Raw genomic sequence first — 53389 nt, forward strand, 5'->3', positions numbered from 1 at the left:
TCGAAAAGCTCGACATCATGTTCCTCGGCTTCATCACCTTCGTTCTCGTCGCTGATGGACTGCGGATGTGTTAACAGGCCCTAGTTCACACCTCACGCCTCTCCTGAGGGGGGTGCGGAGAGAAACTTTCCCAGGCTTTCGGGGGGCTTACACGCCGCGCTGGCGATCGGCGCGGAAGGTCTCGCGGAAGGCCTGGAAACGGCCCGCATCAAGCGACTCGCGCACCTCGCGCATCAGGTTCAGGTAGTAGTGCAGGTTGTGGATGCTGGTGAGCATGGGGCCGAGCATCTCGCCGCAGCGGTCGAGGTGGTGCAGGTAGGCGCGGCTGAAGTTCTTGCACGTGTAGCAGCTGCAGGTCTCGTCGATGGGGCGTTCGTCGGTCTTGTGGCGTGCGTTGCGGATCTTCAGGTCGCCAAAGCGGGTGAAGAGGTGGCCGTTGCGCGCATTGCGCGTGGGCATCACGCAGTCGAACATGTCCACGCCGGCGGCCACGCCCTCCACCAGGTCTTCCGGCGTGCCCACGCCCATCAGGTAGCGCGGCTTGCCCGCGGGCAGGCGGTGCGGGGTGTGCGCCATGATGCGCAGCATGTCCTCCTTGGGCTCGCCCACGCTGACGCCGCCGATGGCATAGCCGGGCAGGTCCATCTCGACGAGCTGCTCCAGCGACTCCTGGCGCAGGTGCTCGAACATGCCGCCTTGCACGATGCCGAAGAGCGCGTTGCGGTTGCCCAGGCGTTCGAATTCGGCCCGGCAGCGCTTCGCCCAGCGCAGGCTCAGTTCCATCGAGCTGCGGGCCTCGCGTTCGGTGGTGATGTGGCCCTTGGTCTCGTAGGGGGTGCACTCGTCGAACTGCATCACGATGTCGCTGTCGAGCGCGTGCTGCACCTGCATGCTCACCTCGGGCGTGAGGAAGAGCTTGTCGCCGTTCACCGGCGAGGCAAACTTCACGCCCTCTTCCGAGATCTTGCGCATCTCGCCCAGCGACCACACCTGGAAGCCGCCGCTGTCGGTGAGGATGGGTTTTGTCCAGCCCTCGAAGCGGTGCAGGCCGCCGAACTGGCGGATGATGTCCAGCCCCGGGCGCAGCCACAGGTGGAAGGTGTTGCCCAGGATGATCTGTGCGCCCATCTCCTCCAGCGAGCGCGGCATCACGCCCTTGACGGTGCCGTAGGTGCCCACCGGCATGAAGATGGGCGTCTCGACCACGCCGTGGTTGAGCGTGAGCCGGCCGCGGCGCGCATGGCCTTCGGTCTTGAGGACGTCAAAGTGGAGGCCGTGGGGGAGGGGGGAGGTGGTCATGCCAGATCTTTCAATCGTGAGCCGAGATGCGCGCCAGCAGCATCGCATCCCCATAACTGAAGAAGCGGTAGCGCTGCTCGACCGCATGCCGGTACAGCGCCATGATGTGCGCGTGGCCGGCGAAGGCGCTCACCAGCATCATCAGGGTGCTCTTGGGCAGATGGAAGTTGGTGACGAGCCGGTCCACCACGCGGAAGGTGAAGCCCGGTGTGATGAAGATGTCGGTGTCGCGGCTGCCGGCCACGAGCTGCCCGGAGATGGCGGCCGACTCCAGCGCCCGCAGGGTGGTGGTGCCCACGGCCACGATGCGTCCGCCAGCGGCACGGGTGCGTTCGATGGCGGCCACCGTGTCGGCGCTCACCTCGAACCATTCGCTGTGCATCTTGTGCTCGGCCAGGTTCTCTGTGCGCACCGGCTGGAAGGTGCCCGCACCCACGTGCAGCGTCACGTGCGCGGTGCCGATGCGGCGCTCGCGCAGTGCCGCCAGCACGCCCTCGTCAAAGTGCAGCGCCGCGGTGGGCGCGGCCACGGCGCCGGGTTTGGCGGCGAACACCGTCTGGTAGCGGCGCTCGTCGTCTTCGCTGTCGGCATGCGTGATGTAGGGCGGCAGCGGCACGTGGCCGTGGCGATCGAGCAGCACGAGCGGGTCCTCGGGGAAGCGCAGGTGGAAGAGCCCGTCGTCGGGGCCGCCACGGCCCAGCACCTCGGCATCGAAGGCCCCGGCGAAGCGCACGATGCTGCCCGCCCTGGGCGACTTGCTCGCGCGCAGGTGGGCCCAGACCTCGTGGCCGGGCAATACGCGTTCGATCAGCGCCTCGACCGCACCACCACTGGCCTTGGCGCCGTAGAGTCGTGCCTTGATCACGCGGGTGTCGTTGAAGACCAGCAGGTCACCCGGGGCCAGCAGCGCCGGCAGCTCGCGGAAGATGCGGTCCACCGGGGGCCAGGCGCGGCCGTCGAGCAATCGCGAGGCGCTGCGCTCGGGCGTGGGATGCTGGGCGATGAGTTCCGGGGGGAGAGCGAAGTCGAAGTCGCTCAGGGTGTAGGTGTGGGGCATGGTGGTTGAGGGCCAGACCGACCCGTGCCAACGGTGAAGCGGGAAAGCAAAGGCAGAATTGTCCCATGTCCGAGGTCCGCGCCGCGCCGAAGAAGGAAAAGTCCGCCCCCCAGAAAGCCCTGGAAAAACTGGGCCTGGTGCGCGACATCGACCTGGCGCTGCACCTGCCGCTGCGCTACGAGGACGAGACCCGGCTCACCCGCCTGACTGACGCACGCGACGGCGAGGTGGTGCAGGTCGAAGGCCTCGTCACGCGCAGCGACATCGTGCTGCGCCCGCGCCGCCAGTTGCAGGTCACGCTCGACGACGGCAGCGACACCGTGCTGCTGCGCTTTTTCAGCTTCTACCCCAACCATCAGAAGACCCTGGCCGTGGGCCAGCGCGTGCGCGCCCGCGGCGAGCTGCGCGGGGGCTTCCTGGGCCGTGAGATCGTCCATCCCAGCTTCAAGGGCGTGGGGGAGGACACACCCCTGGCCACCACGCTCACGCCCGTCTACCCCACCAGCGCCACCTTGCCCCAGGCCTACCTGCGCAAGGCCGTGGCCTCCGGCCTGGCCCGGGCCGACCTCGGCGAGATCCTGCCGGCCGAGCTGGTGCCCAAAGGCCTGCCGCCTTTGCGCGAGGCCCTGAACTTCCTCCATCACCCGCCGCCGCGCACGTTGCTGGCCGCGCTGGAAGACCACAGCCACCCGGCCTGGCAGCGGCTGAAGTTCGAGGAGCTGCTGGCGCAGCAGCTTTCGCAGCTGCAGGCCCAGCGGGAGCGTGCGCGGCTGCGCGCGCCGGCACTGCCAGCCCGCCGCGAAGGCCTGCACGAACGCCTGCTGGCCGTCCTGCCCTTTGCACTGACCGGGGCCCAGCGCCGGGTGGTCGAGGAGATCGCGCAGGACATCGCGCGCGAGCAGCCCATGCACCGCCTGCTGCAGGGGGACGTCGGTTCGGGCAAGACCGTGGTGGCGGCGCTGGCCGCCGCCATTGCCATCGACGCCGGCTGGACCACCGAGATCCTGGCCGAACAGCATTTCCGCAAGCTCGTCGGCTGGCTCGAGCCCTTGGGGGTGCGGGTGGCCTGGCTCACCGGCAGCCTCAAGGGCAAGGCGCGGCGCGAGGCGATGGAGCGCGTTGCCTCCGGCGAGGCGCAGCTGGTCGTGGGCACCCATGCCGTGATCCAGGAGCAGGTCGAATTCGCGAAGCTCGGGCTGGCGCTCATCGACGAGCAGCATCGCTTCGGCGTGGCCCAGCGCCTGGAACTGCGTCGCAAGCTGCAGGGCCAGGCGCTGGAGCCCCACCTGCTGATGATGAGCGCCACGCCCATCCCGCGCACGCTGGCGATGAGCTACTACGCCGACCTCGACGTGAGCACCATCGACGAGCTGCCGCCCGGGCGCTCACCCATCGTCACCAAGGTGTTCGCCGACGGCAAACGCGACACCGTGATCGAAAAGATTCGCACCGAGGTGGCGCAAGGGCGGCAGGTGTACTGGGTGTGCCCGCTGATCGAGGAAAGCGAGGCGCTGGACCTGCGCAACGCCACCGAAACCCACCAGCAACTCTGCGAGGCCCTGCCGGGCACGATGGTGGGCCTGTTGCATGGACGCATGTCGGTGGCCGAGAAGGCGGCGGTGATGTCGCTGTTTGCCAGCGGCGAGATGAAGCTGCTCGTGGCCACCACCGTCATCGAGGTGGGCGTGGACGTGCCCAATGCCAGCCTGATGGTGATCGAGCACGCCGAGCGCTTCGGCCTGAGCCAGCTGCACCAGCTGCGCGGGCGCGTCGGGCGCGGCGCGGTGGCCAGCGTGTGCGTGCTGCTGTACACCGGGCCTTTGTCCGACACCGGCAAGGCGCGCCTGAAGGCCATGGCCGAAACCACCGACGGCTTCGAGATCGCCCGGCGCGACCTGGAGATCCGCGGCCCGGGCGAATTCATGGGCGCGCGCCAGTCGGGGGCGCCGCTGCTGCGCTTTGCCGATCTGGCCGAGGACGTCGAATGGCTGCAGATCGCCCGGCGGATCGCCCCCACCCTGCTCGATCGCCATCCGGACGTGGCCCGCGCCCACATCGCCCGCTGGCTGGGCACCAAGGCCGAGTACCTCAAGGCATAGCCCCAGGCTATCCAGGGGGCGCCAACGGGCGCACAATCACGCCATGGCCCCGATAGCTTTTTCCTTCGATCTTCGGAGGCGCCTGCAATGACCCTGACCGAACTGCGCTACATCGTCGCCGTTGCGCGCGAGAAGCATTTCGGCCGCGCGGCCGAGGCCTGCTTCGTCTCCCAGCCCACGCTGAGCGTGGCGATCAAGAAGCTTGAAGACGAACTCGACGTGAAAATCTTCGAGCGCGGCGCCAGCGAGGTGAGTGTCACGCCGCTGGGCGAGGACATCGTGCGCCAGGCCCAGGCGGTGCTCGACCAGGCGGCGGCCATCAAGGAAATCGCCAAGCGCGGCAAGGACCCGCTCAACGGGCCGCTCAAGCTGGGCGTGATCTATACCATCGGCCCCTACCTGCTGCCCGACCTGGTGAAGCATGCCATCGAGCAGGTGCCGCAGATGCCCCTGATGCTGCAGGAGAACTTCACCGTCAAGCTGCTCGAGATGCTGCGCACCGGTGAGCTCGATTGCGCCATCCTGGCCGAACCGTTTCCCGATGCCGGTCTGGCGGTGGCACCCCTGTACGACGAGCCCTTCATGGTGGCCGTGCCCAAGACCCACCCGCTGGCTTCGCGCGAGAGCATCACCTCGGAAGAACTCAAGCGCGAGACGATGCTGCTGCTGGGCACGGGCCATTGCTTCCGAGATCACGTGCTCGAGGTCTGCCCCGAGTTCGCACGCTTTTCCAGCGAGGCCGAAGGCATCCGCAAGAGCTTCGAGGGGTCCTCGCTCGAAACCATCAAGCACATGGTGGCCTCCGGCATGGGCCTGACGGTGGTGCCGCAGCTCAGCGTACCGCCCGAACCCCAGGCCCATGTGGTCTATGTGCCTTTCGCGCCGCCCGTGCCCACTCGCCGTGTGGTGCTGGTGTGGCGGCGCACCTTCACGCGCTACGAGGCCATCGCCGCGCTGCGCAATGCGATCTACGCCTGCGAACTGGCGGGCGTGCACAAGCTGTCCGAGTGATCCATCCCTTCAAGGAGTTCCCATGGCCAAGAGCAAAGCCAAATCCAGCAGCCTGCCGGTCAACATCGGCATTCCCGAAAAAGACCGCGCGGCCATTGCCGCCGGCCTGAACAAGCTGCTGGCCGACACCTACACCCTTTACCTCACCACCCACAACTTCCACTGGAACGTGACAGGGCCGATGTTCAACACCCTGCACACCATGTTCATGACGCAGTACACCGAGCTGTGGAATGCGGTCGACCCGATCGCCGAGCGCATCCGCGCCCTGGGCTTTCCGGCGGCGGGGTCGTATGGTCAGTTTGCCGGCCTGAGCACCGTGCCCGACGCCCCGGCCAAGCCGCCCAAGGCCGAGGACATGATCCGCATCCTGGTCGAAGGCCACGAGGCCGTCGCGCGCACCGCCCGCGGCATCTTTCCCATCGTGGACAAGGCCAGCGACGAGCCCACCGCCGACCTGCTCACCCAGCGCCTGGACATCCACGAAAAGACCGCCTGGATGCTGCGCAGCCTGCTGGAATAATCCGGCGTGTGAACACCGCGCTCGCCCCCTCCCGCCTCGACCTGTACCTGCAGCTGATCCGCTGGGACAAACCCGTCGGGTCGCTGCTGCTGCTGTGGCCCACGCTGGCCGCGCTGTGGATCGCGGCCGGGGGCTTCCCGGGCTGGCACTTGCTCTTCGTCTTCACGGCCGGCACCTTCCTGATGCGCTCGGCCGGCTGCGCCGTCAACGACGTGGCCGACCGCGACTTCGACCGGCATGTGAAGCGCACCGCCCAGCGGCCCGTCACCACCGGTGCCGTCTCGGTGCACGAGGCGCTCGCGCTGGGCGCCGTGCTGGCGCTGCTGGCTTTCGCGCTGGTGCTCACCACCAATGCTGCCACCATCGCCTGGTCGTTTGCGGCGCTGGCGGTGGCCATCGCCTACCCCTTCACCAAGCGCTTCTTCTCCATGCCCCAGGCGGTGCTGGGGGTGGCGTTCAGCTTCGGCATCCCGATGGCCTTTGCGGCCGTCACCGGCAGCGTGCCCTGGCTGGCCTGGGCGCTGCTGGTGGGCAACCTCTTCTGGGTCGTGGCCTACGACACCGAATACGCGATGGTGGACCGCGATGACGACCTGAAGATCGGCATCCGCACCTCGGCCATCACCTTCGGGCGCTTCGACGTCTGTGCCGTGATGGGGCTCTATGGCCTGTACCTGGCGGTCTGGGGGGTGTTGTGCTGGCAGCTGGGCTACCGCTTCGGGCTGCTGCTGGGCCTGGCCGCGGCCCTGGCCCAGATCCTCTGGCACTACAGCCTCATCCGCAGCCGCAGCCGCGAGGGCTGCTTCCTCGCCTTCCGCCAGAACCACTGGGTGGGTCTGGCGGTGTTCCTCGGGCTGGTGATCGACCCCTGGCTGCGCTGATCACGGGTAGAGGCCGCGTTCCTGGCGGGCCATCAGGATGCGCTCGCAGGCCACCGCGAAGGTGGCGGTGCGCAAGGAGATCTTCAGGCGGTCGGCCGTGTCCCAGATCTTGCGCAGCGCGTCGACCATGATCTTGTCCAGGCGCACGTTGATCTCGTCCTCGGTCCAGAAGAAGCTCGAGAAGTCCTGCACCCACTCGAAGTAACTCACCGTCACGCCGCCGGCGTTGCAGATCACGTCGGGCACCACGAGGACGCCGCGGTCGGCCAGCACGTCATCGGCCTCGGGCAGGGTGGGGCCGTTGGCGCCTTCCAGCACCAGCTTCGCCTTCAGCCGGTTGGCCCGCTCCGGAGTGATCTGGCCTTCCAGTGCGGCGGGGATGAGGATGTCGCAGTCCACGTCCCAGAAGGCCTCAGGGTCGATGCGCTCGCCGCCTTTGAAGCCGCCCACGCCGCCTTCGGCGTGCAGGGTGGCCATCAGGTCGTGCATGTCGAAGCCCTTGGGGTTGAAGATCGTGCCGGTGTGGTCCTGCACGGCCACGATCTTGGCGCCAGCGCCGGCGAAGAGCTCGGCCGCCGCCGAGCCCACGTTGCCGAAGCCCTGCACGGCCACGCGGGCGCCGTCCAGCTTCAGGCCGAGGCGGCGCGCCGCCTCGCGCCCGGTCACGAACACCCCGCGCCCCGTGGCCTTCACGCGGCCCAGCGAGCCGCCCAGGTGGATGGGCTTGCCGGTGACCACGCCGGTGGCCGTGGCTCCTACATTCATCGAGTAGGTGTCCATCATCCAGGCCATGATCTGGGCGTTGGTGTTCACGTCCGGGGCCGGAATGTCCTGCTGCGGGCCGATGATGATGCCGATCTCGCTGGTGTAACGCCGGGTCAGCTTTTCCAGCTCTTTCATCGACAGCTGCTTCGGATCCACGCGGATGCCGCCCTTGGCGCCGCCGTATGGCAGGTTCACGGCGGCGTTCTTCACTGTCATCCAGGCGGCCAGCGCCATGACCTCCTCCAGCGTGACGGCCGGGTGGTAGCGCACGCCGCCCTTGCCGGGGCCACGCGAGAGGTTGTGCTGCACGCGGAAGCCCTCGAAGTGGCGCACGGTCCCATCATCCATTTCGATGGGAACGTCGACGATGAGCGTGCGCTTGGGGTGTTTGAGGGTTTCGGCCCAGCGTGCCAGTGGCCCCAGGTAGGGAATGACGCGGTCCACCTGCGACAGGTAGGTGCCCCAGGGGCTGGACGGGCTGGGGTTGACGTAGGACAGGCCTGACAAAGTGGTTGGCAAGGCGGTGCTCATGTGGTGTTCCTGATGTAACCGAAGGAGACTGCCGCAGGGCTCGTGACCCCGGCAGACGGTGCGAAAAGGACTGTAGTGCGCCGCGTCGCAAATGGGACATCCCGGCCCATGCAAGCTTTGCATGGGCATGTCACGACGGTTTCATGCCTGCGAGGTGTCGGTTCGCCAGACGCACAATCGATGGGAATTGGTGCAACGCAGCATGCTAAAGTCATGGGCTTGCCGAAACAGCCTGAAACTTCCCGCCCATGGCTCTCCCTCCGGCCCACCCTGAGCGCCAGCTCAAGCATCGCCGCAGCATCGACGTCGCCGTCTATGCCTGTGGCCATGGCCTGTGGGAGGTGGAGGCACGTCTTGTGGACGTCAAGACGCGCGACTACCCTCTGGCCGGCGGCATCCGGCAGGCGGGCGATCCGGTGCACGACATGACGCTGCGCCTGGTGATCGACGAACAGATGAACATCCTGGCCGCCGGTGCCCACACCGAGTGGATGCCCTACCCCGGCCATTGCAATGCCTATGGCGATGCCTACGGCCGCCTCGTCGGCCTGAACCTGATGCATCGCTTCCGCCAGGGCGTCAAGGAGCGCTTGGGCGGTATCCAGGGGTGCACCCACCTCACCGAGATGGCCCAGGTGTTGCCCACGGCGGTGGTGCAGGCCTTCGCCGGCGAGGTGCTCGACACCCAGGAGAATGGGCAGGCCCAGACCGATCAGCAGCCCTTCCAGATCGACCGCTGCCATGCGCTGCGCTCCGACGGTGAAGCGGTGCGCCAGTTCTACCCGCGTTGGTACCGGCCGGACACGTCCGCCGACGGCACCAGTTCCCCTCTCACCCCCCAGACCTCCAAGTAGAGAGACACACCATGAAGATCCATGAGTACCAAGGCAAGGAAATCTTGCGCAACTTCGGTGTGCCGGTGCCGCGCGGCATTCCCGCCTTCACCGTGCAGGAAGCCATCGAGGCGGCCCAGAAGCTGGGCGGCCCGGTCTGGGTGGTGAAGGCCCAGATCCACGCCGGCGGCCGCGGCAAGGGCGGCGGCGTGAAAGTGGCCAAGACGCTCGACGACGTCAAGGCCCTGTCCGAGAAGATCCTGGGCATGCAGCTGGTCACGCACCAGACCGGCCCCGAGGGCCAGAAGGTGCGCCGCCTCTACATCGAGGAAGGGGCCGACATCCAGAAGGAATACTATGTTTCGCTGGTGACCGACCGCGGCACGCAGAAAGTGGCCTTCATCGCCTCCAGCGAAGGCGGCATGGACATCGAGGAAGTGGCTCACAGCACGCCCGAGAAGATCATCACCGAATACATCGATCCGCTGACCGGCCTGTCGGCCGAGCAGGCGAAGAAGATCGCCACGGCCATCGGCCTGAGCGGCCACTCCGTGGACCAGGCGGTCGATCTCTTCCAGAAGCTCTACACCTGCTACATGGAAACCGACGCCTCGCTGGTGGAGATCAACCCGCTGAACTGCGACTCCAAAGGCAATCTGATCGCGCTGGACGCCAAGTTCAACTTCGACGCCAACGCCTTGTTCCGTCACCCCGAGATCGTGGCCTATCGCGACCTTGACGAGGAAGACCCGGCCGAGGTCGAAGCCTCCAAGTTCGATCTCGCCTACATCAGCCTGGACGGCAACATCGGCTGCCTGGTCAACGGGGCCGGCCTGGCCATGTCCACCATGGACACCATCAAGCTCTTCGGCGGCGAGCCGGCCAACTTCCTGGACGTGGGCGGCGGCGCCACGGCCGAGAAGGTCACCGAGGCCTTCAAGATCATGCTCAAGAACAAGAGCGTCAAGGGCATCCTGGTCAACATCTTCGGCGGCATCATGAAGTGCGACACCATCGCCGAGGGCGTGATCACCGCCTGCAAGGCCGTGAACCTGCAGGTTCCGCTGGTCGTGCGCATGAAGGGCACCAACGAGGAGCTGGGCAAGAAGATGCTGGCCGAGTCCGGCCTGCCCATCATCTCTGCCGACACGATGGCCGAAGCCGCGACCAAGATCGTCGCTGCCGTGAAGTAAGCCCAGGAGCAATAACCATGTCCATCTACATCAACAAAGACACCAAGGTCATCACCCAGGGCATCACGGGCAAGACCGGCCAGTTCCACACGCTGGGCTGCCAGGCCTATGCGAACGGCAAGAACGCCTTCGTCGCGGGTGTGAACCCCAAGAAGGCGGGCGAGAAGTTCTCGGACATTCCCATCTACGCCACCGTGCAGGAAGCTGCGAAGCAGACCGGCGCCACCGTCTCGGTGATCTATGTGCCGCCCGCCGGCGCGGCCGCTGCGATCTGGGAAGCCGTCGAGGCCGACCTGGACCTGGTGGTGTGCATCACCGAAGGCATCCCCGTGCGCGACATGCTGATGGTGCGCAACAGGATGAAGGCCAAGGAGGCTGCCGGCGGCAAGAAGACCCTGCTGCTGGGTCCCAACTGCCCCGGCCTGATCACGCCGGATGAGATCAAGATCGGCATCATGCCCGGCCACATCCACAAGAAAGGCCGCATCGGCGTGGTGTCGCGCTCGGGCACGCTCACCTATGAGGCGGTCGCTCAGCTCACCGAAATCGGCTTGGGCCAGTCCAGTGCCGTGGGCATCGGCGGCGACCCGATCAACGGCCTCAAGCACATCGACGTGATGAAGGCCTTCAACGACGACCCCGAGACCGATGCCGTGATCATGATCGGCGAGATCGGCGGGCCCGACGAGGCCGAAGCCGCCCGCTGGTGCAAGGACAACATGAAGAAGCCCATCGTCGGCTTCATCGCCGGCGTCACGGCCCCTCCGGGCAAGCGCATGGGCCATGCCGGCGCGCTGATCTCGGGCGGTGCCGACACGGCCGACGCCAAGCTCGCCATCATGGAAGAGTGCGGCTTCAAGGTCACGCGCAACCCGTCCGAGATGGGCAAGCTGCTCAAGTCCATCCTGTAAGCGGGCTTCACGCTGCTGACGAAGGCCGCCGGACGCGGCCTTCGTTTTTTCAGGCGACGTTCAGCATCGCCATGCCTGCTACGTAGTTCTGCGCAGCGTCACCGCCTGCTGCGCCCCTACACTCCTGTCAACTGCCCGCGCGCTCAGACGTTGGTGCAGAACCACATCCAAGAACCACAGGACACAACATCATGGATGCGTTAACGACTCCAGAATTCTGGATCGCCGTCGGTCAGATCATCATGATCGACATCCTGCTGGGCGGCGACAACGCCGTCGTGATCGCCCTCGCGTGCCGGCGCCTGCCGCCCCAGCAGCGCACCGCGGGCATCCTCTGGGGCACGGCCGGTGCCATCGGCCTGCGCGTGATCTTCATCTTCTTCGCGCTCACGCTGCTGCAGATCCCCTTCATCAAGCTGGTGGGCGCGGCCCTGCTGGTGTGGATCGGCATCAAGCTGCTGGCCCCGGATGAGGAGGGTGACCACGCCAACATCCAGAGCAGCGACAAGCTCTGGGGTGCGGTGAAGACCATCATCATGGCCGACCTGGTGATGAGCATCGACAACGTGATTGCCATTGCCGGCGCGGCGGAAAGCGCAGGCGGCGACCACACCATGGGCCTCGTGATCTTCGGCCTGCTGGTGTCGATCCCCATCATCGTCTGGGGCAGCCAGCTGGTGATCAAGCTGATGGACCGCTTCCCCATCATCATCGTCCTGGGCGGCATGCTGCTGGGATGGATCGCCGGCACCATGGCGGTGGGTGACCCCGCCGTGGCCGACCCCGAGAAGTGGACCTGGATGCTCAAGATCGCCCAGACCGACGTCGTCAAGTACGCCGCCGGCATCGCGGGCGCCCTGCTGGTGCTGGCACTGGGCAAGTGGATCGCGGCACGACGTGCCCCCGTGGCGCCGGCCGCCTGACCCGCTGCGCCTCGAAACGGCGGGCAACAGCTGCAACCAGACGTGGGCCCGCCCCTGGCGGGCCCGCCTTGTTTTGGTGGGGGGGCTCTGCTAACGTGCGTGGCAAACAACCTGCGCTGCGGCGCACCATCCAGGATGGCGGACCCCCATCACCCCGTGCGTCCCGACGACGACACCCCCGCGACCAAGGGAGACCGACACAGCTCGGTTACAAATCGCGGCACAATCCGTCCCCAGATTCCGGCAAGAGGGCCGTGCACGCCTTTTGCCTTTCCATCGACGGCCAAGTCCTCCTGAGGTCCCGTGCAGACCAGCACCATGTCATTCGAGTTCTTTTGCCTCACCGACCCTGGGCGCGCGCGCGACAACAACGAGGACTCGGTGGCGGTTGACGAGCAGGCTGCCCTGGCCGTGCTGGCCGATGGCATGGGCGGCTACAACGCCGGCGAGATCGCCAGCGGCATGGCCACAGCCTTCATCAAGTCGGAACTGGGCCGCTGGCTCACCGAAGCCTCGGCCTCGGCCAGCGACACCGACGTGCGGCGGGCCATGGACATCTGCGTGGAAAACGCCAACCGCGCCATCTACAACGCGGCCAACTCCAATCCGCAGTACGCCGGCATGGGCACCACCCTGGTGGTGGCGGTCGTGCGCGAAGGCCGGCTGCTCGTGGGCCATATCGGCGACTCGCGCGCCTACCGGCTGCGCAGCGGCAAGCTCAGCCAGATCACCAAGGACCACTCGCTCCTGCAAGAGCAGATCGACGCGGGCCTGATCACCCCCGAACAGGCCGCTTATTCGTCCAACAAGAACCTCGTCACCCGCGCCGTGGGTGTGGAGGATACCGTCCTGCTCGAGACCCACCTGCACGACCTGCAGCCGGGGGATCTGATCCTGATGTGCTCGGACGGCCTGTCCGACATGATCGACGATGCCGAGATCGCGGCAGTGTTGCAGTCCACCAACGACTTGCCCGCCGTGGGCGCCGCCCTGGTCGCGGCTGCCAACGCCGCGGGTGGACGGGATAACATAGCCGTCATCCTGGTGCGTGTCCAGGGCGGCAACGCCTCGGCGGCGCGCTCCTGGTGGCCTTTCCGGCGGTGACGGTGACGACGGGCGCGCTCGCTCTCCATCCAACAAAAGAGACTATCGACTAGAGGTCAAGCATGGCGAAACTCGTGGTGTCACTCGACGGCGTGGTGATCAAGGAAGTCCAGCTCACCAAGGACAAGACCACCCTCGGACGCCGTCCCTACAACGACATCGTCATCGACAACCTGGCGGTCAGCGGCGAGCATGCCGTGCTGCAGATGGTGGGTGCCGACGTCTTCATCGAAGACCTCAACAGCACCAACGGCACCTACATCAACGGCAAGGCCATCAAGAAGCAGCTGCTGTCGAACAACGACACCGTCGAGATCGGCAAGTACAAGATCAAGTACCTCACCGACGACGCGCCCGACTACGAAAAGACCATGGTCATGAAGCCGGGCACCGCGCCCACGGCGCCTCTGGGTACGGGTCCGGTCTCGCCCCTGGCGGGCGGGGCGGCGTCCGGCTTCGGCGGCCTGGGCGCGCCTTCGGGCTTCGGCGGCCTGGGCGCACCGGTGCCCGCGGCCTCGATCAAGGTGCTCAACGGCGCGGCGGCCGGCCGCGAGGTCAGTCTCACCAAGGTGGTCACCACCGTGGGCAAGCCGGGTGTGCAGGTGGCCTCCATCACCAAGCGGCCGGGCGGCTATGTCTTCGCGCATGTCGAAGGGGCCATGAAGCCCACCATCAACGGGGCCCCGGTGAGCAACGACCCGGTTCACCTGAAAAACGGCGATGTCATCGAGCTGGCCGGCACCCAGATGCAGTTCGTCCAGGGCTGAGCCCGCGCCGATGCCGGGGCCGTTCCCGGCGTCGGCGTGAACAAGCTCACGCCCCTGACGCGATCGCCGCTGCGGACACCCTCTTCGGGGGGCGGATTGTTGGCACACTGGCACGCTGTCCGTGCTGCACAGTGGGAACACCGTCCAGCGCGTCCCTGTTGATCCCCCTGGAGTTCCGCTCCGTCATGAAGATCCGCGTCCTGGGCTGCTCCGGCGCGATCGCCGCCGGTTGCAAGACCACGGCCTTCCTGCTCGATGACGATCTGCTCGTCGATGCCGGCACCGGCGTCGGCGACCTCACCCTGGACGCACTGGCCCGCATCGACCACATCCTGGTCAGCCACTCGCACCTCGACCACATCGTCTCCATCCCGCTGCTGGCCGACAGTGTCATCAGCCGGCGCCGCACCCCGGTCACGGTGCACGCCCTGCCCGAGACCCTCGAGGCCCTGCGGCGCCATGTGCTCAACGACGTGATCTGGCCCGACTTTACCCGCCTCCCATCGGCCGACGCACCGGTGCTGCGCTTCTCGCCGGTGGCGGTGGGCCAGCGCCTGAGCCTGGGCGGCAAGACCATCGAGGTGCTGAGCGCCGAACACACCGTGCCGGCCGTGGGCTATGCCGCGTGCGCGGGCGAACCCCGGCCCGACACCCCCTGGTGGATCTACACCGGCGACACCGGGCCCAATCCGGCCCTGTGGCCCCGGGTGGCCGAGCGCCGGGTCGGCATGCTGGTGATCGAGACCGCCTTCAGCGATCGCGAGCGCGAGCTGGCGATGGTCAGCAAGCACCATTCGCCCAGCAGCCTGAAGCGCGAACTCGACGGCGCACCACCCGGGCTGCCGGTCTTCCTCACCCACGCCAAGCCCGGTGAGATGCCCTGCATTGCCGACGAGGTGCGCGCCCTGGACGGTGGCCACCGCATCACCCACCTGGAAGCGGGGCAGGTGTTCGAGCTTTGAGGGGTGATCCAGGGGCTATACACTGCCCCCATGCAGCACGTCGTTGTCAAGCGGCCCCTCCATTCCCTGTCATCGCACAGCGGGCCATCGCCCGACTTGGCGTATTGGCTCTCCCGGCCGGCGGCCGAGCGCATCGAAGCGCTGGAGGCCTTGCGTCTGCAATACCTGGCGATGAAGCCCGATGCTGACTTCCGACTTCAAAGAGTTTGCCGGATTGCTCAACTCCAGCGGGGTTGAGTACCTGATCGTCGGCGGCTATGCGCTGGCCGTGCATGGGCACCCGCGCTACACCGGCGACCTCGACTTCTGGATCGGACATGCACCTGACAACGCCGCCAGAGTGCTGGCGGCGCTCCAGCAGTTCGGATTCGGCGCACTGGGTATCACGCTGGACGACCTCTCCACACCCGGTCAGGTCATCCAGCTCGGCGATCCCCCGGCGCGCATCGATCTGCTGACGAGCATCGATGGGGTGGACTTTCGGCAAGCCCGCGAGCGCCGGCAGGTCGTGCAGATCGATGGGATCGACCTGCCCTTCATCTCGCTCGAAGACTTCAAGGCCAACAAGCGCGCCAGCGGGCGGCTCAAGGACCTGGCAGACCTCGAAAGCCTCGGCGAAGCGCCGGACGGATCGGCGGCCTAGCAGAAGTCTCAAGCCCCTGTGGGCCCCGCGCTCACTGCAGGCCGGCCGCATCGCCGCTACGCTTGGCGGCCATGAACACCCTCTACGACCCCCTCCAGGCCGGCGACCTGTCTCTCGCCAACCGTGTCGTGATGGCCCCGCTCACGCGCAACCGCGCGCCGCGCGGCGTGCCGCACGAACTGCACGTCACCTACTACACCCAGCGCGCCAGCGCGGGCCTGCTCATCTCCGAAGGCACGGCCATCAGCCCCATGGGCCAGGGCTATGCCGATGTGCCGGGCCTGTACACGCCCGAGCAACTGGCCGGCTGGCGGCGCGTGACCGATGCCGTGCATGCTGCCGGCGGGCGCATCGTGGCCCAGATCTGGCACGTGGGCCGCGTCTCGCACACCTCGCTCCTGCCCGAGGGCCAGGCCCCGGTGGCACCGTCCGCGCTGCCGGCCCAGACCCGCACCTACCTGATCGGCCCGGACGGCCAGGGCGGCTTCGAACCCGTGTCGGCCCCGCGCGCGCTGGACGCGTCCGAACTGCCCGGCATCGTGGCCGACTACGCCCGCGCCGCCCGTGCGGCCGTGGATGAGGCCGGCTTCGACGGCGTGGAAATCCACGCCGCCAACGGCTACCTGCTCGACCAGTTCCTGAAGACCGGCGCCAACCAGCGCACCGATGCCTACGGCGGCTCCATCGAGAACCGGGCCCGGCTGCTGCTGGAGGTGACGCGCGCCGTGGCCGAGGCCATCGGCCGCGGGCGCACCGGCATCCGCCTGTCGCCCATCACCCCGGCCAATGACATCGTCGATGCCGCGCCGCAGCCCCTGTTCGAACACGTGGTACGCGAACTCGCCCCCCTGGGCCTGGCCTTCATCCACGTGATCGAAGGCGCCACCGGCGGCCCGCGCGAACTGCCCGACCGCCCCTTCGACTTCGACGCTATGCGCCACGCCTACCGCCACGCCGGCGGCCAGGGGGCCTGGATAGTGAACAACGGCTACGACAAGGCCCTGGCCGAAGCCGCGGTGGCCCAAGGCCGGGCCGACGCCGTGGCCTTCGGCCGCCTGTTCATCAGCAACCCCGACCTCGTGCGCCGCCTGCGCGAGGGGGCGCCGCTCAACGCCTGGGACGTGAAGACCTTCTACGGGGGTGGGGCGCAGGGCTACATCGACTACCCGGCGCTGGTGTGATCCGGAGGGTCTTTGCCAAGTGTGACCCATTGTTTACATCCCTCCGGATGTTAACTATAGTTGACGCACGGTCGAAATTCGGCAGACTACCCGATACAGCCGATGGTTTGAGTCCCTGCGAGACAGACAAGCCCAAGTGCGCATCCTCGTGCGCTTGCGTCGCTTGCAAGAGGGCAATCCGGGCCAGCACCGCGTGCTGACGGCGGGCGTGGTGGAAATGAAGATCGACCACGGACCGGGCTACCGGGTCTACTACACGTGGCGCGCTGGGTGCGTGGTGTTGTTGCTGGTGGGCGGCGACAAGTCCACGCAGGACAGTGATATCCGCGAGGCTTTGGACATGGTGAAGGAGTTGTGACCATGACGATCAAGACGACCCCCTGGGATGTGCAGGATCATCTTCGGACGCCCGAGGACTGCGCACTCTATCTGGAAGCCGTGCTGGAAGAGGCGGGCGACGATCCGGCATTCATCGCCAAGGCCCTGGGGGACGTGGCTCGAGCCCGCGGCATGGCGCAGACAGCCCGCGAAGCCGGACTGAGCCGTGAAGGCCTTTACAAGGCCCTCTCGCCAGATGGCAACCCCAGTTTTGCGACGGTGCTGAAAGTTCTCGGCGCCTTGGGCATGCGCCTGCATGTGACGCCGGCCTGACTGAGGACCGCTTCTGCGTGAAGACAGGCCCGCTCACGCCCCGCGGGCCTTCTTCAATAGCTCCAGCCCTCGGGCTGCCTGCCCGGCACCGCGGCGCGTGCGCAGTTCAAAGCGAGTCTGCGCATCGAACTCGGCCAGCATCAGTGTGGCCATTTCGTCGATCAGCCGATTGACGGTGGTGCCTCGGCTTTGCGCCAGCGCCTTCAGGCGCTGGTGCTTCTCGTCGGGGAGGCGAACGGTCAGTGCGCTCATGGCGCTCCCCCCTTCCAGGGGTCGATGACCTTCAGCCCGGCCGCGGCAAAGGGGCCCACATCCCGACTGGCGACCATGAAACCATGAGCGGCTGCGATGGCGGCGATGTAGCCGTCCGGTGTGGGGAAGCCCCGCCCGTGGCCTCGGGCGGCAACGGCCAGTTCCGCGTAGCGGCGCGCGGCTTCGGCATCGAACGGCAACAGGCGGTCCTGGAACAACGCCAGCAGTCCGTCCAGCGCCACACCCAGCATGTTCCTTCGCCTGCCGTCCGGTAGCGCCTGAATGCCAAACAACAGCTCGGCCAGCGTGACGCTGGACAGATACAGCGTTTCAGCGGCTTGCTCGTTCAGCCACGCCCGCACGGAGGGATCCGGCTGCGGCTTCATCGCTTCAGACACGACGTTGGTGTCCAGCAGGATCATTCAAACCTCAGGGGCTCGGCCGGCGTGGTATCGCGAACCTGCCCAAGGGCTTCGACGTCCTGGGGGGTCAGGCCCACCTTGCGGCCCAGGGCGGCCAACTCGTCGCCCAGGCGCACGCGCTGGGCCGGTTTGACGGCTTGTTCCAGGATGTCCCGAATCTCTGCCTCGGCACTGCGGCCATGCTGGGCCGCACGAACGCGCAAGGCACGGTGCACCGCCTCAGGAACGTTGCGAACAGTGACGGAAGGCATGATGTCAAATCCCCTGAGATGCCTGAGATGATTGCATTGTACCCTTCATGCAATCATCGGCAAAGCGCAATCCCGTCACGCACTTGCGCATCAGCGAAACGAAGGCAAAGCGCCGACCATTTTTGTCAGCCCTGGACACATGGGCTGACACTCTCGGTCCCTCGAAAGGTCGTCCGAGCGTCTCGAATGCCGACTACTTCACGCCCACACTGGCCGGGCTGGCTGGCACGGCCCCTGCATAGAGGGATGCGCACAACCCCCCACCTCTTAGGAGAGACTGTATGAAGCAACTGCACAACATGAAGCGCGCTGCCCAGAAGGGTTTCACGCTGATCGAACTGATGATCGTCGTGGCGATCATCGGTATTCTGGCTGCCGTGGCGCTGCCGGCCTATCAGGACTACACCGTTCGTGCCCGTGTGACGGAAGGTCTGGGTCTGGGAAGCGGCATGAAGGCGACCGTGGCCGAGAACATCGCCAACGCAGGGGGCAACATCGGCGCCAACGCTTGCGCGGGCGCGGACGCCATTGGGGCGACCGGTGCGGTGGCTTCCGTGGCCTGCAACGCTGGGGTGATCACCATCACGATGGGCCCTGACGGCCGGAACGTCGAGCTGACCTTGACCCCTGCTGTGCCGACCGGTGGTGGCCCCATCACCTGGACCTGCGCGGTGTCGGCAGCTGCCAACAACCGCTTTGTGCCCGGTGAGTGCCGTGTCTAAAACACAGGGGATGGCACTTTAAGTGTCGATCCCCCTTGCAAACCGAAAAAGGTGTGTCCAAGGACGCACCTTTTTTTTGGGCGATGATTTGACTGAGGTGAGCATATGAAAAGACAAGTCGCTCATGGGTTTACACTTATCGAACTGATGATCGTCGTCGCGATCATCGGAATACTCTCGGCAATAGCTCTGCCCGCGTATCAGGACTACACCGTGCGAGCGCGCGTCTCCGAAGGGCTGGCCATGGTCAGCATCATGAAGGGGCAAGTCGGCGAGAACATTTCGCTGCGGGGCGGAGCGCTGGACGGCCGTGCGTGTGACGACGTACCGACGCTAGGGCCTGGTACAGGACATATCGCATCGCTGGTATGTGGTGTGGACGGGAATGGAGTCTTGACCGTCACCATGGACGCCGAGGCGCGAAACGTGGTTGTTCAGCTCAGACCGATCGTCAATACTGCAGGGCCAGTGGACTGGGTGTGCACAACCACGACCGGCAATCGATATGTACCGTCAGAGTGCCGGTCGTAAGGGCTCAAAGCTGTCATGCAAAGCCCGCCTCTCGCTCCACGTGCTTGCAATGTTGAGCTCTGTAGTGCCGATGCAGCCTTGCAGTTAGCAGGCCGTTGAAGAACCACTCGTGATCGCGAGTTCCGCCATCGTGAAGGGGGTCGATGAGTCGCCGAACTGGCAAGACGCGTTGGGTGCTTTGCTCACTCGCACTCCCATCGGCTCAGCCCAGCGCTCTGTCGGCGCTCGGATTTGAATAAATCAGGGACGACCAGTTAGGGGCTCAAAGAGCTGACAGCAGGGGCCAGAGTCTTTAGCCAATGCGGGGTCATACTTTCAATTTCTACCTTTTGCAAAGCTGTGGACTCGGCCCCCACACTCAGAGCCAGGGCTTGGAGGCCCTCGCCCAACTTTTCTACGTTCATCCATGCCTTGATGGGGCGGTCGACTTGGCGTGTATCGATAAGCCCAACATATGGTGACTGCTGAAAGAATAAATGCGATCGTTGAGGTTGGTCCTTGAGAGATTCCCCGGACCAGTGCGTTGGAATTGGCATGCCGAGTGAGTGCAGTACCGTTGGTCCGATATCGACTTGAGATCCCACTGAATACAGCTTGCTGGGTCTCTGCTGCTGATCCAGCGGAAACGAGAGAAACAAGAGCGGTATTCGGAGAACAGACTCGGAGACACCTTTTGCATGACCATACTGCCCTTCCTCGCCTAACAGCTCTCCGTGGTCTCCAGTGACTACGACAATGCTGTCTGAGAGATAGCCCTTCGCTTTGAGCAGACCGATGAGTTCGCGTACGGTGGAATCGAACTGAACCACTCCATTGTCGTAGAAGTTGATCGACGAAAGTCGCGGCGGTCCATCCACTCTTTGCAGCAAGGAGAGCGGCGCATAGCTTTCGGATGGAATGAAATGAGGGGCCAGCGTGCGAGTTCCCAACGGGTGAGGCGACATCAGGTGGAACTGCATGTATACCGGCTCTCCACCCCAGTCAGGCAGGCCTGCAACCTTGTCAAGAATGAGGCGGTCATCATTCATGTAGAAGCGCGTCGCCATTGACCCGTCGAAGTAGTGATCCACTTGACCGTAGGCTTCTTTCAGGCCGTAGAAGTTCGTGTGATCGCCGCCCAGAATGAGATGGGTTTTGTATCCATGCAGCTTGAGCACATCCAATAGGTTGAAAGACTTGCCGCTGAATTCATGCACATACTGAGACCGAATCATCGCCATTAGCCCGCAGGAGGACTCGGCGCATACGCTCCAGGCTCGATCCACTTGCTGCAACCGCCCCTTCGATTGCAACTCGCTCAGGTAGGGCGTGGTCGGTCTAGGGTAGCCATAGATGGCCATGTGGTCTGCGCGCAGCGCATCGCCGACGATCAGGATGACATTGCGACGGTGTGCCGTGGGCGAGGGCACGTAGCGAGCGCGCTCCAGCTCGGCCCGGCGGTCCAGTACTTCCGATTGAATGAGGCGATGCCCCTGGATGGAGCGCCCGCCCTGCTGATCGTGAAACAGCGTCAGGCTGAAAGGTTCTTTGGCGGTCAAGGCTTCCGTGGGGCTCACAGCGTGGGTCAGCAGATGGATACAGCCGACGCTGAATCCGCCAACGAGCAGCAGCCGGGACCTGCGGCTGCCGCGGCTTGCGAGGGTTGCCGCCCAATCCTTGCGGGCAGGGCCCAGGGCAATCACTGCGGTCACACACACGAGGACCGCACCCACGCCAACCACAACCAACCCGGGCGGGATGCCTTGCGATAACGCCAACGGTTGCCATTGAAGGGCATAGGTGGAAATGAGGGGCCAACTCACCACGCGCCCCCAGGAGTGCAGGCCGGCGATCACCAGCACGTAATAGGCCAGCAACAGGAGCAGGAGCAGCGCACCCAGGAAGCTGCCCAGCCATCGGGCAAGCCCTTCGATCGGGACCCATCTCCACAACGCAACCCGAACGACGACGAACACGGTCAGCGCAGCCGACAGCAATCCCAAGTGGTGCCATGCAGCCGCGAGAGTGTGTCCTGGGAAGCTGGCGTACACCCAGAGGAAGCCGAGCGCTGCGCCAAACCAGACCAGGGCTTCCGCGCCCAGTGTGAACAACCACGGCCGGCGTGACACAAGACGGGACAACATGGGCAGCGGTTCTTCGGGATGTCAGGTGTTGCGGATCACAACGAGCTTGGACAGCCCGAGGAGATTCACGGCACGGACAGACATCACCTGCCAGTCGTGCGCGAGGATGTGTTCCTCGAAGCTGAAGTCCGATCGGAAGCCGACCTTGTCTGCGACCGCCTTGACCGCACGCTCGAGCAGCCACCAGAAGCGGCTTCCGCTGAAGTGGTTCAGGATCAGGATGGTGCCATCCTTCTTGCAGACGCGACGTAACTCTTTCACGAGCTGGTTTGGGTTTGGCGTGACGGAAAGCACATAGGGCAAGGTCACGCAATCGAAGCTGTCATCGGGAAAGTCCATGCACTCCGCATTCATCGACTGCAGGACGATACGGCGCTCCGGCATGGCCCGCGCGCGTTCATGGGCATGGGCGAGCATCTCAGGGGAAAGATCGATCCCGACGAGCTGGCTGGACGGCGGATAGCCTGCCAGGGTGAGGCCGGTGCCCACGCCCACCTCCAGAACGCTTGCCGGGGCGAGGCCCTTCACTTCCTCAGTCAAGGCTCGTCGCCCGGGCTCCAAAACCTGCCCGAACAGGCGATCGTAGAGGGGCGCATAGCGGCGATAGGTCTTGGCGACTTCTTGCGGTGACAGGGACGGCATCTGACGACGGGAGGGCACGGAGCGGTGATTGTGGCCGCGCGATGGTATCAGCCGCCATCCGTCGTCCGGGGGAACGCTACAGTGAGCAACCATGTTCAAGCTCCGATCCTTGCAGTGTTGAGCCGATTGATCATCCCGGCCTTGTTGGTGCCAGGTCTTTGCATCGGCCTCACGCACACGCCCATCTCCTCGCTCTACAACAACGCCCTTGCATTGGCGGGCTGGGGTGCTGTGATGCTCGTACCCGGATGGCGTCTCTCTGCATTTGCCGGCGTCCTTACTGCAATTGCAGTGGCGGTCCTGGCTGTTATCGCGGTGACGGACGGGTTCCACGTTCTCCTGGTGGTCATTGCAGCTGTTGTGGTTTGCGCATGGGGTTGGCTTGCCGGGACGAGGTGGCGTGAATTGCGGGTAACTCCAGCAATCCATGCTGTAAGCCTTGGCCTGTTGCTGGCTGCATTGTTGTCCGTCGCCATCGCACTGGCACAGTACTTCACCCCCACCCTCGCCGACGGCACCTGGATCGCCAAGCCCACCACCCCCGGCCGGGCCTTTGGCAACCTGCGCCAGCCCAACCACCTCGCCTCGCTGATGCTCCTGGGCCTGTGCGTGCTGCCGCTGGTGGCGTCGGAAGCCCGCCGGCGCTGGGCCTGGGCGGCGATGGCGGCATTGACGCTGGGCGTGGCGCTCAGCAGTTCGCGCACCGGGATGCTGGGTTTGGTGGGGCTGGCGTTGTGGGCTGCAGTCGACCGCGGTTTGCCCGGCTGGGCGCGGCGCCTGTTCTGGGCGGCGCCGGTGGTGGCGGTGGGGTGGTGGCTGGGGCTGTGGGCCTGGGGGGAGGTGGGCGGCACGGCCTACTTCGGCGAGGCGCGGCTCGAGAGTGGGGGAGACATCAGCAGTTCGCGCTTTGCGATCTGGTCGAACACGCTGGCGCTGATCGGGGCGCACCCGTGGACGGGGGTGGGCTGGGGGAACTTCAATGCGGCCTGGACCTTCACGCCTTTCCCCGATCGGCCGGTGGCCTTCTTCGATCACAGCCACAACCTGGTGCTGCAGTTGATGGTGGAGCTGGGCGTCCCGGCCGCGCTGGCCCTGCTGGGCGGGCTGGCCTGGGTGTTGTGGCGCGCGCGCGGTGCCTTGTCGCTGCCGGGGGAGGCGGGCCTCGCCGCGCGGGCGGCGCTGATGATGCTGGCGGTGCTGGGCTGGCACAGCCTGCTGGAGTATCCGCTGTGGTACGCCTACTTCCTGCTGCCGGCAGCCTTTGCGCTGGGGCTCTTTGTCGGGCTGGGGGCGCCGCCACGGCCCAGTGCATCCGCTCCTGCGCCGGCGTGGACGCGCTGGCTGCTCCCGGTCGCGGGTGGCCTGATGGTGGCCGGCTCGCTGCATGCCATGGTGGACTACCAGCGGGTGGTGCAGATCTTCACGCCCTCGGGCGAGGCGGGGCGGGCCTCACTCGCTGAGCGCATCCGCATCGGTCAGGGCAGCCACTGGTTCGCCGTGCATGCCGACTATGCCGCCGTGACCACGGCGCCGCGGCCGTCGGAGGTGTTCGAGCGGTTCGAGCGGCCGCTACGGCATCTGATCGACGCCCGCCTGATGATCGCCTATGCCAAGGCCTTGCACGAACGTGGCGAGGACGACCGGGCCCTTTACGTGGTGCACCGCCTGCGCGAGTTCCGGCACCGGCTGGGCCGCGACTTCCTGGCAGTGTGCGAGCAGCCCGATCCGCCGCACTTCCCGTGCGGGCCGCAGCCGCAGGGCCTGACCTGGCGGGATCTGGCGCAGCCTTGATGTTTCGCACGATCGTGCTAAGCTGTAGCCATGGAAGCCAAAACCAGCCGCAGCGAGCTCACGCGCGCCGCCATCCTCGACACCGCCTTGCTGATGGCGGCGCAGGACGGCCTGGAGAGCCTCACCATCGGCGAGGTGGCCAAGCGGCTGGGCTTGTCGAAGAGCGGGGTGTTCTCGCGGGTGGGGTCGCGCGAGGCCCTGCAGGCGGCGGTGATCGAGGAATATGACCGGCGTTTCGTGCAGGAGGTGTTCGTGCCCGCAATGCGCGAGCCTCGCGGGCTGCCCCGGCTCAACGCCGTGATGCGTCTGTGGCTGCAGCGGGCGCGCGAGGTGGAATTCCGCCACGGCTGCATCTACTGCGCGGGTGCTTTCGAGTTTGACGACCGCGACGGGCCGTTGCGCGACTTGCTGCTGGACGGCGTGATGCGCTGGCGCGGCACGCTGCGCCGATCGGTGTTGCAAGCCGTCGAGGCCGGCCATCTGAGCGCCGACACCGACGTCGAGCAGCTGGTCTTCGAGCTCGATGGGTTGTTTATCGCCTTGATGCGCGACGCCCGGTTCCTGCGCGACGAACGGGCCGCCGAGCGTGCTTGGCGGGCCTATCAGCGCCTGATTGACGATTACCGCGGCCCGGTTCCCCTGCCTCAGGAGGCTCATCCCGCCTGAGCGGATCCCAAGGCGCCCACGAGGCGCTGTCTTTTGGCAAAACATCGCACGATCGTGCGAAAAGGAGTCCGAGATGTTGATCGTTCTGCTGTCCTTGGGGGTGGCCTTGGCTTTGCGGTTGGGCTGGATGGTCTTCCAGCTATGGAGCCGACTGCCACGGTGCAATGAAGACTTCTCGCTGGAACTGGGGCCTCTCGACCGCGTCGGCGTCGCCCGCTGCGTGGGAGATCGCCATGAGTGAGGCGCCGGCCGCCACCGCCACCGCGCGCAGCTTTGCGGCCAGCCGCGGCTTGCGCGCCGACGGGGTGGTGACGCTGGGCTCTCCGGCCAGCCTGGTGCAGGTCACCCGGGACTATGCCCAGGCCTTTGGCCTGTCGGAGGCGACCCGTCGGGAGATGGTGGCGCACATCGAATCCAGGGAGGGCATCGTCTTCGAACAGATGGAGCCGCGACACGTGGCCCCGCGGGTGCGTCAGCCCTGTCTGGTGGTACACGACCGCGACGACCTGACGGTTCCTGTCCAGGAGGCAGACCAATGGGCCGCCCAGCTCGGCCAGGTCAGGTTGATGCTCACTTCCGGGCTGGGCCATCGCCGCCTGCTACAGGAGGACGCCGTGGTGCAGGAGGTGGTGGCCTTCGTCCAGGGCCTACGGCGACGCGGCTGACACAAGCTGTACCCCATCAGGCCGCTGGGTGACATTTCTTGTCAATCGGTTGGGGCGGCCGGGGCGGCTCACCGTTGCCACAGCGTGGTCCAGGGCACGGACCGAGGTCTGCAGTGCACGGCCGGCCATATTTCGTTACGTCATGGGGGTTGGCACGAAAGCTGCGATGTGAACGACATCGCAGTCCAACGGAAGCCCACCATGGCCTTGCTCAGTTTCAAGCGCCGTCCGGCGAGCCGGTCCCAGTCCGGTGAAATCGCGCGCCGTGGCCGCGGCCAGTCGCCGTCGGCCCTGGCGCCACGTCGTCCGGGCGGCCTGTCCTCCATGCTGCGCCTGACGCCCCTGCAGGGCGAGGCCTCGCCCTCGCAGAGCTGGCCCAGCCTTGCGCTGGCCCGCCTGGGCAAGCCGGTGCCCAGTGCCCCGGCCTTTCTGTGCACTGACTTTGCACCCAGCCAGTGGCTGACGAAATCATGATCCGCGCCAGTGTTGCTTCCATTGCGTCCAACGTGCTGGCCCGGCACGTGGCGGATCGCCTGGCGACTGCTCCGGCCCCACGTGCCGTGCAGCCCGCCACGATGCGAGCGCCAACCGAGTCCAGCGGGTTGCGTCAGTACCAGGTGCTTCAATCGCGGTCCGAACCGGCGCAGCTCACGCTGAAGCTGGGTCGCCGCTGAGCACATCGTTTTCCTGGGACGTCGGGGGAAGAGGGGGCGGCCGGGGTCAGAGAGAGCGAGAGCCTCGGCCGCCTTTCCTTAACGGAGTCCACCGCCTGCCGTGCGCTGCATGGCAGGCGTCTTTTTTTGTGCTGCACCGCGGCGGGGCGCTGGCCTTGGCATGCTTGCTGCTCCTACACTCCCGCACGGTCGTGCTGCACATGGCCCGGCTGCAAAACCAACAACACGGAGCTTCCTTCCATGAGCCTCTTTCCCCAGTGGCGCGAGACCACGCATGACGTGGTCGCGCCCGACGAACGTCTGCCCTGGCCCCAGACCATCGCGATGGGCATCCAGCACGTCGTGGCGATGTTCGGCGCCACGGTGCTGGCGCCGCTGCTGATGGGCTTCGACCCCAACGTCGCCATCCTGATGAGCGGCATCGGCACGCTGATCTTCTTCTTCATCGTGGGCGGGCGGGTGCCGAGCTACCTGGGCTCGAGCTTTGCCTTCATCGGCGTGGTGATCGCCGCCAGCGGTTATGCGGGCAGCGGCGCGAACGCCAACCTGGGCGTGGCCCTGGGGGGCATCGTCGTCTGTGGTCTGGTCTACGCCATCATCGGATTCATCGTGATGGGGGCAGGCACGGGCTGGATCGAGCGATTCATGCCTCCGGTGGTCACTGGCGCGGTGGTGGCCGTGATCGGCCTGAACCTCGCCCACATCCCGGTGAAGAACATGGCGCCCACGCCCTTCGACGCCTGGATGCAGGCCCTCACCTTCGTGAGCGTGGGCCTGGTGGCCGTGTTCACACGCGGCATGGTGCAACGCCTGCTCATCCTGGTGGGCCTGATCGTCGCGTCCATCATCTACGCGATCCTCACCAACGGGTTCGGCCTGGGCAAGCCACTCGACCTGTCGGGCATCGCCAATGCGCCCTGGTTCGGGATGCCAGGGTTCGCGGCACCGGTGTTCGAGCTCAACGCCATCTTGCTGATCGCCCCGGTGGCGGTGATCCTGGTGGCCGAGAACCTCGGGCACATCAAGGCGGTCAGCGCGATGACCGGCCGCGACATGAACCCCTACATGGGCCGCGCCTTCGTGGGGGATGGCATCGCCACGATGGTCAGCGGTGCCTCGGGCGGCACGGGCGTCACCACCTACGCCGAGAACATCGGCGTGATGGCGGCCACCAAGATCTACTCGACGGCCATTTTCGTGGTGGCGGCGCTGATCGCCATCCTGCTGGGCTTCAGCCCCAAGTTCGGTGCGTTGATCCAGGCCGTGCCGCTGGCCGTGATGGGCGGTGTGTCCATCGTGGTCTTCGGCCTGATCGCGGTGGCCGGCGCCAAGATCTGGGTCGACAACAAGGTTGACTTCTCCGACAACACCAACCTCATCGTGGCCGCCATCACCCTGGTGCTGGGCACGGGCGACTTCACGCTGAAGATCGGCGACTTCGCCCTGGGTGGCATCGGGACCGCCACCTTCGGTGCGATCCTGCTGTACGCGCTGCTGAAGAAGCGGGGCTGATCAGCCGCCGAACTCGTCGCCCAGCTCGCGCGCGCGCTGCTGGGCGGCCTTGAGCGCGCGCACGAAGGCCTCGGCCACACCGTCGGCCTGCAACGACTGCAGCGCCGCATGGGTGGTGCCCCCCTTGGAGGTGACACGCTCGCGCAGCACCGAAGGTGGGTCGTCCGATCGGCGTGCCAGCTCCGCGGCGCCGGCGAACGTGGCCAGCGCCAGCAGCTTGCCCTGCTCCGCACTCAGGCCCATGTCCTGGGCGGCGACCATCATCGCCTCCACGAAGTAGAAGACATAAGCCGGACCGGATCCGGACAGCGCCGTGACGGCATCGAGGTCGGCCTCACGGTCAACCCACAGGCTCGCGCCCGTGGGGGTCAGCAGTGCCTCGACCGTGCGGCGTTCGGCCGTGTTGACCTCCGGTCGGGCGTACAGGCCGGCAATGCCCTGGCCGATCAGGGCCGGGGTGTTGGGCATGGCGCGCACCACCCGGGCGCTGCCGGTGGCCTGCACCAGGGCATCGGTGCGAATGCCGGCCATCACGCTCAGGTGCAGGGCGCCACCCACGTGCGCTGCGCAAGGGGCGGCCGCTTCCCTGAACAGTTGGGGCTTCACGGCCCACACCACGGTGTCGGCGCGTGCCAGCTCGGCACCGGCGGCAGACAGGGGCGTGAGGCCGAAGGCGCGCTGCAGGCGTTCGCGCTGCTCGGCCCAGGGCTCTACGACGAGCAACCGGTCGGGCGGGTGGCCGGCGCGGATCAGGCCGCCGAGGATGGCCTGGGCCATGTTGCCGCCGCCAATGAAAGCGAGGGTGGGGGAGGAGGAGTTCATGCAGGGTCCGGATCAGATCAGAACAGGGAGGTGGCCAGCAGGTGCAGGCTGCGGGCGTGGGCCAAGGCAGCCGATGGCGCATGGTAGGACGCACGTGCCCAGCAGTTGAAGCCGTGCCCGGCGCCGGGGTAGACGAACACTTCCGACCCCGACGCGGTGAGCGCCTGCCGCACCCGGTCCACGGCCTGCAGCGGGATGTGGCTGTCGGTTTCGCCATAGTGCAGCATCAGCGGGCAGCGGATGCGCGAGGCCAGGTCGAGCTGGTCCTGGATGCCGCCGCCGTAGTAGCCCACAGCCGCATCCACGTCGGTGGTGGCTGCGGCGAGGTAGGCCAGGCGCCCGCCCATGCAATAGCCGAGGGCGGCCACCTTGTCCCTCACCTCGGGCCGCTGGCGCAGCGCACCCACATGCAGGGCGATGTCGGCCAGCAGGTGCTGGCGGTCCATGCCGTTCATCAGTTCACGCGCGCGCTGCATGTCGGCGCCCTCGTAGCCCAGCTCGACCCGCGGGGCCTGGCGCCAGAAGACATCAGGGGCCAACACCACGAAGCCCGCCAGGGCGTACTGCTCGGCCACCACGCGGATGTGCTCGTTGACGCCGAAGATCTCCTGGTACAGCAGCAGCCCCGGCCCCGAGCCGCCCGGCGGCAGGGCCAGGTAGGCCGCCTGCGAGGCGCCCGCGCCCTGCGGCAGTTCGATCCAACGGGTGTGGATGGGGTGGGGCATGGTGACTCCTCTGCAACGCTCTTGGCTGAATCCCTTGCTAGTATGCCGGGAAATCCTTAGGATGATTCACCATCCCAGGGCGGTCGCGCCGCCGAATCTCCCGCATGAAACCCGACGACGACAGCCCGCGCAGCCTCGACAAGATCGACCGCAAGATCCTGCGCATCCTGCAGGAAGACGGCCGCATCGCCAACCTCAAGCTGGCCGAGGCGGTGCATCTGTCGCCCACGGCGGTGCTGGAGCGCGTCAAGCGCCTCACACGCGACGGCTACATCCTGGGCTACGAGGCGAGGCTGAACCCGCACCTGCTGGGTGCGGGCATGATGGTCTTCGTGGAGGTGGTGCTCGATCGCACCACGCCCGATGTGATGAATGCCTTCAAGGCGGCCGTGCAGACGCGGCCCGAGATCCTCGAGTGCCATCTGGTGGCTGGCGGCTTCGACTACCTCATCAAGACCCGCGTGGCCGACATGCAGGCCTACCGTGAACTGATCGGCACGGTGGTGTGGTCGCTGCCCGGTGTGCGCGAGACGCACACCTATGCCGTCATGGAAGAAGTGAAGAACACGGCGCGCCTGCCCATCTGATCAGCGCTGGCCGAAGATGGCCGTGCCCACACGCACGATCGTGGCGCCTTCGAGGATGGCCGCCTCCAGGTCGGCGCTCATGCCCATGGACAGCGTGTCCACGTCCAGGCCCCGCGCCTGCAGCCGAACGAGCAGCTCGCGCAGCGCGCGGTGCGGCCGGCGCTGAGCCTCCCGGTCGCCCGCGGGTTCGGGAATGGCCATCAGGCCGCGCAGCCGCAGGCCCGGCAGGCGGGCCACGGCCTGGGCCACTGCCGGCACGTCGGCTGGTGCCAGTCCGCTTTTGCTGGCCTCGCCGCTGATGTTCACCTGCAGGCACACCTGCAGGGGCGGCAGGTGTGCGGGGCGCTGATCGGACAGGCGCTGCGCGATCTTCAGCCGGTCCACCGAATGCACCCAGTCGAAGTGCTCGGCCACGGGGCGTGTCTTGTTGCTCTGCAGCGGTCCGATCAGGTGCCATTCCAGCCGCGCCCGCGCATCGGACAGGGCGGCGATCTTGTCGAGCGCTTCTTGCACATAGTTCTCGCCGAAGCGGCTCTGGCCTGCTGCCAGTGCCTGTCGCACTGCGTCAGGCCCGAAGGTCTTGCTGACCGCCAGCAGCGTGACACTTTGCACGTCGCGTTGCGCGCTTGCACAGGCCGCCGCGATGCGGTCCCTCACTTGTTGTATGTTCTCGGGGATCGTCGCCATAATGGCACGAGCTTAAGGCACAACGCCGCTGTCTTCACAGGCGCATGCACAGCGCACAACCACACGGGGGCCCAGAGGGGACATGGACATCACGCAACTGCTGGCGTTCTCGGTCAAGAACAAGGCATCGGATCTTCACCTGTCCGCCGGCTTGCCGCCCATGATCCGTGTGCACGGCGACGTGCGACGCATCAATGTCGACCCGCTCGAGCACAAGCAGGTGCACGACATGGTGTACGACATCATGAACGACGCCCAGCGCAAGGCCTACGAAGAGACGCTCGAGTGCGATTTTTCCTTCGAGATCCAGGGCCTGGCGCGCTTTCGCGTCAACGCCTTCAACCAGAACCGTGGCGCCGGCGCCGTGTTCCGGACCATCCCCTCGAAGATCCTCACCCTCGAACAGCTCAACGCGCCCAAGGTGTTCGCGGAGTTGTCGCTCAAGCCCCGAGGTCTCATCCTCGTGACCGGCCCCACCGGGTCCGGCAAGTCCACCACGCTGGCCGGCATGGTGAATCATCTGAACGAGAACGAGTACGGACACATCCTGACGGTCGAGGACCCGATCGAATTCGTGCACGAGTCGAAGAAGTGCCTGGTCAATCAGCGCGAGGTCGGTCCGCACACGCTGAGCTTCAACAACGCACTGCGCTCGGCCCTGCGTGAAGACCCGGACGCCATCCTCGTGGGCGAGATGCGTGACCTGGAGACGATCCGTCTCGCGCTCACGGCGGCGGAAACCGGTCACCTGGTGTTCGGCACGCTGCACACGTCGAGTGCGGCCAAGACCATCGACCGCATCGTCGACGTTTTCCCGGCCGCCGAGAAGGACATGGTGCGCGCCATGCTGTCGGAGTCGCTCGTGGCGGTGATCTCGCAGACGCTGTGCAAGCTCAAGGACGGCTCCGGCCGCGTGGCCGCGCACGAGATCATGCTGGGCACCTCGGCCATCCGCAACCTCATCCGGGAAAACAAGATCGCTCAGATGTACTCGGCGATCCAGACGGGCAACAGCATGGGCATGATGACGCTCGACCAGTGCCTGACCGATCTGGTGCGGCGCAACGTGATCTCGCCCGCCGAGGCGCGCGCCAAGGCCAAGTTCCCCGAGAACTTCCCTGGCTGACACGCCGGACGCACCCGGCAGGCGACAGGGCTCCTCACCATGAAGAAGTTCATCGACAAGCTCAAAGGCGTGGCCAGCGCCGCACCGGAGGACGCAGGCGGTGCGCCTGAGGACGATTCGCGCTTCTTCTCCACCATGTTCCAGGACCGTGACGACCAGCAGGCCCATGCGTCCTGGCGCGAGCGGGCGGTCCAGATCGGCGCGCGCGACTACGACCGTGCCCAGGGCGCCGAGAAATTCGCCCGGCTGTGGGGCGTGGACCGCTATGTGGCTTCTTTGAGCCCGGCCGACCTCGAGCGCATGAGCCAGTACCTCAGCTTCGTCGAGGTGCCGGCCAACCAGGAAATCATCGGGCAGGACGAGCAGGGCGACTACATGCTCATCGTGCTGGAGGGCAGCATCGCCGTCGACCGCATCCAGCCCTGGGGTGCCCGCGCCCGCCTGGCCGAGGCCCGGCCCGGCGACATGCTTGGCGAAATGTCCCTGCTCGATGCTGGCGCGCGCTTTTCGGCCTGCACCACGCTCACGCCCTGTGTCCTCGCGGTGGTCGACGCCCAGGGCCTCGACGAGATGATCATGCAGGAACCGCGACTGGGTCTGGCCTTGCTGGCCTCGCTCGCGCGTCGTCTGTCATTGCGCCTGCGACAGGTCAGCGCACGCCTGAGTGCGCTGCTGTCACGCGGCTGAGGGAGCATCCATGGAAAGAGATCAAGCCTCGAAGTTCGTCAACGACCTGTTGCGCCTGATGGTGGCGCGCAATGGGTCCGACCTGTTCCTCACGGCGGAGTTTCCGCCGGCCATCAAGGTCGATGGCAAGGTCACCAAGGTGTCGCCTCAGCCCCTCACGGGCCAGCACACCATGGCCCTGGCGCGCGCCATCATGAACGACAAGCAGGCAGCCGAGTTCGAGCGCACGAAGGAGTGCAATTTCGCCGTCGCCCCGCAGGGCATCGGCCGCTTCCGCGTGAACGCCTTCGTGCAACAGGGCCAGGTGGGCCTGGTGCTGCGCGTCATTCCCCAGACCCTGCCCACCATCGACAGTCTGGGCCTGCCCTACATCCTCAAGGAAGTGGCCATGACCAAGCGCGGGCTGGTCATCATGGTGGGCGCCACCGGCTCGGGCAAGAGCACCACGCTGGCGGCGATGGTCGACCACCGCAACGAGAACTCCTACGGCCACATCATCACCATCGAGGATCCGGTGGAGTTCGTGCATCCGCACAAGAACTGCATCGTCACCCAGCGTGAGGTGGGCCTGGACACCGACGGCTGGGAGCAGGCGCTGAAGAACACGCTGCGCCAGGCGCCCGACGTGATCCTGATGGGCGAGATCCGCGACCGCGAGACCATGGAGCATGCCGTGGCCTTCGCCGAGACCGGCCACCTGTGCATGGCCACGCTGCACGCCAACAGCTCCAACCAGGCCCTGGACCGCATCATCAACTTCTTCCCCGAGGAGCGCCGCGCTCAGCTGCTGATGGACCTGTCGCTCAACCTCAAGGCCATGGTCTCGCAGCGCCTGCTGCCTCGCCAGGAAGGCAAGGGCCGCGCTGCCGCGGTGGAGATCCTGCTCAACACCCCCTTGATATCGGAACTCATCTTCAAGGGTGAGGTCGCCGAGATCAAGGAGATCATGAAGAAGAGCCGCGAACTGGGCATGCAGACCTTCGACCAGTCGCTCTTCGATCTGTATGAGAGCAACACCGTCACCTACGAGGATGCGCTGCGCAATGCCGACTCGGTCAACGACCTGAGGCTGCAGATCAAGCTCAACAGCAACCGCGCCCGCAACGCCGACCTCGCCGCGGGCACCGAACACCTGACCATCGTCTGAGCATGAGCAGTTCCAAGACCTACGCCCCCATTGCCCCCCACACGGTGGCCTTTCTGGGCCTGGGCGTGATGGGTTACCCCATGGCCGGGCACCTGTCTCGCGCCGGGCACCGCGTCACCGTGTACAACCGCACGGCGGCCAAGGCCCAGCAGTGGGTGGCCGAGCACGGCGGTGCCAGCGCGCCCACGCCGCGCGAGGCCGCCCAGGGCGCCGACATCGTCTTTGCCTGCGTCGGCAATGATGATGACCTGCGTTCGGTGGTGCTGGGTGATCAGGGCGCCTTCGCGGGCATGAAGCCCGGGGCGATCTTCATGGACCACACCACGGCTTCGGCCGAGGTGGCGCGCGAGCTGGGCGCGCAGGCCGAGGCCCGTGGCCTGGCTTTCATCGATGCGCCGGTGTCCGGTGGCAACCTGGGCGCCCTCAACGGGGTGCTCACCGTGATGTGCGGCGGACCGGCCGCCGCCTTCGCCAAGGCCCAGCCCGTGGCCATGGCCTTTGCCAAGGCCGTCACCCTGCTGGGCGAGCAGGGCGCGGGCCAGCTGGCCAAGATGGTGAACCAGATCGCGATTGCCGGCCTGGTGCAAGGCCTGTCCGAGGCCATCGCCTTCGGTCAACGTGCAGGCCTGGACATGAAGGCCGTGCTCGAGGTCATCGGCAAAGGGGCCGCCCAGAGCTGGCAGATGGACAACCGCGGCCCCACGATGGTGGAAGACCGCTTCGACTTCGGCTTTGCCGTGGACTGGATGCGCAAGGACCTCGGGCTGTGCCTGGAAGAGGCGCGCCGCAACGGCGCCCGTCTGCCGGTCACGGCTCTCGTGGACCAGTTCTACGGGGACGTGCAGTCCATGGGCGGCGGCCGCTGGGACACGTCCAGCCTGATCCGCCGCCTGAAGTGACTCACTGGCTCGGTGCAGCGCCCGTCGGCGAGGGCCGGTTGGGCTGCAGGCGGGCCAGTTCCTCTTCGGTGATCAGCTCGAACACCGTCACCACCTTGGCCACACCGCTGACGCTGCGCGCCAGCTCGGCGGCACGCTTGGCCTCGCGCTCGGTCACGCGCCCCATCAGGTAGACGGTGCCGCGTTCAGAAATGACCTTCACGGCCTGGGCCTGGATGTCGCGCGCATCGACCAGGGTGGCCTTCACCTTGCCGCCCAGGATGACGTCGTTCGAGCGGGATGTGAGCGAACTGACGCCCATCACGGCCAGGTCGTTCACGATGGATCGCACGTTGTCCACGCCGGCCACGATGCGTTCGACCCGCTGCTTGTCGTCTTCGCTGCCCACTTCGCCGGTGAGCAGCACCATGCGGTTGTAGCTGGTCACATTGACGTGCACCCGCTGTTCATTGAAGGCGTCGCGGATGCGGTTCATGGACTTCAGCTCGATGGCCTGGTCATCGATCTGGGCGCCCGAGCTGCGGCGGTCGCTGGCCACCATCACGGTGCCCACCACGGCACCGCCCACCAGCAGCGGGGCGCAGGCCGACAGCGCCACGGCCAGGCTGGCAGCGGCCACCACGGTGGCAAGGGGGCGCAGCGCCCGATGGGGGAAGTGAGACGACTTCATGGCTGATCCTGTTCTCCAAGCAAATGGGTGTCCACCGCATCGCACAGGCAGTGCAGGGCCAGCAGGTGGACCTCCTGCACCCGGGCCTGGCGCTCATGGGGGACGGCGATGTGGACGTCGGTTTCCGCCAGCAGATCCTTGAGCTTGCCGCCGCCCTTGCCGGTGAGGGCGACGACGGTCATGTCCCTGTCGTGTGCGGCCTGCACAGCGGCCAGCACCGTGGCCGAACTGCCGCTGGCCGACAGGGCGAGCAGCACGTCACCCGGCTGACCCAGGGCCTGGACCTGCTTGGCAAAGATCTGTGCGGGGTCGACCCCGAAGCCGCCGTAGTGCGTGGCATCGGCGCCCAGGGCCAGTGCGGCCAGGCCGGGGCGTTCGCGTTCGAACCGCCCCACCAGCAGCGAAGCCACATGCTGGGCATTGCCCGCCGAGCCACCGTTGCCGCAGCTCAGCACCTTGCCACCCGCGGTGAGGCACCCCACGATGGCCTGGGCCGCTTCGGCGATCGGGCGCGCGAGCTGGTCAGCGCTCTGGTACTTGAGGTCGGCACTTTCGAAGAACTGCTGCTGGATGCGTTGTTCAAGCATGGGCGGCATGATAAGTCAGCGACATGGAGCCCCCGAGGGGTCAGAAGGTTCCAACGTCGAAGGACAAACGGGCCTCGGTGTCCAGGCGTTGACCGAGGGTCACGAGGCGTCGAAGGCCGCCTTGAGCCAGCGCAGCCGACCGGCATCGATGGCCACCACATCGAAGCGGCAAGGCGGCGGCGACCCCAGTCGCAGCAGGTAATGCCGCGCCGCCAGGATGATGGACCGCCGCTTGGCCGCGGTGATGCTGGCCGCCGCGCCCCCGTGGTCGGCGCTGGCGCGCTCGCGCACCTCCACGAAGACCAGCGTCCCATCCCGTTCGCGCATGATGAGGTCCACTTCGCCGGCGCGCGCCCTGGGGCCGCGCGCCACCCGATAATTGCGCTCGACGAGCCTCAGCCCGGCCTCTTCCAGATGCGTGAGGGCCCGCTGCTCGGCGGCATCTCCTTTGTGCTTGGTCGTGAACACACCGTCCTCCCCTTCCTCCCTGGCTTCCGATGCCGCGTTGTGGCGCGAGGCGGCAGCCCGTGCCGCCGGTGCCCAGCATCTGCCGGCGGGCGCACTGTACGTCGTGGCCACCCCCATCGGCAATCTGGCCGACCTGAGCCTGCGGGCCCTGCATGTGCTGCATGGCGTGGACGCCATCGCCTGCGAGGATACGCGCCACACCACCCCCTTGCTGCGCCATTTCGGCATCGACAAGCCCCTGCTGGCCGTGCACGAGCACAACGAGCGTGAAGCGGCGCAGGGGGTGATCGTCCGGCTGCAGCGGGGCGAACGTGTGGCCTATGTGAGCGACGCCGGCACGCCGGCCGTGTCCGACCCTGGGGCGCGCCTGGTGGCAGCCGTGCGGGAGGCCGGCGCGGGCGTGGTTCCCATCCCGGGCGCCAGCAGCGCCACCGCGGCCCTGAGCGTGGCGGGCGACACCCATGCGGGCGGCTTCTGCTTCGTCGGCTTCCTTCCCACGAAGCCGCGCGAACTCGACGAAGCCCTGCGCACGGTTGCGGCGCGGCCGATGAGCCAGGTCCTCTTCGAGTCGCCCCACCGCATCGAGGCCCTGGCCCGCGCTCTGGCGCAGGCCTGCCCGGACCGCACGCTCACGGTGGCGCGTGAGCTGACGAAGCAGTTCGAAACCATCGTCACACTGACGACACAGGCCTTACCAAACTGGCTGGCCGCCGACGCGCACCGGCGCAAGGGCGAATTCGTGCTGGTGCTGCATGCGCCGCTGCACGCAGGCGATGACGACGGCCTGGCGCGTGCCGAGCCCCTGCTGCGCGCGCTGATCCAGGCCCTGCCGCTCAAGCAGGCCGTGGCCCTGCTGGCCGAGCACACCGGTGTGCCACGCAACGCCCTCTACGAGCGTGCGCTGGCCTTGCGCGCCACCGGGGGAGGCAGCGTCTGAGTCAACGTTCCACCACGGTGGGCACGAGCTGCAGTGCGTCGCGGATGCGCTGTGCCGCAGCACTGGCCTCGGTGCGGCTCGCATAGGGCCCCGCCTGCAGGCGATGCAGCGAGGCCTCGGTGAAGATGGTCAGCAGCGGTGCCAGCCACTCGACCTGGGAGCCCACCTGGCCCATGAAGCTCTCGGCGCCGTCGCGCTGGCGGAAGGCACCAAGCTGCACCCAGTAGCCACCGGCACTCGCGGCCGGCGGCGGCGTGGTGCGCACGAGGATGGGCTCGGGCGTCGGCGCGGCCTCGCGCTGCCAGCGTCCGGCCCGGATCTCCTCATGGGTGATGCGCTCGATCTCCACCTCCGCATGACCCTGCGCGATGTAGCCCAGCCGGTGGGCGGCGGCGTAGCTCAGGTCGATGATGCGCCCGCTGACGAAGGGGCCGCGGTCGTTCACCCTCACGATCACCTCGCGGCCATTGCCCAGGTGGCGCACGCGCACATAGCTGGGGATGGGCAGCGTCGGATGTGCGGCCGTCATCGCGTACATGTCGTAGGGCTCGCCACTGGCCGTGGGCCGGCCATGGAACTGACGGCCGTACCACGAGGCCAGGCCGCGCTGTCGGTAGGCGCGGTCGGCTGTCTGGGGGGTGTAGCTGCGCCCGCGCACCGCGTATGGACGGTTGGGCCCGCTGGCCAGGGGTTCGATGCGGGGCACGGCGTCCGGGACTCGGTCCAGTTCGGAGGCCGGGCGGCTGCCCGGCCCGTCATTCTGGTAGTAGCCACCACCACGCGGGGCCGAGGAGCAGCCGGCCAGCACGGCCAGGGCCATGGCCACGACGGGCAGCCAAGCGCGCGGGTGGGAGCGGCGCGTCAGAGGGAGGGGCGTCGCTGACATGGGCACCAAGGGTAACGCAGGGTGCGTTCCATCGGAACCCATGGCCCCGGTCCACCCCGCCTTGAGACCCTTGGTCCGTGACCGGTGTCTCACGGGGCAGCGTTCGGTGGCGGCCGGCGCCGGTGAGCGCCCCGGCGACGTCGCAGCCACACGGCCAGGGTCCACAGGACGTGGACGACCGCCCAGGCCAGAAGCCCCCCGACCACGGCGAACACTGCCAGCCCGAGGAACAGCGGCTTGCCGATGGCTTTGGCACGGTCGATCCAGGAGCGGTCGTCGTCGGCGTCGGCCGCCTCGACCAGGGCTTCGGCCTTGCCGGGTTCGACCGCCTCACCCAGCATCGCCGCCCCGGTGCGGTAGGCCAGCACGAAGATGGGCGCGTAGGTGAGCGGGTTGGACACCAGCGTGGCCGCTGCCGCGACCGGCAGGTTGGCGCGCAGCAGCACCGCAAAGATCGCGGCACCGAGGATCTGCAGCACCGGGATCAGGAAGCCGAAGAAGACCCCGAGCCCGGCTCCCAGCGCCACGCGCCGCCGACTGAGATGCCACAGCCACGGCCGGCGCAGCAAGGGGCCCATCCAGCGCAGCGAGGGGTGCGCGCGCAAGGTGTCTTCGGTGGGGATCCAGCGCTGGATGAACTGACGCATGAAGGCATCATGCCATCGCGCAGAACTCAGACAGCCGAGGCCGAGCGTCCCGTCAGGGCAAACCCGTTCAGGCGTCACGGCGCTTGTAGGGGTGGTCTGACGCGGGGCGGGCGTGTGGCCGACAGCCAGGCCGATGCCGTGGCGTCAACATGCGCGACATGCCATGTCCAGGAGTGAGTGCTGATGACCGACAACATCTACCGCGCCTTGCGCGAAAGCCATGAAGCCCAGCGGTCCCTGTGCCGTCGCCTGCTGCGCGCCAAGGATCCCGAGACACGCCAGGCCTTGTTCGACGAACTGCGCATGGAACTGGCCGCGCACGCGGCGGCCGAAGAACGTTTTCTCTATGCGCCCATCCTGATGGACGACATGGGCCTGGAGCCCTCGCGGCACGCGCTGGCCGAGCACCATCGGATCGATGAGTGTGTGGAAGCCCTGGCCAGGCTCGATGTGAAGGGCGAGGCCTGGCTGACGCAGGCACGCAAGCTCTCGGAGGAGGTGCACCACCATCTGCGCGAGGAAGAGAAGAAGTTCTTCCAGGTCTCGGGCAAGATCCTGTCGGCGACCGACAAGGCAAGGCTGGCGGCGAGGTATCGCCGGGACCACGCGCGCATGATCCGCACGCTGGCGGCAGGGTGAAAGGCGTGGCGCGCCCGGCTGGAATCGAACCAGCGACCCTTGGCTTCGGAGGCCAATACTCTATCCACTGAGCTACGGGCGCCAAAGCTCGCATTCTAGCAGCGGGCGAGACTCGCACCGGGACGCCTGGGGCTCTCCGCATATAATCGACGAGTTTTGCGCTGCTGCTGGGAATCGACAGGTTTTTGGCGCAGTGGTCGACGACCGGTTCCCGCCGAGGATTTCTCCAACATGAGCGACAAAGCACACTCCCACGACGAACACGATGCCCCCCACGAAGGGCCGGTGAAGACGCCCAAGCAGTTGGTGCTGGCCGTGCTTTTTTCCTTCCTGGTGCCGATCATCGGCATCATCCTGCTGGTGAATTTCGTCGTGGCGGGCAACAAGCCGGCCGCCGGCAGTGAGGCGTTCTCCGAAGAAGCCGTCGCTGCGCGCCTGCAGCCCATCGGCACCGTGGAGTTGCGTGATGCCTCGGCGCCGCGCGTGCTGCGCGCAGGCCAGGAGGTCTACAAAGCCCAGTGCGCGGTGTGCCATGACGCTGGCGTGGCGGGCGCTCCCAAGTTCGGCGATGCCGGTGCCTGGGCGCCGCGCGTGGCCACCGGCTACGAAGCCCTGCTGAATTCGGCGCTGAAGGGCAAGGGCGCGATGGGCGCCCAGGGCGGTGGTGAATTCAGCGATCTGGAGATTGGTCGTGCAGTGGTGTACATGACCAACAACTCCGGTGGCAGCCTGCCTGAGCCGCAGGCCCCGGCACCCGAGGCCGCCGCCTCGAAGTGAGCCCAGCCTCCCTGGACTGAACGAGCCGGCCGCGGGCCGGCTTTTTCACGCCTGCGTGGTCATGCCCGCATGTGGGCCGCCTGGGGGCTGCGCACGTAGCCGTGCCGGGCCGGCAGGTCGTCCGAGCGGACCGCCTCGGGCACCCACAGTCCCCCTTCGATGGCCTCGGCGGCGTCGTGCATGTCCTGGGGATGGACGATGCCCAGCCCCAGCTCCGTGACGAGATAGAGCCGTCCGGCTTCGTCCACCAGACTGGCCTGTACGTCCCCGGCGCTCCGGCCCGTGTGGCTGACCACCTCGGGCGCCTGGCCCGCCCCGCGGTAGCGCACGCGCCACACCCAGGGGGTGGCCTCGAGTTCCACATACACGCGCTGCGGCCCATTCTGGAAGTACCACTGGCCGGCCTCGTCGGCTTCGTAGTTGCGATGGATGAACTCGCGCAGCTTGTCGTGCGTGATGCGGCTGCCCTTCACGGCGGGAAAGGAGCCGGCGGCCTGGATGCGGTCGTCGCGCATGTACCACTCGCCGCGTGCGTCCAGGGCCAGCCAGCCGCGGCAGGCGGGTACGTTGGGCCACTTCTTCAGGGCTGCCTTGACGATGTCGTCCATGCGTCAATGATCGGTCAAAGCTGCGCGTGCAGCCACCCGACCACGGCCTGCGGCAGGGTCATCACGTGGCCGGGTGGCGCACCGGCAGGAAAGCCCACATGGCCGCCATGCGCCGGCTGCCACAGCGTCACGAAAGGGCCCACATCGGCCGGGCCGGGCAGGCTGGACGCCGGCACGAAGGGGTCGTTGCGGGCGTTGAGCACCAGCGCCGGGATGCGGATGTGGTGCAGATGGGGCTTGGACGAGGCGCGCGCCCAGTAGTCCGGCGTGTCGCGGAAGCCGTGCAGCGGGGCGGTGAAGACGTCGTCGAACTCAAAGAGGTCGCGCGCGGCAAGCAGGCGTTCGCGATCGAAGAGGCCCGGGTGCTGGGCCAGCTTGCGCAGGGCCTTGGGCTTCATCGTGCGCAGGAACATGCGCGTGTAGACCAGACGGTTGAACCCGCGACCGATGGCTGCGCCACCCGCGGCCAGGTCGATGGGGGAACTCACGGCACACACGGCGCGCACGGTGCGCGAGGCCGTCTCGCCGGCCTCCTCGGCCCAGCGCAGCAGCGCATTGCCGCCCAGGGAGACGCCCACGGCAAGCATCGGGCCGCGGTGGGCTGCCCGGAAGCGTTCCAGGATCCAGCCGACCTCCTCGAAGTCGCCCGAGTGGTAGGCGCGCGGCGCCAGATTCAGTTCGCCCGAACAACCACGGAAGTGCGGCACGGCATAGTGCCAGCGGCGCTGATGGGCCCAGTGGGCAAAGGCTTCGGCGTAGTGGCTGCGCGAGGAGCCCTCCAGGCCGTGGAAGAGCACCAGCAACGGGGCGTCGTCGGGCAGGCCGGGGGCGGGTGGCACGAGCCGGTCGACGTCGATGAAGTCGCCATCGGGTGTGGTCCAGCGTTCGCGTGCATAGACGGGCCGGGGCCCGAGGAAGCGGCGCGAAAAGAGTGCGGGCCAGATCGTCTGGGCATTGCCACCGACCGGGCCCGACCCGGCCAGCCAGCGCGGGGCGCGGTAGTCGAGCATGGCCTCAGTGCAGCGTGGTGGGGGCTTCGGAGATTTCCGGCATCTCGCGCGGGGTGCCGGGGCTGGCATGGTGGCAGACCATGCGCCAGCCCTGGGCCGTCTTGACGTAGACGTTGGTGGCGATCACATGTGCCGAGCGCGGGCCGTCTTCGGTCATCACGCGCACCTGCTCGACCACGCTGTGCACGGCGCTGTCGTGGGTGTGCACGCGGCGCACCTTCTCCGGCTGGGCCTGGATGCTGCCGTTGGCGAACATCGCCTCGAACTGCGCGCGGATGGCACCCAGCCCGATCACGCGAGGCCCGCCCGGATGCACGCACACGACTTCGTCATCGTCAGCCCACACGGCCATCAGCTTGTCGATGTCGCCTTGCTGCAGGGCCTCGTAGAACTGGGCTTCGGTGTCGTCGGGCGAAGCCAGGGGCGCGAGCGGGCGGGGCATGGGCGGGCCTTGGGGTTACTTGAAGACGATGGCCTTGTGGCCGTTCAGCAGCACGCGGTGTTCCACGTGCCAGCGCACGGCACGGGCCAGCACCACGCATTCGACGTCGCGGCCGACGGCGGTGAAGTCCTCCGGGCTGAGGCTGTGGTCCACGCGCTCCACGTCCTGCTCGATGATGGGGCCTTCGTCGAGGTCGGCCGTGACGTAGTGGGCGGTCGCGCCGATCAGCTTCACACCGCGGTCATGGGCCTGGTAGTAGGGCTTGGCGCCCTTGAAGCTGGGCAGGAAGCTGTGGTGTATGTTGATGGCGCGGCCCTTGAGGAAATCGCAGAACTCGGGGCTGAGGATCTGCATGTAGCGCGCCAGCACCACCAGGTCGATGTCGTGCTCGGTGATGAGCTGCTCCACCTGGCGCTCCTGCGCACGCTTGGCCTCAGCCGAGGCACCGGTGGGCAGAGGCAGGTGGTGGAAGGGGACGCCGTAGCTGGCGGCCAGCTCGGCGAAATCGGGGTGGTTGGAGACGATGGCCGGCACCTCGATGCGCAACTGGCCGGACTGGCGGCGGAACAGCAGGTCGTTCAGGCAGTGGCCGTGCTTGCTCACCATGATGAGCACGCGCGGCTTGCGCGACAGGGCATGGAAGGCCGCGTCCATGCCGAACTGCTGGCGCACGTTGGCAAAGAGCTTGGTCAGCGTGGCCACATCGGCCAGGTGTTCGGGGGCCTCGAAGTGCACCCGCATGAAGAACAGGCCCGTGCCATCGGGGCTTTGCACGTCGCCGAACTGCTGGGAGTCGAGGATGTTGCAGCCGGCCTGGTACAGCAGGCCGGAGACGGCGTAGACGACGCCCTTGGCGTCCTGGCACGACAGGGTGAGGATGAATTCCTGGGAGGTGTTCATGGCGGCTTCCGGATCGGGCGATTGTACGGAGCCACCCCTGTCGAGTCAGCCCGGCGTCACCTGCACGCTGGAGTCGCAACCGCGCCCGGCGGCAATCCAGCGCCTGGTCAGCCCGGCCAGCCAGGGCGCCAGCGCGTGCAGCGGCCCAGGCAGGTGCCGCGTCGGCGTCATCAGCATGCCGCAGCGGTAGAGGTGTTGCGCTTCATCCCACACCAGCGCGCGACAGCGCCCCCGGCGTCTTCGGCTCACGAGCTGGCCCAGCGGGCAGGGCTCGTCGGCGCAGCACACCCCGCAACCATTGCAGGGCTCGCCAGCCGGCGGCTTGGCGGGGGCCTGGGCGTGCAGGAAGATGGTGCGGGCCATGCTGGCATCATCGGGGCTGCCGGACGGGCACAATCGGCGGAAAAGACCCGCACCCCCAGGGCTTCTGCCCGGGTCCCGGTGCCGACCGGCTCACACCGCAAGGAGCTACACCACATGACGCAGATCCCGACCCTCGAGGTTGCGCCCAAGTCCATGGTCCACTTGGTGGGTGGCGAAAAGGGGGGCGTGGGCAAGTCCCTCGTGTCCCGATTGCTGGCCCAGTACTTCATCGATCACAACCTGCCCTTCGTCGGCTTCGACACCGATCGCTCGCACGGTACCTTCTCACGCTTCTACGGGGGCTATGCCTCGCCGATGATGGTCGATCGCTACGAGGCGCTGGACAGCATCATCGAGTCGGCCATCGATCATCCGGGCCGTCGTGTGCTGGTGGACCTGGCCGCGCAGACACATGCGCCGCTGGTGAAGTGGATGGACGAATCCGGCGTACTGGACCTGGCCGATGTGTCCGAGCTGTCCATCCACTACTGGCATGTGATGGATGCGGGCAAGGATTCGGTGGACCTGCTCAAGCGCTTGCTCGATCGCTTCGGCCGCCGGCTGCAGTACGTCCTGGTGCTCAACCAGTTGCGCGGTGACGACTTCAGCCAGCTCGAAAGCTCAGGCGAACTGGAGCGCGCGATCACGCTCGGTGCCCGGCCGATCAGCATCCGCAAGCTGCACGATTCGGTGGCGCAGAAGATCGATGCCGCCAACATGAGCTTCTGGGCGGCGCGCAACACCAGCGGGGGCGACGGCAGCAGCCTGGGGCTGATGGAGCGCCAGCGCCTGAAGCTGTGGATGAACCACGCCTACGCCGAACTCGACCCGCTGAAGATCTGATCAGCCCGCGGTCTGCGCGCCACCCAGGATGCGCGCACGCACCAGATCGATGTGCTGGCGCAGCGCATAGAGCTCGTCGGCGTAGGACAGCGGCACGCTGATGTGGGAGGCACGGTCCTCGACGTCCTTCAGCTCCTCCAGCAGTTCGTCGGGGGGAGTGTCGCCGCGCTCCAGCGCGTCTTCCACGTCGCGCAGCCGGGCATACCAGCGGAAGATGCGCGAGCGCACGCGGAACTCGTAGAGCGGCGGCACCAGCCGCGACAGCGGGATCAGCACCGCGATGATGGACACCAGCACCACCCACATGCGGTCGATCAGGTTCGACAGCCAGAAGGGCAGGTAGCGCTGCAGCCAGGGCGTGCCGCTGCGGTAGTAGCGCTGGGCCTCTGCGGCCAGCGGCAGGTCGACATGCTGGGCGTTGGGGAATTCATTGGCCCGGGCGAACCAGCCGGCCTCGCCATGGATGCGCGTGGCAGCCTGCATCATCAGCTGCACCAGCGCCGGATGCAGGGACTCCTGTGCGGCCAGCGTCGCCGTGGGGGCAATGAGCCGCACGTCGTCGCCGGGCATGTCGCGCGCGAGATCCACCACACCGCGTGGCAGCGTCACGGCCGACAGGTAGGGCAGCTTGCGTGCATAGGCTTCGGCTTGCACGAAACTGAACAGGCGGATGCCCGGTGTGAGCAGCAGCATCTGCACCAGCGGTGCGTCGGGGGCCGAGACAAAGACCATCGCGTCGATGCGGCCCTCCAGCAGCTCCACCACGGCGGGCGTGTTGGCCAAGTGGCTGAGGCGCAGGTCTGACGGGGTCAGACCATTGAGTTCGAAAATCCGTTCGGACAGCAGCTTCACCCCGCTGCCTTCGGCCCCGGCATTCAGTGACCAGCCCCGCAGTTCGCTCAGGGCTGCCAGCGTCGGGCGCCCGAGCTTCTCGGCCGCCGCAGCCTCGCGGTAGAACAGCCACACCGGCTCGAAGAAGAGGCTGCCCAGCGACACCAGGCCGGGGTCGTGGTCGGGTTCGCCGGGCGGGGCCTGGTAGATGCCGCCTTGCAGGAAGGCCACGTCCACGGCGCCTTGCTGCAGCAGGGCGAGGTTCTCTCCCGAGCCGGCCGTGCGGCGCAGTTCCACCGTGATGCCGAAGGGTGCGAGGGCGTCGCGGTAGCGTTCCCCCAGCACGTCGTAGGCGCTTTGCTCGGTCCCGGTGGCCAGCACCAGGCGCTTGGGCGGGGTGGGCTGCAACGCCCAATAGGCCACTGCCATGAGCGCCAGGGCCAGCAGCACGAAGGGGGCCGCGGCCGGGATCATGTCGCGCAGGGCGAGCAGGAAGGACTTCAGCCGCGTCATGGCGAGTGACTCCAGGGCGCGGGCCGAAGCACGGCTGTCAATGGCTGTGGACCTTCTCGCCGGCCTTCAGGCGGTAGACCGTGCCGCAGTAGGGGCACTTGCCCTCTCCGGTGGTGGCCACGTCGATGTAGACCTTCGGATGCGTGCTCCACAGGGGCATCTTCGGGTTGGGGCAGAACACCACGCCGTGGCCCTGCAGGTCCTTGGCCGACAGTTCGACGACATCGATGGGTTTGTTGCTCATGACCGCCACCTCAGACCCGGGTCAGCCACTCGGCATACTTGGGATTGCGGCCGTTGACGATGTCGAAGAAGGCCGTCTGGATCTTCTCGGTGATGGGCCCGCGCGAGCCACCGCCGATCTCGATGCGGTCGAGCTCGCGGATGGGCGTCACCTCGGCGGCCGTGCCGGTGAAGAAGGCTTCGTCGGCGATGTAGACCTCGTCGCGGGTGATGCGCTTTTCCACGAGCTTCAGGCCCAGGTCCTGGCAGATCGCGAAGATGGTGTTGCGCGTGATGCCGTTGAGGGCACCGGCCGACAGGTCGGGTGTGTAGAGCACGCCGTTCTTGATGATGAAGAGGTTCTCGCCCGCGCCTTCGGAGACGAAGCCGGCCGAGTCGAGCAGCAGGGCCTCGTCATAGCCGTCCTCGGTGGCCTCCATGTTGGCGAGGATGGAGTTGGTGTAATTGCTCACCGCCTTGGCCTGCGTCATCGTGATGTTGACGTGGTGGCGGGTGTAGCTGGAGGTCTTGACGCGGATGCCGCGCTTGAGGCCTTCCTCGCCCAGGTAGGCGCCCCAGGCCCAGGCGGCGATCATCAGGTGGATGGTGTTGCCCTTGGGGCTCACGCCCAGCTTTTCCGAGCCGATCCAGGTGAGCGGGCGGATGTAGCAGCTCTCGAGCTTGTTGACACGCACGACCTCGCGCTGCGCCTCCATCACCTGCTCCACGGAGTAGGGGATCTTCATGCGCAGGATCTTGGCGCTGTTGAACAGACGCTCGGTGTGCTCGCGCAGGCGGAAGATGGCTGTGCCGTTCACCGTGTTGTAGGCGCGCACGCCCTCGAAGGCGCCGCAGCCATAGTGCAGCGTGTGGGTCAGCACATGGATCTTGGCGTCGCGCCAGTCCACCAGCTGACCATCCATCCAGATCTTGCCGTCGCGGTCTTCCATGCCCATGCAAGGCTCCTTGGGGAAACGGGGTAAAGCCGCGATTTTACGGGGCCGGCGAGACGTCTTGTGCCGTGTCCTGCGGGCGCCACAGCGTCCAGCGCACGAGCCTGCCGCCTTTGAGCTCCAGCGTCACGTGCGAGCCGCTCGGGTCGGTCCAGCGGTAGGCCTCCGGATCGTCGCCCACCTTCTGGCCCAGGCTGCGCGTCATCATCACCACCTTCAGCATGGGCCAGCCCTGCTGCAGCTTGGCGTTGAGCATCACCGCGCTGTCGATGTAGCCCACCGGCGCACTGCCGGCCTGGCGCATCACGCGCACGGCCTTGTTGAACTGCAGCAGCAGCCAGAAGATGATGGCCGAGAAGGCGAAGAGCAGGCCTTGCCAGCCGTACTGCTGCCAGGCGAGCAGGGTGAACAGGGCCGCCAGGCCCCAGCCGATCCAGGGATTCATGGGGGCAAGTCTATCGGCCGCGCCGGCCGCCCTGGTGCGTAGTGTCCGCAGCGGCTACTTCTGGCCCGCCAGCTCCCGCATGCGCTGCCGCAAGGCCCGCTCGCGCTTTTGCTCCTCGCGCCAGTCATGGCGCACGGCCAGCCACAGCGACACCGCCATGCCCACGATCACCACCGCAAAGGGCAGGGCGAAGACGATGGTGGCCGTCTGCACCGCCTGCACGCCGCCGGTGAGCAGCAGGCTGGTGGCGATGCCGGCCACCAGCACGCCCCAGATCAGCTTGACCCGGGCCGGCGGGTTGGGGTTGCCCTGAGTGCTCATCATGCCCAGCACCAGGGTGGCCGAGTCGCCGGAGGTGACGAAAAAGACGAGCACCAGCACGGTCGCAGCCAGCGACATCAGCAGGCCCAGGGGCAGCGCATCGAACATCGCGAACAGGGCGGTCGAGACGTCGGCCTGGACGGCCTCGGCCACCGGCACGCCCAGGAAGATCTCCAGGTGCAAGGCGGTGCCGCCGAAGACCGAGAACCAGACGAAGCCGGCCAGGGTGGGGGCGAGCACCGTGCCGATGACGAACTCTCGGATCGTGCGCCCACGCGACACCCGGGCGATGAACAGGCCCACGAAGGGCGACCAGCTCACCCACCAGGCCCAGTAGAAGACCGTCCAGCTGCTCACCCAGCTGCTGTCGCGGAAGGGGGTGGTGCGCAGGCTCATGCGGATGAACTCGCTCGCGTAGGCGCCCAGCGTGGTGGTGAAGGTGTCGATCAGCGCCACCGTCGGGCCCAGCACGAAGACCAGCAGCGTGAGCGCGCCTGCCACCGCGAGGTTGAAGGAGGACAGCCACTTGATGCCGCGCGTCACGCCGCTCAGGGCCGAGGCCAGGAAGATGGCCGTCACCACGGCGATGATCGCCACCTGTGCCACCTGGCCCACAGGCAGCCCGAAGACGGTGTTCAGGCCGCTGTTGATCTGCAGCGCACCGATGCCCAGCGAGGCTGCCACACCGAAGGCCGTGGCCACCACCGCCAGCACGTTCACCACGGGCGACAGCCGCTGCAGCGGCTTCCAGGGCAGGGCGTCGGTGGAGGCACTCACCAGCGCCGGTGCCCCGCGGCGGAACTGGAAGAAGGCGATGCTCAGGCCCACCACCGCGTACACCGCCCAGGGGTGCAGGCCCCAGTGGAAGAAGGCATAGCGCATGGCCGCATTGGCGGCCTCGGGCGTTTCCGGCGCGATGCCCGGGGGCGGTGCGGTGTAATGCGAGATCGGCTCGGCCACGCCCCAGAACACCAGACCGATGCCCATGCCGGCGGCAAACAGCATCGCGAACCACGCGCCGATCGAGAACTCGGGCTCGTCGTCCTCGGCGCCCAGCTTCAGGTCGCCGTAGCGGCTGAAGGCCAGCAGCATGGCCAGCACCACCAAGGCCAGCACCACCCACAGATAGAACCAGCCGAAGTTGTGGGTGATGCTGCCCAGGGCTTCATTGAAGAAGGCGCCCAGCGAAGCCGGTGCCAGCAGCCCCCACAGCACGACGGCCAGGATCAACCCGGCCGAGACGATGAGTTGCATGTTGTGTCCTCTTCTTGTCGCAAAAGCGCGCGATCCTAGGCAGTTTGTTGCATTGCAACAAATGCACTTTCGAAAAGCCGCACCACCCTACTGCGACTTGTCCGGCAGGGCAAGCGGGAGAGTCTTCGGCGCAGACGAGGGCTGGGCTTAAGTGAGCGTTCGCACCAGATCGATGGCCTGCTCGACGCGCTCGACGGGGTGGATCGTCAGCCCCTCCACCGGCTTCTTCGGCGCATTGGCCTTGGGCACGATGGCCACCGAAAACCCCAGCTTGGCGGCCTCCTTCAGCCGCTCCTGTCCGCGCGGGGCGGGGCGCACCTCGCCGGCCAGACCCACTTCGCCGAAGGTGAGGAAGCCGCGCGGCAGCGCCTTGCCGCGCAGCGAGCTCTGGATGGCCAGCATCACGGCCAGGTCGGCCGCGGGTTCGGTGATGCGCACGCCGCCCACGGCGTTGACGAAGACATCCTGGTCGAAGCAGGCGATGCCGGCGTGGCGGTGCATCACCGCCAGCAGCATGGCCAGGCGGTTCTGCTCCAGGCCCACCGAGAGTCGCCGCGGGCTGGGGATGGGCGAGCTGTCGACCAGGGCCTGCACCTCCACCAGCATCGGCCGCGTGCCTTCGAGGGTGACCAGCACGCACGAGCCCGCCACCGGCGCGCTGTGCGTGGACAGGAAGATGGCGCTCGGGTTGGCCACGCCCTTGAGGCCGCGCTCGGTCATCGCAAACACGCCGATCTCGTTGACGGCGCCGAAGCGGTTCTTGATGGCACGCACGAGGCGGAAGCTGGAGTGGGTGTCGCCCTCGAAATAGAGCACCGTGTCCACCATGTGCTCGAGCACGCGCGGGCCGGCCAGGGCCCCTTCCTTGGTGACATGGCCCACCAGCACGATGGCCGTGCCGCTGGCCTTGGCGGTGCGGGTGAGGTGGGCGGCGCATTCACGCACCTGCGCCACCGAGCCGGGCGCCGAGCTGAGCTGCTCGGAGTACAGCGTCTGGATGGAGTCGATCACCGCGATGGCCGGCTGCTCGGCCGCCAGCGTGGCAAGGATCTTCTCGAGCTGGGTTTCGGCCTGCACGCGCACCTTCGAGGCATCGAGCCCCAGGCGGCGCGCGCGCAAGGCCACCTGGGCACCGCTTTCCTCGCCGGTCACATACAGCGTGGGCAGCGTCTGAGACAGGGCATCGAGCGCCTGCAGCAGCAGCGTCGACTTGCCGATGCCCGGGTCACCGCCGATCAGCACCACGCCGCCTTCGACGATGCCGCCACCCAGCACGCGGTCGAGTTCCTCCAGGCCGGTGGGCGTGCGCTCGACGTCGCTGGCCTCGATCTCGGCCAGCGTGGTGACAGGAGCGGCCGGCGCGAGCGACTGGTAGCGGTTCTTCGACCCCGAGGCGCTGTCGGCCAAGGTTTCCTCGAGCGTGTTCCAGGCGTTGCAGTGCGGGCACTTGCCCAGCCACTTCGGGGCGGTGCCGCCGCACTCACGGCAGGTGTAGATCGTCTTGTCCTTGGCCATGAGGGGCGATTGTGCCCCGGGCCCTGGCGCGGCCCCTCAGTGCACCCTCTCAGCGCAGGAAGAACAGCGCCAGCACGCCGCCGGCCAGCAAGGCGCTCACCCACATCAGCACCCGGGTGCGCACGCGCAGGGTGTCCACGGCCGCCACCAGGCGTTCGTTGTGCTGGGCCAGGGCCTGGATCAGTTCGCTGGACGCCACGGCTTCCTGGCTCATCTCGGCCACGCGCTTTTCCAGCTGGGCGATGCGGGCCTCGGGCGAGCCTGCGTCCGGCCCCACCGACCCCTGGGCAGCGGCCTGTGCGGCCTCCAGGGCGGCCTCATCCTGACGCACCTTGTGCCACAGCTGCTTCGCCCCGCGCACGACGGCCGGGGTGGCCTCGATGACATCCTTCCAGGGGATGACCTTGAAGGCAACGAGCCAGGGAAATGCCATCGCGAGCTCCTGTCAGGCGTTCTTGATGCCCAGGTGGCGCTGCTCCAGCTCCCGGCGCAACTGCTTGCGCAGCAAGGCGGCCTCGAAGCGGCGCTTCTCGTCGGGTGTGGCTGGCGTGAACGGGGGCACCGGCGTGGGTCGGCCCTCGTCGTCCACCGCCACCATCGTGAAGAAGCAGCTGTTGGCGTGGCGCACGACCTGGGTGCGGATGTTCTCCGTCACCACCTTGATGCCGATTTCCATCGAGGAGTTCCCCGTGTGGTTCACCGACGCCAGGAAGGTGACCAGTTCGCCCACGTGGATGGGCTGGCGGAACATCACCTGGTCCACCGAGAGCGTCACCACATAGCGTCCGGCATAGCGGCTGGCGCAGGCATAGGCCACCTGGTCGAGCAGCTTGAGGATGGTGCCACCGTGGACATTGCCGGAGAAATTGGCCATGTCCGGCGTCATCAGCACGGTCATCGAGAGTTGGTGGCTGGGCAGGTCCATGCGCTCGCGTCAGTGGGGTTTGCGGTGGACCACCATCACCGCCAGGGTGACGATGGTCAAGGGGAGCACGAAGCTCATCATCACGGTGGAATAGGCGGCCAGGGCGGCATGATGCTGTGCCGCGAGGATGAGGTAGGTCACGTAGGCAATGTAGTAGGCCAGCAGCACACCACCCTCCCAGCGCGCGATCTCGCGGCCGGTCATGAAGATGGGCAGGCAGGCCAGCAGGGTGGCCATCATCACCCACAGGTCGAAGTTCAGCACGGATTCGGCGATGGGCAGCCCGCCGGGTGCCACCACGCCGGCCAGGCCCAGGCAGCCGAGGATGTTGAAGAGGTTGCTGCCCACCACGTTGCCCACGGCAATGTCGCGCTGGCCGCGCAGCGAGGCGGTGACGGAGGCAGCCACCTCCGGCAGCGATGTGCCTGCGGCCACGATGGTCAGCCCGATGATGAGTTCGCTCACACCCAGTGCGGTGGCGAAAGCGGTGGCCGCCTCGACGAGCCAGCGCGAGCCCAGCACCAGCAGCGCCAGACCGGCCAGCACCAACAGGAGTTGCACGCTCCAGTGCCGGTCCCATCGGCTGGTGGGCACGTCCGGCGCAAAGTCGCTCTGCTCCTGGGGGGGCGCACGACGGGCCTGGACGATGAGAAAGACCGTGTAACCGACCATCAGTGCCAGCAGCAGGGCGGCTTCGGCCACCGAGATGCGGCTGTCCAGCGCCATGACCACCAGCACCAGCCCGGCGGCCAGCATGATCGGGACTTCCTGGCGGATCACCTGCACATGCACGGCCAGCGGTGCGATCAAGGCGGCAAGGCCCAGGATGAACAGCACGTTGAAGATGTTGCTGCCCACGACGTTGCCCACGGCCAGGTCGGTGGTGCCGCTGGCGGCTGCGCCGACGGAAACCGCCATCTCCGGCGCGCTGGTGCCGAAGGCCACGATGGTCAGCCCCACCACCAGTGGCGAGATGCCCCACGACAGCGACAGCCGCGAGGCGCCGCGCACCAGGCCTTCGGCCCCTGCCACCAGGGCAATGAGGCCGGCGATGAACAGGACGATGGACATGTGAGCGCACTCCCAGCGTGGGGCGTCATCGTGCCATGAAAGCACGTTCTGGCGCATTCCGCCGAAACGAATGATGCGTTCGTTATAATGAACGGAAACCAACATCTCTCAGGGAGGAGCCCGTGAGCACCGTCTCAGCCATCGGCAGGAACCTGCTGCGCTTCCGGGATCAGCGCGGGCTCACCCTGGCAGGCCTGTCGGAACGCAGCGGGGTGGCGAAGTCGACGCTGTCCCAGCTGGAGAACGGCGAGGGCAACCCCACGATCGAGACCCTCTGGGCCGTGGCCAACGCCCTGGGCGTGCCCTTTGGCCATCTGGTCAACGAGGAACTGAGCGACGGCGGAGAACTGTCCGGGAAAGGCGTGATCGTTCGATTGATCGAAAAATCGACGGACGATCCCGAGATCGAGGTCTACCTGATCGAACTGCTGCCAGGCTGCCGCAAGGACTCGGCCCCGCATCCGGAGGGGGTGAAGGAGCGCATCACCGTGCTGTCGGGCGCGATGCTGGTGGGGCAGGCCGACCGGCCGCGCATGGTGCGCGCCGGCGACACCCATGCCTTCGACGCCCACGTGCCGCACGTCTACGCGGCCACCGAACAGGGGGGGCGGGCCATGGTGGTGATCGAGTACCCGCCCAAGACCTATTCGGCGAGTGCCTCCACGCTCTACCTGGAATGGCCCCAGGCCCCGGGCGCCTGGGAGGGCGTGCGCAGCGTGATGGAGCGTGCCCTGCTGGAGGTGTCCAACGGCCTGGGCGCCCGCATCCTGCGCCTGCGCGGCGAGCCACTCAACGGGCGTGACGGGCTGGTCACGCTGCGCCAGATGCTGCAGGAAGCCACCGCCGGCCCCTGGCGCTGGCCCGTGCTGTCGGTGGTGGAGGACGACGCCCAGGGGCCCTATGTCGGCGTGGTGCCCATGCCGCTGCCCGGGGCCTTCATCGAACCCGATCAGGCCCCTGCCGCGTGGAGCGATGCCGTCCTGCCTGCCGCCGCGACCCGGCTGGCACGGCTGGCCGAGTCGCCCTTCATCGAACTCAAGCCCCAGGAGGTGGCCGACATCCAGGGGCACCTGGACGGCCAGAGCTGGGTGCTGAACGGCCTGGCCGCCGAGGTGCTGCTGCAACGGGGGCGCATGAGCATGCCGCGCCAGTTGCACCACGTGCGCCCCGCCCCCGTGTCGGCGCGCCGCAGTGGGCGCGAGGGGCCGTTTTCCAGCCGCATCGACGTCGAGCAGTACGACGCCTTCGAGCTGCTGCACCCGGCCTATGCCCGCCAGGTGGTGGCGGCGGCCCAGGA

At 67.1% G+C, this 53389-nt stretch carries 64 protein-coding genes and 1 tRNA gene (1 of these 65 cut by a window edge); 34 read left to right on the forward strand and 31 right to left on the reverse strand.

The genetic code is table 11. From position 1 onward, the window contains the following. Positions 1-147: 147 nt before the first annotated feature. Positions 148-1299: a tRNA guanosine(34) transglycosylase Tgt gene (gene tgt, locus C1704_RS07010; protein WP_104302024.1), complete on the reverse strand. Its 1152-nt coding sequence runs from the start codon at positions 1297-1299 to the stop codon at positions 148-150. A gap of 10 nt (positions 1300-1309) precedes the next feature. Next, on the reverse strand, positions 1310-2356 hold the full coding sequence (queA, locus tag C1704_RS07015; protein WP_104302025.1) for a tRNA preQ1(34) S-adenosylmethionine ribosyltransferase-isomerase QueA: 1047 nt from the start codon (positions 2354-2356) through the stop codon (positions 1310-1312). Between the two features lie 65 nt (positions 2357-2421). Here queA and recG point away from each other — a divergent pair, with 65 nt between their 5' ends. The 4 genes from recG (at position 2422) to ubiA (ending at position 6870) form a co-directional block, all read left to right on the forward strand. Beyond that, positions 2422-4455, forward strand: coding sequence for an ATP-dependent DNA helicase RecG (gene recG, locus C1704_RS07020; protein WP_104302026.1), 2034 nt, complete (start codon positions 2422-2424; stop codon positions 4453-4455). An 87-nt stretch (positions 4456-4542) separates the two neighbouring features. Beyond that, positions 4543-5466, forward strand: a complete 924-nt coding sequence (locus C1704_RS07025; RefSeq protein ID WP_104302027.1) for a LysR substrate-binding domain-containing protein — start codon at positions 4543-4545, stop codon at positions 5464-5466. A 22-nt stretch (positions 5467-5488) separates the two neighbouring features. Next, positions 5489-5989: a Dps family protein gene (locus tag C1704_RS07030; protein ID WP_104302028.1), complete on the forward strand. Its 501-nt coding sequence runs from the start codon at positions 5489-5491 to the stop codon at positions 5987-5989. Between the two features lie 8 nt (positions 5990-5997). Continuing rightward, positions 5998-6870 (forward strand): 4-hydroxybenzoate octaprenyltransferase, encoded by an 873-nt coding sequence (gene ubiA / locus C1704_RS07035; protein ID WP_104302029.1) that lies wholly within the window; start codon positions 5998-6000, stop codon positions 6868-6870. Here the strand turns inward: ubiA and C1704_RS07040 are convergent, their stop codons facing one another. Further along, positions 6871-8166 carry a Glu/Leu/Phe/Val family dehydrogenase gene (locus tag C1704_RS07040; RefSeq protein WP_104302030.1) on the reverse strand — a complete coding sequence of 432 codons (1296 nt, stop codon included), beginning with the start codon at positions 8164-8166 and terminating at the stop codon, positions 6871-6873. It abuts the gene before it with no gap. 248 nt (positions 8167-8414) lie between these two features. Between C1704_RS07040 and C1704_RS07045 the strand changes: the two genes are divergently transcribed. The 11 genes from C1704_RS07045 (at position 8415) to C1704_RS07095 (ending at position 17334) form a co-directional block, all read left to right on the forward strand. After that, positions 8415-9020: a DUF2889 domain-containing protein gene (locus tag C1704_RS07045; protein WP_104302031.1), complete on the forward strand. Its 606-nt coding sequence runs from the start codon at positions 8415-8417 to the stop codon at positions 9018-9020. A gap of 11 nt (positions 9021-9031) precedes the next feature. Continuing rightward, positions 9032-10192, forward strand: coding sequence for an ADP-forming succinate--CoA ligase subunit beta (gene sucC / locus C1704_RS07050; RefSeq protein ID WP_104302032.1), 1161 nt, complete (start codon positions 9032-9034; stop codon positions 10190-10192). 17 nt (positions 10193-10209) lie between these two features. Next, the gene (gene sucD / locus C1704_RS07055) at positions 10210-11103 is read left to right on the forward strand and encodes a succinate--CoA ligase subunit alpha (RefSeq protein ID WP_104302033.1); all 894 of its coding nucleotides are present in this window, start codon (positions 10210-10212) and stop codon (positions 11101-11103) included. Positions 11104-11294: 191 nt separating this feature from the next. After that, positions 11295-12026: a TerC family protein gene (locus tag C1704_RS07060; RefSeq protein WP_104302034.1), complete on the forward strand. Its 732-nt coding sequence runs from the start codon at positions 11295-11297 to the stop codon at positions 12024-12026. 318 nt (positions 12027-12344) lie between these two features. Further along, positions 12345-13130, forward strand: coding sequence for a Stp1/IreP family PP2C-type Ser/Thr phosphatase (locus tag C1704_RS07065; RefSeq protein ID WP_104302161.1), 786 nt, complete (start codon positions 12345-12347; stop codon positions 13128-13130). A 62-nt stretch (positions 13131-13192) separates the two neighbouring features. Continuing rightward, a complete protein-coding gene (locus tag C1704_RS07070; RefSeq protein WP_104302035.1) occupies positions 13193-13897 on the forward strand; it encodes an FHA domain-containing protein in 705 nt (234 codons plus the stop codon). A 185-nt stretch (positions 13898-14082) separates the two neighbouring features. Beyond that, a complete protein-coding gene (locus C1704_RS07075; protein ID WP_104302036.1) occupies positions 14083-14859 on the forward strand; it encodes an MBL fold metallo-hydrolase in 777 nt (258 codons plus the stop codon). Positions 14860-15040: 181 nt separating this feature from the next. Next, the gene (locus C1704_RS07080; protein WP_104302037.1) at positions 15041-15502 is read left to right on the forward strand and encodes a nucleotidyltransferase; all 462 of its coding nucleotides are present in this window, start codon (positions 15041-15043) and stop codon (positions 15500-15502) included. A 71-nt stretch (positions 15503-15573) separates the two neighbouring features. Continuing rightward, positions 15574-16683, forward strand: a complete 1110-nt coding sequence (locus tag C1704_RS07085) for an alkene reductase (protein ID WP_104302038.1) — start codon at positions 15574-15576, stop codon at positions 16681-16683. A gap of 76 nt (positions 16684-16759) precedes the next feature. Further along, positions 16760-17041 (forward strand): type II toxin-antitoxin system RelE/ParE family toxin, encoded by a 282-nt coding sequence (locus C1704_RS07090; RefSeq protein WP_104302039.1) that lies wholly within the window; start codon positions 16760-16762, stop codon positions 17039-17041. 2 nt (positions 17042-17043) lie between these two features. Then, a complete protein-coding gene (locus C1704_RS07095) occupies positions 17044-17334 on the forward strand; it encodes an addiction module antidote protein (RefSeq protein WP_104302040.1) in 291 nt (96 codons plus the stop codon). 33 nt (positions 17335-17367) lie between these two features. On the opposite strand, the gene C1704_RS07100 is transcribed toward C1704_RS07095, so the two are convergent. From C1704_RS07100 to C1704_RS07110, 3 genes are read right to left on the reverse strand one after another with little or no spacing between them, the layout of a single operon-like run. Next, positions 17368-17586, reverse strand: a complete 219-nt coding sequence (locus C1704_RS07100; RefSeq protein WP_104302041.1) for a toxin-antitoxin system HicB family antitoxin — start codon at positions 17584-17586, stop codon at positions 17368-17370. Next, positions 17583-18008: a type II toxin-antitoxin system VapC family toxin gene (locus tag C1704_RS07105; protein ID WP_104302042.1), complete on the reverse strand. Its 426-nt coding sequence runs from the start codon at positions 18006-18008 to the stop codon at positions 17583-17585. Before C1704_RS07105 ends, C1704_RS07100 begins: the two co-directional genes overlap by 4 nt. Then, complete coding sequence (locus C1704_RS07110) at positions 18005-18259, reverse strand: FitA-like ribbon-helix-helix domain-containing protein (RefSeq protein WP_104302043.1); 255 nt, start codon at positions 18257-18259, stop codon at positions 18005-18007. The genes C1704_RS07105 and C1704_RS07110 overlap by 4 nt, the downstream gene beginning before the upstream one ends. A gap of 299 nt (positions 18260-18558) precedes the next feature. Here C1704_RS07110 and C1704_RS07115 point away from each other — a divergent pair, with 299 nt between their 5' ends. Together C1704_RS07115 and C1704_RS17750 are read left to right on the forward strand one after the other, a co-directional pair. Continuing rightward, positions 18559-18981, forward strand: coding sequence for a pilin (locus tag C1704_RS07115; RefSeq protein WP_104302162.1), 423 nt, complete (start codon positions 18559-18561; stop codon positions 18979-18981). A gap of 105 nt (positions 18982-19086) precedes the next feature. After that, a complete protein-coding gene (locus tag C1704_RS17750; protein WP_104302044.1) occupies positions 19087-19512 on the forward strand; it encodes a pilin in 426 nt (141 codons plus the stop codon). Between the two features lie 254 nt (positions 19513-19766). Here the strand turns inward: C1704_RS17750 and C1704_RS07125 are convergent, their stop codons facing one another. Together C1704_RS07125 and C1704_RS07130 are read right to left on the reverse strand one after the other, a co-directional pair. Beyond that, the gene (locus tag C1704_RS07125) at positions 19767-21635 is read right to left on the reverse strand and encodes a sulfatase-like hydrolase/transferase (RefSeq protein ID WP_104302045.1); all 1869 of its coding nucleotides are present in this window, start codon (positions 21633-21635) and stop codon (positions 19767-19769) included. A gap of 21 nt (positions 21636-21656) precedes the next feature. Continuing rightward, entirely contained in the window at positions 21657-22370 is a 714-nt protein-coding gene (locus tag C1704_RS07130; protein ID WP_245876418.1) for a class I SAM-dependent methyltransferase, read from the reverse strand. Positions 22371-22739: 369 nt separating this feature from the next. Here C1704_RS07130 and C1704_RS07135 point away from each other — a divergent pair, with 369 nt between their 5' ends. The 7 genes from C1704_RS07135 (at position 22740) to C1704_RS07160 (ending at position 27585) form a co-directional block, all read left to right on the forward strand. Then, positions 22740-24068, forward strand: a complete 1329-nt coding sequence (locus tag C1704_RS07135; RefSeq protein ID WP_170064644.1) for a PglL family O-oligosaccharyltransferase — start codon at positions 22740-22742, stop codon at positions 24066-24068. A gap of 30 nt (positions 24069-24098) precedes the next feature. Beyond that, positions 24099-24734 carry a TetR/AcrR family transcriptional regulator gene (locus C1704_RS07140; RefSeq protein WP_104302047.1) on the forward strand — a complete coding sequence of 212 codons (636 nt, stop codon included), beginning with the start codon at positions 24099-24101 and terminating at the stop codon, positions 24732-24734. Between the two features lie 73 nt (positions 24735-24807). After that, complete coding sequence (locus tag C1704_RS17565; RefSeq protein WP_170064645.1) at positions 24808-24975, forward strand: hypothetical protein; 168 nt, start codon at positions 24808-24810, stop codon at positions 24973-24975. Next, a complete protein-coding gene (locus C1704_RS07145; protein WP_104302048.1) occupies positions 24968-25399 on the forward strand; it encodes an alpha/beta hydrolase family protein in 432 nt (143 codons plus the stop codon). The genes C1704_RS17565 and C1704_RS07145 overlap by 8 nt, the downstream gene beginning before the upstream one ends. A 201-nt stretch (positions 25400-25600) precedes the next feature. Next, complete coding sequence (locus C1704_RS07150) at positions 25601-25873, forward strand: hypothetical protein (protein ID WP_104302049.1); 273 nt, start codon at positions 25601-25603, stop codon at positions 25871-25873. Beyond that, positions 25870-26073 carry a hypothetical protein gene (locus tag C1704_RS07155; RefSeq protein WP_104302050.1) on the forward strand — a complete coding sequence of 68 codons (204 nt, stop codon included), beginning with the start codon at positions 25870-25872 and terminating at the stop codon, positions 26071-26073. Before C1704_RS07150 ends, C1704_RS07155 begins: the two co-directional genes overlap by 4 nt. Before the next feature lie 240 nt (positions 26074-26313). Then, positions 26314-27585, forward strand: coding sequence for a solute carrier family 23 protein (locus C1704_RS07160; protein ID WP_104302051.1), 1272 nt, complete (start codon positions 26314-26316; stop codon positions 27583-27585). Here the strand turns inward: C1704_RS07160 and proC are convergent, their stop codons facing one another. Both proC and C1704_RS07170 read right to left on the reverse strand, forming a co-directional pair. Further along, a complete protein-coding gene (proC, locus tag C1704_RS07165; RefSeq protein WP_104302052.1) occupies positions 27586-28407 on the reverse strand; it encodes a pyrroline-5-carboxylate reductase in 822 nt (273 codons plus the stop codon). A 17-nt stretch (positions 28408-28424) separates the two neighbouring features. After that, positions 28425-29132 carry a dienelactone hydrolase family protein gene (locus C1704_RS07170; protein WP_104302053.1) on the reverse strand — a complete coding sequence of 236 codons (708 nt, stop codon included), beginning with the start codon at positions 29130-29132 and terminating at the stop codon, positions 28425-28427. Between the two features lie 104 nt (positions 29133-29236). Here C1704_RS07170 and C1704_RS07175 point away from each other — a divergent pair, with 104 nt between their 5' ends. Next, entirely contained in the window at positions 29237-29719 is a 483-nt protein-coding gene (locus C1704_RS07175) for an Lrp/AsnC ligand binding domain-containing protein (protein WP_104302054.1), read from the forward strand. Here C1704_RS07175 and C1704_RS07180 read toward each other — a convergent pair whose 3' ends face one another. Beyond that, positions 29720-30406, reverse strand: a complete 687-nt coding sequence (locus tag C1704_RS07180) for a YggS family pyridoxal phosphate-dependent enzyme (RefSeq protein WP_104302055.1) — start codon at positions 30404-30406, stop codon at positions 29720-29722. A gap of 82 nt (positions 30407-30488) precedes the next feature. On the opposite strand from C1704_RS07180, the gene C1704_RS07185 reads away from it, so the two are divergent. The 4 genes from C1704_RS07185 to C1704_RS07200 are packed head-to-tail and all read left to right on the forward strand — an operon-like array spanning position 30489 to position 34265. Then, positions 30489-31532, forward strand: a complete 1044-nt coding sequence (locus C1704_RS07185; RefSeq protein WP_104302056.1) for a type IV pilus twitching motility protein PilT — start codon at positions 30489-30491, stop codon at positions 31530-31532. Positions 31533-31571: 39 nt separating this feature from the next. Next, entirely contained in the window at positions 31572-32219 is a 648-nt protein-coding gene (locus C1704_RS07190) for a cyclic nucleotide-binding domain-containing protein (protein ID WP_104302057.1), read from the forward strand. Positions 32220-32229: 10 nt separating this feature from the next. After that, positions 32230-33366, forward strand: coding sequence for a PilT/PilU family type 4a pilus ATPase (locus C1704_RS07195; RefSeq protein WP_104302058.1), 1137 nt, complete (start codon positions 32230-32232; stop codon positions 33364-33366). Positions 33367-33368: 2 nt separating this feature from the next. Continuing rightward, positions 33369-34265 carry an NAD(P)-dependent oxidoreductase gene (locus tag C1704_RS07200; RefSeq protein WP_104302059.1) on the forward strand — a complete coding sequence of 299 codons (897 nt, stop codon included), beginning with the start codon at positions 33369-33371 and terminating at the stop codon, positions 34263-34265. A 1-nt stretch (position 34266) separates the two neighbouring features. Here C1704_RS07200 and C1704_RS07205 read toward each other — a convergent pair whose 3' ends face one another. The 3 genes from C1704_RS07205 to C1704_RS07215 form a co-directional block, all read right to left on the reverse strand. Then, the gene (locus tag C1704_RS07205) at positions 34267-34935 is read right to left on the reverse strand and encodes a BON domain-containing protein (protein WP_104302060.1); all 669 of its coding nucleotides are present in this window, start codon (positions 34933-34935) and stop codon (positions 34267-34269) included. Next, entirely contained in the window at positions 34932-35522 is a 591-nt protein-coding gene (locus C1704_RS07210) for an SIS domain-containing protein (RefSeq protein ID WP_104302061.1), read from the reverse strand. The genes C1704_RS07205 and C1704_RS07210 overlap by 4 nt, the downstream gene beginning before the upstream one ends. Positions 35523-35621: 99 nt before the next feature. Then, complete coding sequence (locus C1704_RS07215; RefSeq protein ID WP_245876413.1) at positions 35622-35990, reverse strand: YraN family protein; 369 nt, start codon at positions 35988-35990, stop codon at positions 35622-35624. Between C1704_RS07215 and rsmI the strand changes: the two genes are divergently transcribed. Then, positions 35983-36927 (forward strand): 16S rRNA (cytidine(1402)-2'-O)-methyltransferase, encoded by a 945-nt coding sequence (rsmI, locus tag C1704_RS07220; protein WP_245876414.1) that lies wholly within the window; start codon positions 35983-35985, stop codon positions 36925-36927. The genes C1704_RS07215 and rsmI overlap by 8 nt on opposite strands. Position 36928: 1 nt before the next feature. On the opposite strand, the gene C1704_RS07225 is transcribed toward rsmI, so the two are convergent. Together C1704_RS07225 and C1704_RS07230 are read right to left on the reverse strand one after the other, a co-directional pair. Further along, the gene (locus C1704_RS07225; RefSeq protein WP_104302063.1) at positions 36929-37813 is read right to left on the reverse strand and encodes a septal ring lytic transglycosylase RlpA family protein; all 885 of its coding nucleotides are present in this window, start codon (positions 37811-37813) and stop codon (positions 36929-36931) included. Positions 37814-37902: 89 nt separating this feature from the next. Further along, positions 37903-38460: a DUF2062 domain-containing protein gene (locus C1704_RS07230; RefSeq protein ID WP_104302064.1), complete on the reverse strand. Its 558-nt coding sequence runs from the start codon at positions 38458-38460 to the stop codon at positions 37903-37905. Between the two features lie 183 nt (positions 38461-38643). Between C1704_RS07230 and C1704_RS07235 the strand changes: the two genes are divergently transcribed. Then, entirely contained in the window at positions 38644-39099 is a 456-nt protein-coding gene (locus tag C1704_RS07235) for a hemerythrin domain-containing protein (protein WP_104302065.1), read from the forward strand. Positions 39100-39105: 6 nt separating this feature from the next. On the opposite strand, the gene C1704_RS07240 is transcribed toward C1704_RS07235, so the two are convergent. Beyond that, positions 39106-39181 (reverse strand) — tRNA-Arg (locus tag C1704_RS07240). A 149-nt stretch (positions 39182-39330) separates the two neighbouring features. Here C1704_RS07240 and C1704_RS07245 point away from each other — a divergent pair. Beyond that, positions 39331-39876: a c-type cytochrome gene (locus C1704_RS07245; RefSeq protein WP_104302066.1), complete on the forward strand. Its 546-nt coding sequence runs from the start codon at positions 39331-39333 to the stop codon at positions 39874-39876. Positions 39877-39935: 59 nt separating this feature from the next. Here the strand turns inward: C1704_RS07245 and C1704_RS07250 are convergent, their stop codons facing one another. From C1704_RS07250 to C1704_RS07270, 5 genes are read right to left on the reverse strand one after another with little or no spacing between them, the layout of a single operon-like run. Then, complete coding sequence (locus C1704_RS07250) at positions 39936-40484, reverse strand: DUF2946 family protein (RefSeq protein WP_104302067.1); 549 nt, start codon at positions 40482-40484, stop codon at positions 39936-39938. A gap of 14 nt (positions 40485-40498) precedes the next feature. After that, the gene (locus C1704_RS07255) at positions 40499-41494 is read right to left on the reverse strand and encodes a YheT family hydrolase (protein ID WP_104302068.1); all 996 of its coding nucleotides are present in this window, start codon (positions 41492-41494) and stop codon (positions 40499-40501) included. Positions 41495-41498: 4 nt separating this feature from the next. Next, the gene (locus C1704_RS07260; protein ID WP_104302069.1) at positions 41499-41936 is read right to left on the reverse strand and encodes a YybH family protein; all 438 of its coding nucleotides are present in this window, start codon (positions 41934-41936) and stop codon (positions 41499-41501) included. Positions 41937-41951: 15 nt separating this feature from the next. Next, positions 41952-42836, reverse strand: coding sequence for a formyltetrahydrofolate deformylase (purU, locus tag C1704_RS07265; RefSeq protein ID WP_104302070.1), 885 nt, complete (start codon positions 42834-42836; stop codon positions 41952-41954). Between the two features lie 45 nt (positions 42837-42881). Further along, positions 42882-43199: a hypothetical protein gene (locus tag C1704_RS07270; RefSeq protein WP_104302071.1), complete on the reverse strand. Its 318-nt coding sequence runs from the start codon at positions 43197-43199 to the stop codon at positions 42882-42884. Positions 43200-43313: 114 nt separating this feature from the next. Here C1704_RS07270 and C1704_RS07275 point away from each other — a divergent pair, with 114 nt between their 5' ends. Next, positions 43314-44042 carry a P-loop NTPase family protein gene (locus C1704_RS07275; RefSeq protein ID WP_104302072.1) on the forward strand — a complete coding sequence of 243 codons (729 nt, stop codon included), beginning with the start codon at positions 43314-43316 and terminating at the stop codon, positions 44040-44042. Here the strand turns inward: C1704_RS07275 and C1704_RS07280 are convergent, their stop codons facing one another. The 9 genes from C1704_RS07280 to C1704_RS07320 all read right to left on the reverse strand — a co-directional run bounded on the left by C1704_RS07280 (position 44043) and on the right by C1704_RS07320 (position 52092). Next, positions 44043-45386: a TAXI family TRAP transporter solute-binding subunit gene (locus tag C1704_RS07280; RefSeq protein WP_104302073.1), complete on the reverse strand. Its 1344-nt coding sequence runs from the start codon at positions 45384-45386 to the stop codon at positions 44043-44045. A gap of 37 nt (positions 45387-45423) precedes the next feature. Beyond that, positions 45424-45630 (reverse strand): zinc-finger domain-containing protein, encoded by a 207-nt coding sequence (locus C1704_RS07285; RefSeq protein ID WP_104302074.1) that lies wholly within the window; start codon positions 45628-45630, stop codon positions 45424-45426. 10 nt (positions 45631-45640) lie between these two features. After that, positions 45641-46564 (reverse strand): branched-chain amino acid transaminase, encoded by a 924-nt coding sequence (locus C1704_RS07290; protein ID WP_104302075.1) that lies wholly within the window; start codon positions 46562-46564, stop codon positions 45641-45643. A gap of 37 nt (positions 46565-46601) precedes the next feature. Then, complete coding sequence (locus C1704_RS07295) at positions 46602-47006, reverse strand: hypothetical protein (protein ID WP_104302076.1); 405 nt, start codon at positions 47004-47006, stop codon at positions 46602-46604. Positions 47007-47060: 54 nt separating this feature from the next. Beyond that, the gene (locus tag C1704_RS07300; RefSeq protein WP_104302077.1) at positions 47061-48581 is read right to left on the reverse strand and encodes a BCCT family transporter; all 1521 of its coding nucleotides are present in this window, start codon (positions 48579-48581) and stop codon (positions 47061-47063) included. 147 nt (positions 48582-48728) lie between these two features. After that, a complete protein-coding gene (radA, locus tag C1704_RS07305; RefSeq protein ID WP_104302078.1) occupies positions 48729-50096 on the reverse strand; it encodes a DNA repair protein RadA in 1368 nt (455 codons plus the stop codon). Positions 50097-50145: 49 nt separating this feature from the next. After that, positions 50146-50529 (reverse strand): hypothetical protein, encoded by a 384-nt coding sequence (locus tag C1704_RS07310; RefSeq protein WP_104302079.1) that lies wholly within the window; start codon positions 50527-50529, stop codon positions 50146-50148. A 12-nt stretch (positions 50530-50541) separates the two neighbouring features. Beyond that, complete coding sequence (locus C1704_RS07315) at positions 50542-51021, reverse strand: acyl-CoA thioesterase (protein ID WP_104302080.1); 480 nt, start codon at positions 51019-51021, stop codon at positions 50542-50544. A 9-nt stretch (positions 51022-51030) separates the two neighbouring features. Then, positions 51031-52092, reverse strand: a complete 1062-nt coding sequence (locus tag C1704_RS07320) for a calcium/sodium antiporter (protein WP_104302081.1) — start codon at positions 52090-52092, stop codon at positions 51031-51033. 122 nt (positions 52093-52214) lie between these two features. Here C1704_RS07320 and C1704_RS07325 point away from each other — a divergent pair, with 122 nt between their 5' ends. Further along, positions 52215-53389 carry the 5' portion of a helix-turn-helix domain-containing protein gene (locus C1704_RS07325; RefSeq protein ID WP_104302082.1) on the forward strand. The gene runs 829 nt beyond the window's last position, so 1175 of the gene's 2004 nt are visible here — the first part of the coding sequence; its start codon is at positions 52215-52217; its stop codon lies beyond the right edge, outside the window.

The organism is Caldimonas caldifontis, assembly GCF_002930615.1.
GTDB lineage: Bacteria > Pseudomonadota > Gammaproteobacteria > Burkholderiales > Burkholderiaceae_C > Caldimonas > Caldimonas caldifontis.

Bases quoted from the DNA above. Each gene is read 5' to 3' on its own strand.
- C1704_RS07110 (WP_104302043.1), bottom strand. From the start codon at position 18,259: ATGCCTTCCGTCACTGTTCGCAACGTTCCTGAGGCGGTGCACCGTGCC.
- C1704_RS07130 (WP_245876418.1), bottom strand. From the start codon at position 22,370: ATGGTTGCTCACTGTAGCGTTCCCCCGGACGACGGATGGCGGCTGATA.
- C1704_RS07105 (WP_104302042.1), bottom strand. From the start codon at position 18,008: ATGATCCTGCTGGACACCAACGTCGTGTCTGAAGCGATGAAGCCGCAG.
- C1704_RS07310 (WP_104302079.1), bottom strand. From the start codon at position 50,529: ATGGCATTTCCCTGGCTCGTTGCCTTCAAGGTCATCCCCTGGAAGGAT.
- C1704_RS07175 (WP_104302054.1), top strand. From the start codon at position 29,237: ATGAAACCCGACGACGACAGCCCGCGCAGCCTCGACAAGATCGACCGC.
- C1704_RS07160 (WP_104302051.1), top strand. From the start codon at position 26,314: ATGAGCCTCTTTCCCCAGTGGCGCGAGACCACGCATGACGTGGTCGCG.
- C1704_RS07270 (WP_104302071.1), bottom strand. From the start codon at position 43,199: ATGGCCCGCACCATCTTCCTGCACGCCCAGGCCCCCGCCAAGCCGCCG.
- queA (WP_104302025.1), bottom strand. From the start codon at position 2,356: ATGCCCCACACCTACACCCTGAGCGACTTCGACTTCGCTCTCCCCCCG.
- C1704_RS07145 (WP_104302048.1), top strand. From the start codon at position 24,968: ATGAGTGAGGCGCCGGCCGCCACCGCCACCGCGCGCAGCTTTGCGGCC.
- C1704_RS07045 (WP_104302031.1), top strand. From the start codon at position 8,415: ATGGCTCTCCCTCCGGCCCACCCTGAGCGCCAGCTCAAGCATCGCCGC.
- radA (WP_104302078.1), bottom strand. From the start codon at position 50,096: ATGGCCAAGGACAAGACGATCTACACCTGCCGTGAGTGCGGCGGCACC.
- C1704_RS07260 (WP_104302069.1), bottom strand. From the start codon at position 41,936: ATGCCCCGCCCGCTCGCGCCCCTGGCTTCGCCCGACGACACCGAAGCC.
- C1704_RS07040 (WP_104302030.1), bottom strand. From the start codon at position 8,166: ATGAGCACCGCCTTGCCAACCACTTTGTCAGGCCTGTCCTACGTCAAC.
- C1704_RS07070 (WP_104302035.1), top strand. From the start codon at position 13,193: ATGGCGAAACTCGTGGTGTCACTCGACGGCGTGGTGATCAAGGAAGTC.
- C1704_RS07250 (WP_104302067.1), bottom strand. From the start codon at position 40,484: ATGGACGACATCGTCAAGGCAGCCCTGAAGAAGTGGCCCAACGTACCC.
- C1704_RS07125 (WP_104302045.1), bottom strand. From the start codon at position 21,635: ATGTTGTCCCGTCTTGTGTCACGCCGGCCGTGGTTGTTCACACTGGGC.
- C1704_RS07080 (WP_104302037.1), top strand. From the start codon at position 15,041: ATGCTGACTTCCGACTTCAAAGAGTTTGCCGGATTGCTCAACTCCAGC.
- C1704_RS07210 (WP_104302061.1), bottom strand. From the start codon at position 35,522: ATGCTTGAACAACGCATCCAGCAGCAGTTCTTCGAAAGTGCCGACCTC.
- C1704_RS17750 (WP_104302044.1), top strand. From the start codon at position 19,087: ATGAAAAGACAAGTCGCTCATGGGTTTACACTTATCGAACTGATGATC.
- C1704_RS07300 (WP_104302077.1), bottom strand. From the start codon at position 48,581: ATGCAACTCATCGTCTCGGCCGGGTTGATCCTGGCCGTCGTGCTGTGG.
- C1704_RS07140 (WP_104302047.1), top strand. From the start codon at position 24,099: ATGGAAGCCAAAACCAGCCGCAGCGAGCTCACGCGCGCCGCCATCCTC.
- C1704_RS07155 (WP_104302050.1), top strand. From the start codon at position 25,870: ATGATCCGCGCCAGTGTTGCTTCCATTGCGTCCAACGTGCTGGCCCGG.
- C1704_RS07290 (WP_104302075.1), bottom strand. From the start codon at position 46,564: ATGGGCATGGAAGACCGCGACGGCAAGATCTGGATGGATGGTCAGCTG.
- C1704_RS07230 (WP_104302064.1), bottom strand. From the start codon at position 38,460: ATGCGTCAGTTCATCCAGCGCTGGATCCCCACCGAAGACACCTTGCGC.
- C1704_RS07205 (WP_104302060.1), bottom strand. From the start codon at position 34,935: ATGAAGTCGTCTCACTTCCCCCATCGGGCGCTGCGCCCCCTTGCCACC.
- sucD (WP_104302033.1), top strand. From the start codon at position 10,210: ATGTCCATCTACATCAACAAAGACACCAAGGTCATCACCCAGGGCATC.
- C1704_RS07095 (WP_104302040.1), top strand. From the start codon at position 17,044: ATGACGATCAAGACGACCCCCTGGGATGTGCAGGATCATCTTCGGACG.
- C1704_RS07100 (WP_104302041.1), bottom strand. From the start codon at position 17,586: ATGAGCGCACTGACCGTTCGCCTCCCCGACGAGAAGCACCAGCGCCTG.
- proC (WP_104302052.1), bottom strand. From the start codon at position 28,407: ATGAACTCCTCCTCCCCCACCCTCGCTTTCATTGGCGGCGGCAACATG.
- C1704_RS07295 (WP_104302076.1), bottom strand. From the start codon at position 47,006: ATGAATCCCTGGATCGGCTGGGGCCTGGCGGCCCTGTTCACCCTGCTC.
- C1704_RS07060 (WP_104302034.1), top strand. From the start codon at position 11,295: ATGGATGCGTTAACGACTCCAGAATTCTGGATCGCCGTCGGTCAGATC.
- C1704_RS07170 (WP_104302053.1), bottom strand. From the start codon at position 29,132: ATGCCCCACCCCATCCACACCCGTTGGATCGAACTGCCGCAGGGCGCG.
- C1704_RS07285 (WP_104302074.1), bottom strand. From the start codon at position 45,630: ATGAGCAACAAACCCATCGATGTCGTCGAACTGTCGGCCAAGGACCTG.
- C1704_RS07225 (WP_104302063.1), bottom strand. From the start codon at position 37,813: ATGTCAGCGACGCCCCTCCCTCTGACGCGCCGCTCCCACCCGCGCGCT.
- C1704_RS07115 (WP_104302162.1), top strand. From the start codon at position 18,559: ATGAAGCGCGCTGCCCAGAAGGGTTTCACGCTGATCGAACTGATGATC.
- recG (WP_104302026.1), top strand. From the start codon at position 2,422: ATGTCCGAGGTCCGCGCCGCGCCGAAGAAGGAAAAGTCCGCCCCCCAG.
- C1704_RS07030 (WP_104302028.1), top strand. From the start codon at position 5,489: ATGGCCAAGAGCAAAGCCAAATCCAGCAGCCTGCCGGTCAACATCGGC.
- C1704_RS07235 (WP_104302065.1), top strand. From the start codon at position 38,644: ATGACCGACAACATCTACCGCGCCTTGCGCGAAAGCCATGAAGCCCAG.
- C1704_RS07190 (WP_104302057.1), top strand. From the start codon at position 31,572: ATGAAGAAGTTCATCGACAAGCTCAAAGGCGTGGCCAGCGCCGCACCG.
- C1704_RS07180 (WP_104302055.1), bottom strand. From the start codon at position 30,406: ATGGCGACGATCCCCGAGAACATACAACAAGTGAGGGACCGCATCGCG.
- C1704_RS07075 (WP_104302036.1), top strand. From the start codon at position 14,083: ATGAAGATCCGCGTCCTGGGCTGCTCCGGCGCGATCGCCGCCGGTTGC.
- C1704_RS07280 (WP_104302073.1), bottom strand. From the start codon at position 45,386: ATGACGCGGCTGAAGTCCTTCCTGCTCGCCCTGCGCGACATGATCCCG.
- sucC (WP_104302032.1), top strand. From the start codon at position 9,032: ATGAAGATCCATGAGTACCAAGGCAAGGAAATCTTGCGCAACTTCGGT.
- C1704_RS07245 (WP_104302066.1), top strand. From the start codon at position 39,331: ATGAGCGACAAAGCACACTCCCACGACGAACACGATGCCCCCCACGAA.
- C1704_RS07185 (WP_104302056.1), top strand. From the start codon at position 30,489: ATGGACATCACGCAACTGCTGGCGTTCTCGGTCAAGAACAAGGCATCG.
- C1704_RS07275 (WP_104302072.1), top strand. From the start codon at position 43,314: ATGACGCAGATCCCGACCCTCGAGGTTGCGCCCAAGTCCATGGTCCAC.
- C1704_RS07255 (WP_104302068.1), bottom strand. From the start codon at position 41,494: ATGCTCGACTACCGCGCCCCGCGCTGGCTGGCCGGGTCGGGCCCGGTC.
- C1704_RS07320 (WP_104302081.1), bottom strand. From the start codon at position 52,092: ATGTCCATCGTCCTGTTCATCGCCGGCCTCATTGCCCTGGTGGCAGGG.
- C1704_RS07085 (WP_104302038.1), top strand. From the start codon at position 15,574: ATGAACACCCTCTACGACCCCCTCCAGGCCGGCGACCTGTCTCTCGCC.
- C1704_RS07315 (WP_104302080.1), bottom strand. From the start codon at position 51,021: ATGGACCTGCCCAGCCACCAACTCTCGATGACCGTGCTGATGACGCCG.
- C1704_RS07200 (WP_104302059.1), top strand. From the start codon at position 33,369: ATGAGCAGTTCCAAGACCTACGCCCCCATTGCCCCCCACACGGTGGCC.
- C1704_RS07065 (WP_104302161.1), top strand. From the start codon at position 12,345: ATGTCATTCGAGTTCTTTTGCCTCACCGACCCTGGGCGCGCGCGCGAC.
- C1704_RS07150 (WP_104302049.1), top strand. From the start codon at position 25,601: ATGGCCTTGCTCAGTTTCAAGCGCCGTCCGGCGAGCCGGTCCCAGTCC.
- tgt (WP_104302024.1), bottom strand. From the start codon at position 1,299: ATGACCACCTCCCCCCTCCCCCACGGCCTCCACTTTGACGTCCTCAAG.
- C1704_RS17565 (WP_170064645.1), top strand. From the start codon at position 24,808: ATGTTGATCGTTCTGCTGTCCTTGGGGGTGGCCTTGGCTTTGCGGTTG.
- purU (WP_104302070.1), bottom strand. From the start codon at position 42,836: ATGAACACCTCCCAGGAATTCATCCTCACCCTGTCGTGCCAGGACGCC.
- C1704_RS07195 (WP_104302058.1), top strand. From the start codon at position 32,230: ATGGAAAGAGATCAAGCCTCGAAGTTCGTCAACGACCTGTTGCGCCTG.
- C1704_RS07025 (WP_104302027.1), top strand. From the start codon at position 4,543: ATGACCCTGACCGAACTGCGCTACATCGTCGCCGTTGCGCGCGAGAAG.